Source organism: Haladaptatus sp. AB643 (genome assembly GCF_024136975.1).
Lineage (GTDB): Archaea > Halobacteriota > Halobacteria > Halobacteriales > Haladaptataceae > Haladaptatus.
Genome location: NZ_JAMYJW010000006.1, coordinates 55,827 through 110,116 on the forward strand (window position 1 = coordinate 55,827; position 54,290 = coordinate 110,116).

Below are 54,290 nucleotides of genomic sequence, written 5' to 3' on the forward strand. Positions count from 1 at the left end.
GAGTACGCGATGAGCCCCCAGACGAAGATATCCGTGTTCAACACGTGGGACACCGCCGCGTTCCTCGTCAACACGCTCATCTTCGTCCTCATCGGCGCGAAAACGCCCATCCACCAGATGGTCGATAACTGGCAACTCATCGTCATCGCCATCGTCCTCACGTTGTTCGTGCGTGCCATCACCGTCTATCCCTTCACCGAGGCGGTCAACCGATTCACTCGGAGCGATATTCCGTTCTCCTATCAGCACGTGATGGTGTGGGGTGGCCTGCACGCCTCGATTCCCATCGCGCTCGTACTGGGCCTTCCGTCGGAGTTCCCGCACATCGGGGAACTCCGTTCGATGGTGTTCGGCGTCGCTGCGTTCAGCCTCATCGTCCAAGGGTTGACCATGAGCAACCTCCTCGACTACCTGAACATCGTCACCCGAACCGAGACCGAGGAGTTGTACGAACTCCTCCTCGGGCGCGCGCGTGCGGTCGATTCCGCGCTCGAAGCCGCCGACCGCCTCCACAACCGCGGTGACCTCCCGGGCGACGTGTACGACGACTTCCGCGGCGAGTACGAGGCCGAGAAGGACGACCTGAACACGACCATCTCCCGCCTGCTCCACGAGAACCCCGAACTCCGACGGGAGGAACTCCTCGTCGGCGAGCGCCGCGTCCTCAAACAGGAAAAGAGCGCCGTCATGGACGCCATGCGCTCGGGCGTCATCAGCGACGACGTCGGCGAACGACTGCTCGAAGAGGTCGATTTGAAACTCGACCGCGTCGATACCGGTCAGAGCACCGTCCGCGACGACCCCGACAACGAAGCCTACGAGGAGTTCTGGCGCGCTCGCGTGAAGGAATACGGCCTCGATACGTCCTCCGCTGACGACGACTAGGAAAGCGACGATGGGGAAGAATCGTGTTTGGTTTTGATTCTGTTGTGATTCTAAACACTGGGAAGACGACCTCGAAAGCCCCCGGACCGAACGAAATCCGCGATTTAGACCCGTCGCTGTCCGGTTCGTAGTCGTCGTCAGAAGTTTTGCGAGAGCCTGTGGTTAGGCCCCTTCGCGTTGTTGCGAGGGAAGAACGCTCTGTGGCGGTCTTCCCGCACTCGTGTGAGTGCGAGGGAAGGGAGTTGAACCCTTGGACCTCTACAGGAGCGGATCTTGAGTCCGCCGCCGTTGGCCGGGCTTGGCTACCCTCGCACGCAGTTTCTATTCCATCCTCCGGGTGTTAAAACGTTCCGAATCGAGAAACGACACTCCTTTTCCATATCGCCGCGCCTCTCGAACCATGACGAACGTCGATTCTCGCCTCGAATTGGCCGAACGCTCCGCGACCGCAGGGAGCGAAATCGCGGCCGAGGGCTTCCGACACGACCTCGCAGTCGAGACGAAATCCAACAAGACGGACGTGGTGACGGAGTTCGACCGGCGCAGTCAACGCCGTGTCATCGAAGTTATCGAAGCCGAGTTCCCCGACGACGCGATCGTCGGCGAGGAGGAAGACGCGCTGAAGGAAGTCCCCGTAGAGGGCGACGTGTGGGTCGTGGACCCCATCGACGGGACGAACAACTTCGTCCGCGGGATTCCGCTGTGGACGACCAGCGTCGCGGCGGTCCGCGACGGCCAAACCGTCGCGGCCGCGAACGTCTGCCCGGCGCTGGGCGACGTCTACACCGTGGACGGGGACGGCGCGTACCTGAACGGCGAGACGATTTCGGTCAGCGACCGCACGGACCCCGAGACGTTCACGGTCTGTCCGACGATTTGGTGGGACTTCGACCGGCGGGAGGAGTACGCGGCGACCGTCGAGGGAATCGTGAAGCGCTTCGGGGACATGCGCCGGTACGGGTGTGCTCAGATCGTTCTCGGGATGGTGGCCAGCGGCGCGCTCGACGGCACCGTAACGAACGTCGTCCCGAACCCGTGGGACACGGTCGCGGGCGTGTTCATGGTTCGGCAGGCAGGCGGGACGGTGACGGATATTCACGGCGAGCCGTGGACGACCGAAAGTCGGGGACTGGTCGCTTCCAACGGGGAGGCGCACGACGAAGTGCTCGCGGCGGCTCGCGATGCGGAAAAACGGTCTCAAAAGTAGACGATTATGATTTATAATTTCGATTTGCGACTCGATTCCGATGCGGGTGTACAATTATTTATCAGTGGGGCCTTACCGTAGCGATATGAACCTGGATGACACAGACCGCGCCATTCTGAAAGCCCTCCAAGTGAACGCTCGAACACCGTTCAGCGAGATAGCACGACAGATCGATATGTCCAGTGCGACGGTCCACGACCGTGTCAATCGGATGGAAGAAGCGGGCGTCATCACCGGCTATCACGCCAGCGTGGACCCGAAGAAGATATCGCTCGGTATCTCCGCGTTCGTCGGTCTCCGCGTGGAACAGGGTCGTGAGAAGGACACGCTCAAGCGACTCGAAGGTATCGAGGGAATTCAGGAGGTTCACCTCACGACTGGATCGTGGGATGTTTTGGCACGGGTGTATGCCGAGAACGCGGACAGTCTCCGCGAACTGATGTTCGACAACATCGCGCAGATGGACGGCTTCGCCCGTTCACAGACGATGGTCGTCCTCGGGTCACCCTACGAAAGCGACGAACTCCCCCTGAAAATGGGTTCCGAGGAGTGACAAGACCGGAACCCTAAAACCCGTTCGCTTCGCTTCGTGCGATATGGATACCGCAAGCGAGGGACTCGAAAACGAGCGCCTGTGGTTGGGGGCGGTCGCCGCCGCCATCGTCGCCCTGATCGGTGGTGCGCTCGCGTTCCCGAAACAAGTGTACGACGGCTTCATCTGGCATTATTTTTGGGGACCCGTACTGGCCGACGCGAAAGGCGCAGAGTGTGCCGTCCGTAGCGGCGGCGCGACGAGATACATCTACGACGCGGGCACGTGCGCGACAGCGCCCGGTCCGGTCGCCGTCCCCGGTTACACCTTCGTCTCGGAAGTCGGCTACGCCGTCACGCTCATCGTCGCCCTGATTGGCGTCGTCTTTCTGCTCCGTCGCCTGCACGTCGGCGAGGAGCGAGGCCTCTTCTTCGCGCTCTTCCCGTTCATGCTCTTCGGCGGTGCCCTTCGGGTCGTCGAAGACGCAAACAACGCGCTCGGAGCGGGGCACAGCTCGATCCCCTTCCCGTGGAACACCCTCATCATCAGCCCGGTGATCTATTTTACCGTCTTCGCCGTCACACTCGCGGCACTCGTCGTGAGCGTCGTCCTCGAACGACGGGGTATCGTCGAGAACTACGAATATCCGCTCGCCGGAATCGGAACGCTCGTGCTCGCCCTCACGGTGGGCCATCTCGTCGTGCTGGCGATGACGACGAGTCAACTCAAATTCTACCCACAGATACTCGTCGTCGTCCTCGGCGGTGCGACGCTCGTCACCGGAATCGTCTGGTGGTTGGTGGAGCGGTTCGCCCCCGAGGTCAACGCGGGAACGGCCGCAATCGGTGCGGTCGTCATCTGGGGACACTCGGTGGACGGCATCGCAAACGTCGCCGTTCTCGACTGGTCCGGTGCGCTCGGCCTCCCTGGACCCTACACCGCGAAACACCCCGTCAATCGGGCAATCATCGACATCACGTCCGGTGTACTTCCACCGTCGATAACCAACGTCATCGGGACGGCATGGCCGTTCCTACTCGTGAAAATAGTCGCCGCGCTCGCCGTCGTTTGGGTGTTCGACGAGCAAATATTCGAAGAAAGCCCCCGCTACGCCATTCTGCTGCTCATCGCCATCGTCGCGGTCGGTCTCGGGCCGGGAACCCGCGATATGCTCCGGGCAACGTTCGGAATCTAACCCAGACGTTCCAACGTCGATTCCGGGAAATATCGGTCGCCACAGTTTTTACACTCCGCCACTTCGATCGTTCCCGCGTTCGGATGGTCGATACTGACGTTTCGTTTCGACAGGGACGACCCACACGTCGCACACGAGAGCTCGAATTCGGTCGTCATACGGTTACCACTCCTAACATGTATGGAGATTTACCCATTATTCACACCCTCTAGTATAGTAATTACGGCCACCCACGACATAAAACCCATGTGTCTCGCTAGCGCGGTTCATGTTTCGCCCCGAAGGAAGTTCGAGAGCGCGGTGACAGCTATGGATACGGATGTGGTTCACGATCGAGACGCGGTTCGAACCCGAGTTCGTCGGGAACCGTCCGCGCACGCTCGCCGAAGAACGCATCCTCGGTGAACAGCGGTTGTGCGTCGGGGACTAGAACGCGAGCCCCCTCGAATCCGAGCGACGCGACGTCTCGCGTGGTCAACCGCGCACCGTAGACCTGAAACGCGTCCCTCGCCAGCGACACCACGGTTTCCAACTCCTCCACGCCCTCCGGAACCGTCGATCCGACGCTCGAACTCGGTATCGTCGTCTCGGGAGCGACGAACTCCCGGGCCGCGTCCGGAAATACCGCATACCGGCCGATGGACCCGTCCTCGTTCGCCGCATCCTCCTTCCCCATCAGTTTGAGTTCGGTCCAGTTCTGCAACGCCTCCGCGAGCGCCGACCGGGCCGCCGCGTCCGGATCGAGGTTCGCACCTGATCCGACCGCGAACTTCGGCCATTCGCCCTCCCGGTGAACCGCCACGGCCACCACGGGAACGTCGATGTCCTGTGTCACCAACAGGGTCGTTACCTCCAACTCCTCCGCGCGTGCTCGCTTGACCAGCGCCTCGAAACCCTCGTCCTCGACGGCCAACCCGAGCGGTTCGAACGTGGAGTACCACGCGAGCATCGTCGCATCGCGCTCGATGACTTCGTATATCCCCGACAGGAGCGCCTCTACCGTCGAATTGCCCAACCCTAACCCGGTAGTGATGGATGGCTTGAACCGCATCGACGGCGGCGGGAAGTGGACGAATTCGGCCGGGAGATGAACGAGATCTCCGGTCGTCAGATTCCGACCCGACACCCACTCGATCTCTTCGTCGCTCGGGTCCTCCCACCCAGTCGGGCACACGAACTCGGCGGGCGATACGGCGTTTCCGAGTTCGGACGGCCGTGCCACCGCGAACTCCTCCTCGCGGTAGATTCCTGCGCAGTAGCGCTCCATCCCCTCGCCCAGCGCCTTCATCAACGCTTCGTCCCAGTCGGCCGAAACACCGGCCGATTGGGCCGCCGCGCGTGCGTCGCTGAACCCGCTCGTATCCGCGGTGGATGCCAAATAGTACGGCACGGGAAACGACGACACCTCGCCGAGCGAGCGAACGATTCCGATCCGCTCGTCCATCGCCAATTCCGCACGGCTCACCGCATCGTCCAACGTTCGCTCCTCGTACGCGATACCGAGCGTCCTGTCCCGCGATTCCCCACACGTCGGACATCCCGGAATCGGGAGCAGTCGCCGTTCGGCGTGAGGAATCTCTCGCACCCCACCGAGGAGCGACGATTCCTCCCCGCTTGCGAGTCTCGCCGCCTCCCGTCCCGCGACCGCGCCAGCGTATCGTTCGGTGACGCCGTCGTACTCGACGCTTTCTCCTTCTTCCTCTCGATTCGATACCACACGTGCACGGAGACAGTCGAAACAGGCAGTCTCCGGGGAAAATCCGGAAATCGCGGCATCCACCCCGGCGATCGCATGTCCACCGACGCCACCGAGTTCCACGGCGATCCACGGAACCCCCGCGCGATTCGCACGCCTGAAAACGGGTGCCCCAACCTCGTCGATGACAACCGCGAAATCGGCCTCGTCGATCGCGTCGTCGTCGAGTTCTTCGACGCTTCCTTCGATATCCGAGAGCGCCGCGACGACCGCATCCGCACCACGTCCCTGTCCGACCACGCCCAGCACGCTGTTCATGCACGGGACGAGACGGCGTGGTGGCAAAAATACGGCGGATAGCTACCGCTCACGGGTACTGAAAAAACGGAAGGAGTTCGGCTTAGTTGAGGATGCTCTGTGCGACGCCAGCGAGCTGGTCGGTGTCCGCGCTCTGCAGTTCGTCGTTGGCAAGCTTCAGGCGGAGGCGTGGGCGACCGACGTCGATGGGGACCTTTTCCGTGCCGATGAGGCCCATGTCTTCGAGCTTTGTCTTCGTGCGGGAGAACGTGGCTTTGCTTGCGATGCCGACGTCCTCGCCCCACTTGCTGATGTCGTAGAGCAGTGCTTCGTTTTTGGCCGCGACGAGGAGGCTGATCGTCACTTCGTCCAGACCGTCTCCGTCGCCACGTGCGGTTTCGAGGGACGCGAGGACGCTGTTGAAGTCGTCTTCTGCCTCGGGGCTGATCTCGTCGCCGAGCGTCTCGCGGACACGCGTGATCGGGGGCGTGCGGAGCGAGAAGGAGCCTGCGTCGTCCCAGAACTCCGTGTACGTGCCGTATGCGGCGTCAACGAAGTCGTCGTCGTCCGAGGTGAGACCGCCTACGCGGTCGCCCGCCGTGACGAGCGCGATGACGACGTCGTCGGTGACGAGGAGCGAGTTGCCGGAGGTGTCGTCAGTCGTGCGAAGGGTGAGTGCATCCTCGTCGATGAGGTCTGCGGCGTTACTGGCGATGATGAAGTCCTCCATCACGTCCTTCAAGGTACTCTCGTCCGCGAGCATGCGCATCTCGGGGAGGTCACCTTCGTATTCCGTTGCGGCGTCGATGAGGTCCTCGATCGCGCTCGCGGATGGGTTCACGACGAGCATGACGTCGGGACTTTGATCGATGACCGTCTGCAGGATTTCGTGGACGCTTTGGTTCAAGAGGTTCGATTTTGTTTCCATGGTAGCAGGGAAGAGATTCATGTATTTAATTTTAACGCTCGAACTCAACGGAAATCATAGGTTATGTAGCATGAACAATTAGTCAACGACGTAATTATAATCTCTAAATTTGTATAATATCGGCCTGATCTCCGATATCTCTTCAGTGAATTTGAATTTTTCAGTGTCCCCGCGAGAGTGCCCAGATCGCACAATATCGCGTAATTTTACCTTCCGATAACTGTTGTTGGCCGGGAATAACCGGATAATTCCGTTGGGTAAGCGGTAATTACCAAATCAAGATTGCGTGAACAGTCCGAAAGGATGAAGTATGATGGATGTGGTGTTTCAACACATACCATGCGATCCGAAATCCGACAGTGGTTCGCGAGTCATCCGTGGGCGTTGAACGCAGCATTCACCTTGATGTTCGCATCGGTCGTGTACACGGGTGGCATCATTTCACCCCTGGAAGCCGGTACGGCTGGCGGTGGACCCTGATTACAACAACGATTCCAACTTGCTCGACCAGTACAGTTCACCATCATACACAATCGGAATTTTTGCCCGCGTGAGAAATGACTTGAGTTCAGCCTGATCTAGCGTGAAGACTGCATCATGTCCATTGAGGTACATCTTGTTGTCCTCCTTCAAAAACGGTTGATAGTATCCACCATGCATTCGCTCCGCGATCGAACTGTATGATAACTTGAACTTGCATCCGTTGACCTTTGTAAGGCGTCCTATCGTCGGAAAGACGGTCCCACACTGCGTTAACTGGTGTGTCCCATCACCGACGACTGCGTAGTCCTTGTTCATCATGATTCGCCGTCGAGCGATTTGAAGGGCTCGCTGGATGCTGAAGCCGTTTATCAACAGTCGAGCGAACGAAACACCCACTTTCCCGGCCTGTTTGTTCAACACCTTGTTGAACGTCACTGCACCGGCCACGCTACCTTTCCTAATCAGTTCCATCCCCTCGTAGTAGGATCCACATGCGTTCAAAAAGAAGGTCTGGACGTTGCTCTCCGTGATGGACGACACCGGGAGAGTGCCGTTGGTACAGCGCAGTCCGGACTTCTCACAGTGACCGATGTAGTGGACGAAATCGCTCGGTGTTTCCAACACCTCGGCGAGTTCCGTGCATGTCAGATGTTCACGAACCGTAACATCGATCGGTAGATTTTCCGACCGGTCCAGATAGATATCGGCCACGTCCTCGTGTTCGTCTTCCATCGTCTCGTCGTTCAATATCAGGGTCACGTCGATGTCCCCTTCCGACTCTTCGAGGTACTTGAACCGGTTCTCGTAGGCACTCGGTTCGACCTTGAACACGTCGATGGGTACGCCGTCCGCCAGCCATCCATGAACACGCCCCCTGTGAAGTTCGGGCATCACCCTATCGACTGACGTAACGCTGTTCGTCGTCCGGTACGGGCTGTCGGCCGAAACCGCACGTGGCTTCGACGGTTCGGCTTGTGGATTACCACGATAGAAGTCGCCGAGCGATACGTCCAACAGTTCGTTCTTCTGTAGATTTGACGATTCTGGGAGGTAGATGAGGCTCAGGTTTGCAAGCAGATACGGGAGCGAGGAGACGTTTTCCAGCGACGGCTCGACGTACATCGCTAGATGCCAGTCCGGAAGTCCATCGTCGATATGGTCGAAATCCACGAGGTCGTAGGTGACCAATTGTTCGGCCGGTGTGGCCTCGTAGGTTGCCTTCGCGTCGATATCGATCTCATCGAGTAGATCCAACTCCGCGAGCTCCCAGCAGTATGGTCCCTCATTGCGGACGAGACAGTCCAGAAAGAACAACCGACGGAGCATGTCCGCGACTTCGTGTTGATACGACGGGAGGGGACTGAATACGTACGTGAAGTTGACCTCGGGTGCCGAAAGCACCGGTGCATCGCGCTCTTCGACCACCACGTCCGCTTGCAGATAGTACGCGAGGGGTGCGGTGACGAACAACGTCCTGAAATCGTCGGGAACGCGGAGTTCGATGCCAACGTCCTTTTTCTCCGCTCGCACTGGGTCCGGGATGTGTAACTCGTTTCCCACTTCGAACTGGGGCGGATGCCCACGAAGGGTCGGATACGACCTGTCCGGGCCGGTCGCCTTCTGAGATGAGGAGGCGTACGAGATTGCTGTCGCTAGCCCTTCCGTCGTCGGTGGAATGGTTATCGTATCGAGTGGGACGTTGTGATGGCTCCGAAAGCCGAACGTAATCGGAATCCACTCGTGGAAATCGACGATTAACGATTCGAAATCGTCCGTTTTACGAATGGACGCTGACCCCGAAAATCGGAGATACGTTTTGACGTTCCCGTGGATGTTTGCGAGGTACTCTCCGTCGGGAAGTTCGAGGGGTTTGGTGTCATTACCGTGCTTGTACTGTTCCCCCGTTTCGACTTCGGTGATGTTTACCAAACTCGGAGGAAACGTGAGTTCGGACGCGTAGCCGGGGACTAACTCGTCGACCGGCGGTTCGATTTCCTGCGTCTCGCCGCCGGACTTCCAGTCGGGCGCATCGATGGTGACCCCCGTTTTTGTCCGGTCGAACGCGCGAACCCCAGTTTCCGTTTCCTCCCATTCGATCATACCGGTAATAGAAGCGTTATCTCACTGTTAGTTTACATTTCTGTCGGGGACGGCGATCTGCCGTGCGAAGGGTAAACTTATACCTCGCGGTGTCTCGGGATTTCACATGGAGTACGACCACGTTCGAGCGACCGATCCGGAAGTCGCCGACGCTCTCGAAGCGGAAGTCGAACGCGAACGCGACACGCTGGAGATGATCGCCAGCGAGAACTTCGCCAGCGAGGCGGTTCTCGAAGCACAGGGAAGCACCCTGACGAACAAGTACGCGGAAGGCTACCCCGGCGAGCGATACTACGGTGGCTGTGAGCACATCGACACGGTCGAGAGTCTCGCCATCGAGCGCGCGAAGGAACTCTGGGGTGCGGAACACGTCAACGTCCAACCGCACAGCGGTTCGCAGGCGAACATGGGCGTCTACCTCGCCGTTCTCGACCCCGGCGACAAGATCCTCTCGCTCGACCTGACCCACGGCGGCCACCTCAGCCACGGTCACAAGGTGAACTTCGCCGGAAAGCTGTACGACGTCGAACAGTACAAGGTGGACACCGAAACCGGCTACCTCGACTACGACGCGATTTACGATCACGCCGTCGAATTCGACCCCGACATCATCGTCTCGGGCTACTCCGCCTACCCGCGACAGGTCGAATGGGAGCGGATTCAGGAGGCCGCCGACGCGGCGGATGCGTACCATCTCGCCGACATCGCTCACATCACGGGCCTCGTCGCCGCTGGCGAACACCCCTCGCCGGTCGGCATCGCCGACTTCGTCACCGGTTCGACGCACAAGACGATCCGCGCCGGACGCGGTGGCATCATCATGTGCGACGAGGAGTACGCCGACGCCGTCGATACGGCGGTCATCCCCGGTATGCAGGGCGGCCCATTGATGCACAACGTCGCGGGCAAAGCGGTCGGATTCAAGGAAGCGCTCCAACCCGAGTTCGAGGAGTACGCCGCCCAGACCGTCGAAAACGCGAAAGTGCTCGCCGAGACGTTCCAGGACCACGGCTTCGGTCTCGTCTCCGGCGGCACGGACACCCACCTCGTGCTCGTGGACCTGCGTGAATCCCACGAGGACGTGACGGGCAAGGACGCCGAGGAGGCGCTCGAAGACGTCGGCATCGTCCTCAACGCGAACACGGTTCCGGGCGAGACGCGCTCGCCCTTCGTCGCCAGCGGTATCCGCGCCGGTACCCCCGCGCTGACGACCCGCGGCTTCGACGCGGACGACATCGAACGCGTCGGCGACCTGATTGCCCGCACGATAAATCACATCGACGACGAGGACGTGAAAGCGGAAGTCGCCGAGGAAGTGCAGGCCCTCTGCGAAGAGAACCCGCTGTACGAATAAGTCGTCTCAACGTTTCTTTTTCACGAGCGACACAGCTAATTCGGCACGCCGTGAGGTTCGACCATGCCTGAACAACTCGCGGGCTTCAAACGCGCCGATATCGTGTTCACCGATGGAACATCCCTCGCCGACGTGACCGTCGCCATCTACCCGGGTTGGATTCGCATTCAGACGGAGACGGCGAACCAGTTCCATCCGCGCGAGCAGGTGGACCGGATTCAATCGACTCGGTGATACCGATGACCGACGATTCAGACGTTCTTCGGGTGACGATACATGTGGAGGACGGAAGCGTCGAATACGTCGAAGGGGAGGATGTGGTTCGGTATCCGAAGTACATCGGTGGGGAAACGGAATACGATACGATGCCGGTCGAAAAATGGGTCGAATTCCGGGCTGCCGATGCTGCGAAGGATGTCGTCTGGGAGGAGCTAAACGAACGAGTGGATGGAGAGATTTCCGGGGTCGGAACCGGAATCAGTTCCACCGACAACGGTGCTACGAAGACCGTGAAAGTGTACCACGAGCGGTGGCGAAACGAGGATGGCACCGTCACCGAGCCATCGATTTCGTTCGACCGATTGCAGGAAATCACACCGGTGCGTGTGGAGACGACTGCGGAATATCACGGCGATACGTACGCCCGTTCGATTCCCGTTCAAGTCGTCACCATGGAGTCGCAGTTTCTCTAACCAATATAATACACGTTCGTGCATATATTCGTATTTTCAATCTCAAAAATACGCACGAACCCGGATGTTTAAGGGGCTTCGAGTGCCAGTGGTCGGTAATGACGGACATCATCGACGGGCGTGCGGTTGCGGAGGGCATTCGAAGCGACCTCGGCGAGAGCATCGAGACGCTGAAGGCGGAGGGTGTGACGCCGGGACTGGCGACGGTGCTCATGAGCGACGATCCGGCGAGCGAGACGTACGTCTCGATGAAACAGCGGGACTGCGAGGAGGTCGGTATCAACGGAATCCACATCGAAATCGACCCAGAGGCACCCGCCGAGGAACTGTACGACACCATCGACGACCTGAACGAGGACCCCGACGTCCACGGGATTCTCGTCCAGATGCCCGTTCCGGACCACATCGACTCGCAGAAGGTGCTCCGCGCCATCGACGCCGAAAAGGACGCGGACGGCTTCCACCCGGAGAACGTCGGCATGCTCGTGGCGGGCCACCCGCGATTCAAACCCTGCACGCCACACGGCGTCCAGAAACTCCTCGAATCGGCGGGCGTGGACCCCGAAGGCAAGGACGTGGTCATCGTCGGTCGGTCGAACATCGTCGGCAAACCGCTCGCGAACCTCCTCATTCAGAAAGCCGAGGGTGGCAACGCGACGGTGACGGTGTGTCACTCCCGTACCGATGACCTCCCTGCGAAAACCCGCGAAGCGGACGTGGTCGTCGCGGCCTGCGGCGTCCCCGAACTCATCGACGGTTCGATGCTTTCCGAGGGCGTGACCGTCATCGACGTGGGTGTCAACCGCGTGGATGCGGACAACGAGAAGGGCTACGAACTCGTCGGCGACGTGGACTTCGAGAGCGCAAAGGAGAAAGCGAGCGCGATTACACCGGTGCCGGGCGGCGTCGGCCCGATGACGCGGGCGATGTTGCTCTACAACACGGTGAAGGCCGCCGGAGAACAGACGGGCATCGACGTCGAACTGCCGTAAAGCGGAGAGTCGAACGGCGCTATCCTAACCGGTCGAGTCTGTCCCGACTGCTCGCGAGGGCGTCCGGATCGTCCTGGTCGAAATACCGCCGCAACTCACGGGCGGCCGACACGAGCACTTCCGCGGTGTCGATGTCGGTTCCGCCTTCGAGCGCCTGCGCCCTGCGGACGTGTTCCCCGAGGGTTTCCAGCGTACTCCTGCTCTCCCGACTGACGTCGTGTTCCCTGGTCCACTCCCCCATCTCCCGGTGATACTCCTTGAGCGATTCGGCGTCGGCCAACCCGCGGATCTCGTATATCGATTCCGGGAGGTCCTCGGTGTCCGGTCGTTCGCCCTCGTCGGCCCCGCTGAGCAGGGAGTAGAAGTAAATCTCCTCGTCGTCGGTCATCCGCATCGACCGACTGAACAACTCGCCCGCGTGGCGGAGTTCGTTCGCGGCGAGGTAGGTGCCGTCGAGCGGGAGGAGTTCGCCGCCGCGGATGAATCCACGCTTTCTGACGTATCTGCGGCCTTCCTTCGCCGCGAGGTCTGCGACCTCGCGCGCCGGTTCCTTGTCGAGTGCGTTCCGTATTTCGACCAGGTCGAGCGTCGCCGGACGGTCGGTCTGTTGGAGACGATTCTCGTCCAAGCCGACGCTCTCCATGCTTCCACAGTCGGGACACGTGACGCTCCCCGTCTCGTAGTACGACCACTGGTTCCCGCAGCGCTTGCACTCACGGGTTCCGCGAACTTTCATGCCCATCCGTTACAGGCCCGCGGTAAAAACTTTCACGCGCGTGAGCGGTCTCCTCTTTCCCTTTCACCTCTCCCTTTCGTCCCTCCCTTTCACCGCTCCTCTTTCAGCTTCGGTCCCCGCTACAGTTCCTTTCTCCCCAGTACATTTATCAGCGGTCACGAACTACACCGTATTACTATGTCGAGTGAAACAAGCTCGGAGGATAGAGTAAGTCGCCCCGTGGCGACTGGTCGAGAAATTCTCGGCCACTTGTACCGCTGATTCTGCGGAGTATTCCGCGAACGACTCGTCCGCTCCACCCGAGACGCCAGTCTCCGCCGAGCGAACGGACGATGGCGTGTCGCTGACCGTCTCCGGCGAGACACACGAACTCACCAGACGCGAGGCCACCCACTTGCGGGAGGTTCTCGGTCGAGCGCTGACCGAACGCCGCGAATACCTCTACACGGCCGGGGAATACCGCGACGACGGGAGTTACGTCGTCTCGCGCCGCGGTGCCGATTCCGCTGGTCATCGAAAGGTGTTCGAGCGCTTCGACGTACTGGTGGACCTGTACGACCGACTTCCCGGAGTGTTCACCGCCGATGACGTGGACGAACGCGGACTGACCGGCGGACGACGTCACATACTCGTCCATCACTTCGCCGAACACCCCGAGTTCGACTGCGAACTCGTCTCGCGTCAGCCACTTACCGTGCAGAAGGAGAGTGAAACGGACGGGTAGAAACGCGGACGAACGACACGCGGACGAATAGTACACGGAGAGCGACGCGGGAACCCCGACGACGCTTCCGACTAGTGAACGCTTTTCGGGGTGGACTGCTTCGTCCCGCGTATGTCACACCACGCCACAGACGGTCGACCGCGACCGTCCACGTTCTCTATCGTCGCTCGCGACCCGGAACAGGACGCCATCGGCGTCGCCGTCCAATCGAAGTTCGTCAGCGTCGGCAGCGTCGTCCCGTTCGTCAGCGCCGACGCCGGAGCCATCGCCACACAGAGCTTCGCCAACGTTTCCTACGGACCGGACGGCCTCGGACTGCTCCGGAAGGGGACCCCTGCCGACGAAGTCGTGATGGAACTCACCGGGGCCGACCCCGACTTCGAGTCGCGACAACTCGGCGTCGTCGAGGCACCCATCGCCGCCCGCCGCCGGACGAAATCCCACAACGTGGGCGCACAGGAGGATTCGATAGCCGCGTTCACGGGCATGGAGTGTTTCGACTACGCGGACGACATTCAGGGCGCTCACTATACCGTGCAGGGGAACATACTCGAAAACCGGGCTACCCTCGAAGCGATGGCCGAGACGTTCGAGGAGACCGACGGCGGACTACCGGAACGACTCATCGCCGCGCTCCACGCGGGCAACGAGGCCGGTGGGGACAAACGCGGCGAACAGAGCGCCGCGCTCTACATCGCCAAACCGCAAGGCGGCTACGAGGGACGTAACGACCATTGGGTGGACGTTCGCGTCGACGACCACGAAACTCCAATCGACGAACTGGAACGCGTCTTCAAGATTTACGACGTGACCCTTCTGGAGCGCGAAGCCCCGGACGAGACGCGCGAACTGACTGGCGACGTTGCCGAACAGGTCAGCGGCACGCTCGCGGAGATGGGCTTTTTCGAGGGGACGCCATCGGCGGAATTCGGCGACGAGGAACGCGACGCCCTGGAGGACTTTCGCGGCCTGAACAACTTCGAAAACCACTCGCTTCCAGTGCTGGAGGACGCCCTCGCACGCGGCTGGGACGAGTCGTCCGGTGACGGCCAAGGGAAGATGGTCGACGCCATCTGGCACGGCCTCTCCCGACTGCAACGGAAGTGACGGCGACACGAGAGGGAATTTTCGGATTTCGATTTTTGCTGTAATTGATCGAGAGCACGGGAGAGCGACGCTCTCCCGGGGAATCGGTTGGAGAGGACGGGGTGCGGTTTTTGTGGTTCGGAGAAAACCGATTCCGGAGCCGTTTGCGAGTGGGCTAACGTTAATGAGGCTTGACCGACAAGCAGTATCTATGAGTACAGATGCCGCACCGAACGGGGAGGAAAGCCCGACAATCGAGGTGACCGAAGATGCAGCGGAACAAGCGCTGTCGTTGCTGGACAGCGAAGGCCTCGACCATTCGGTAGCGGGGCTTCGACTGTTCGTACAGCAGGGAGGCTGTGCCGGACTGTCGTACGGGATGCGGTTCGACGACGAACCGGAGCCTGACGATACGGTGTTCACACATTACGGTCTGCGGGTGTTCGTCGATCCGGCGAGCATGAACTACATCGAGGGGAGCGTCGTGGATTACGAGACCGGTCTCCAAGGTGCGGGATTCCACGTCGAGAACCCGAACGTGGTCTCCGAATGTGGCTGTGGCGAGAGCTTCCGAACCTGATTCGACGCGACGAAGCCCGCGGTATCGGTAAAAGAATGGATCGGTGGCTGTTTTTCCGTCAGTCCAGTTCGAACGCGACTGTTACTTCGGATTGGTACTGACGCCCTTCGACCGAGGCGACTTCGACGCCGAGGGTGTCGACTTCGACCCACTTGATTTTGTCGAGCGTTTCCTCAGCCCGATCGATGGCGTTTTCGGTCGCTTCGTCGAACCCTTCGTCGCTCGTTCCGATGAGGGTGATCTTCTTGAACACCATGGCGTATGTGATTGTTCCGCACCGGTAAAAACCGCATCGGCCGTCCCGGTCCCATCCCGTCCCGTATTCCTCCCATCCCGTTCCGTATTCCGTTCGTTACTCGGACCCCTGCATCCGTGCATCGAGGCGGGCCGCGAGGGCACCCGTCACGTCGGTGAGGTAGGCCGTCCCCCAGAGTGCGGTGACGAGGCCGCCTGCCGTATCGAACACCAAGTCGAGCATGGTGTCGCCGAGTCCGAACTGGGTGAGGACCGCGCGTCCGCCGACGATGGACGCCAGGCCGCTGACGGCGAACTCGGTCACTTCCCAGATGACGCCGAACGCGACGACGAACATGAGGATGAAGACGAACATGAACCGGGGTGGGAGATACACGTCCTCGTAGTGTGAGTCGAGCGCCCGGACGGTGGCGTAGCCGACGCCAGCGACGAGCGATGCCGACAGCATGTGCGTGACGTGGTCCCACCACCAGACGTTCTGATAGGGTCCGAGGGTGCCGACCGCGTGGAGGAAGACGGCGGTGGTGATCCACAGGGTCAACCCGGCGTCCATCGGAATCCCGTAATCGCGCTTGAGAACCGCGGGGGTGTGCGTGACCGCGAACGCCAGCGCGCTGTTGATCATGATTCCGAGGTTGCCCCTGTCCATGCCGACGAAGAAGATGCCGACGAGGCAGAGTTCCATCACGCGCGTCAACTGCTGTTGTCTCCGCTCGGAGATGCCGAGGCGTTCGCGTACTCTCATTCGAGATGCTCCTGAATCTCGGCGGGCAACCGTTCTTCGGCCGGGATGACTCGCCGGAAGTACCACTCGAAGACGATTCCAGCGACGATGCCGACGATCGTCGCGTAGACGAAATCCCACATCAGTCGATACTCGCTGTGGAGGAGGTGCGTTCCGAGGTAGATGTCCGAAAGCCACTGGACGACCGCCCAGACCCCGGCCGTCGCAATCGTGGCGATGACTACGAAGAGGACGGCGAACCAGTGGTTCATCCGAACCGGGGTGAAGACGTGTAACTCGACGGCGACGATGAGCGCGAGCGCGGCGACCGAGAGGTACGTGGCGACCCGTGTCGTGAGCGCGAGGGTCGCGAGTTCCCGTCCGAGGACGGGGAGTGCGGCGAGTATGAGCACTTCCCACGGGAGCATCGCTTCGGTGTTCCGAAAGGCCACTGGTGGTACCAGCGCGAGCGCCGCAACGCTTCCGGCGAACATTGCCCACAACAGGTCGTCCTGCACCAGGCTTCCGATCATCACGGTCACCAGAAATCCGACGAGTAGCCACGCCAGTCCCGCGTTGACACGCTTGTCTTCCACGAGTGCGTCCAATTGGCTGACCCGCTGTGCCATACCCTGAATACGAGCGCTGGCGGTAAGAAATGATAGGAAAGGACGCGAAAAACGAAATCCGTCGGGAATTTCAGCTGAACGGACTATTCGGTCGGGGAAGCGGTTCAGGCGAACTGATACACCGCGGCGTACGCGACGGCCGCGAGTGTCACCGCAGCCATGCCGGTACACAGCCACGCCGTTGGATTCCGAACCGGACGGAACGGTCGTTTGGGGTGCAGTTGCGGTCCGACGCCGACGGCACCCACCGCGAGCACCGAGAACACGAATTGATACGAGACCGAAAGCGTCGGGGCGGGAATCACCAGCGCGGCCAATGCGTAGCCCACCCCGAGCGCGGCGCGCGGGTGGATGTGTTCGCGGAACTGCTCACGAACGCGGCCGCCGTTGAGGTGAAAGTACACCGAGACGGCGAACCACGCCAGCACGACTTCCAGCCCGAAGATGGCGAGCAGGTTCAGCGTCGGGTCCGAAAGGATGGCGATGCGGGAGTGCAGCAGCGTCACGTCGAAGGGGTAGAAGAACTGTGGCGGTGCCCCCGTGAACACGTCGCCGAACGGGTGGGACATCAGTCCGAAGACGGCGGCGAGAACCAACTCCCTCGGCCCGAGGTCGGTGCGCGAATCGGCGACGAGCGCGGCGACCGTTCCGACGACGACGAAGACGGACATGACGCCCGCTCCGAGGAAGCCGCTGTTTGCGAACGCGATCCAGACGAGTCCCGCCAGTAGGGCCGCGGACAGCAGTTTCCTCCACCGATCCCCGGTCGCCAACACGAACGCGGGACCGGCGATCGCGGCGACGACGAGCGAGTGGGTTACGGCGCGGTGAACGAGGTGTGCGCTCCCCCAGAACTCGGCTGTCATCCGCCAGACGCCGCCGAACCCCGACTGTACGAGACCGATCACCGCGTAAGTCATGTCAACGTCCGGAACAGTAGCGAAGACGCCCGCGACGACCCCAAATGCGAGTGCACGCTCTGTGGACCAGAATCGCCGGGCGACGAGCGCTGCCACCCCGAAGGCGAGCAGCGCGTGGCCGACCATCATGGAACTATCCTTCGCGTTCAGTCGTCATAAGCTTCTCTCCAGTTCGACCCCTACTGCATCCGACCTTCGGTCTGCACCGTCTCGATGGCCTTCGAAAGCGATTCGGTCGTCCGGTCGAGGACGCCCGCCAATTCCGGTCGATTCGCCGAGCGATTCCGTGTGCGGTCGCTGGTGCTGTTGTGACAGCGTCGTTCTCCACTCCTCGCTGGAGCAGTTGCTCTTCAGTCGTCGTCGGCATAAACCGGTCCGACCGTTCGGAAAGAAATAGCCGCTTGGAATCGAGTACGAGACGTTTCGCGTCGCACGTGTGACAGCCCGAAAAAGTGAGAGTTAGAACCTCGATTGCTCGCCCGAGATTTCCTGCTGGATTCCACCGGTCGGCGGCTCCTGCCCTGTCGTCCTCAGCTGGTCGAGCAATCGGTAGGTCGAATCGACGGCCCGGGAAAGAACCGACGCACACTCCTGACAGTGCGGGCTCTCGTGTCGCATACACTCGCTTGCACATTCCTCGGCCGCGTTCGCGAAGGTTTCGGCGAGCTCCGGTCCGAAGACCGAGTCACGCGCGATGAGCTTCGTGTTCAGCGTTCCGAGGTCGGCAACGTCACGGCAGAGCCGAATACATTCGGCCATCTCCGGCCCCTCGTCGAGACATTTATCGGCACACCAATCACAGACTTTCGCAGCCTGCTCGAAATCTTCGAGCGCGACACGCATCTCGCCCGGCAACTGGTCGTCGAACTGGCCGCCCGGTTGTGTCATCCCTCGTCCGATCTGCTGGCCGATTCCCCCTCGTTGGGGCGTCCCTTGCTGAGCCATTTCTCGTTGGCCCATTCCGCCGTGGCCGGTTCCACCGCCATACCCCTGACTGGGCATCTGCTGGCCGATTCCCCCTCGTCGGCCACGCTGCTGACTGACGGGCGGTTGCCCGTACCCCTGCTGATACTCGGTGCCGTACTCGTTGCCACCGCTGCTCTGCGCCTGCGAGTGCTGCATGGGTCTCTGTTGTGTCATGGTATTTCTCCACCCAGCAACGTGCTGGGGTACCCCGTCCTACGCCCATGACCCGAATAAACCGGACCGACCGTTTCGACCGTTCGGGATCCGTTCGCAGGGAGAAACGCCGCGTTGTGCGATTTAACGGTCCGTTGGGTATCGACTGCCGGGACGGCGGGGTTTTTGTCACCGCACGTGATACGGAAAGGCATGGAGAACCCTACGGTAGGCGAGTTGACACCGCCCGACAGAACGCTGATGGGTCCCGGTCCGAGCGAGGTACATCCACGCGTCCTCCGCGCGATGAGCACGCCGTTGGTCGGCCATTTAGATCCGTCGTTCATCGACATCATGAACGAGGTTCAGGACCTCCTCCGGTACACCTTCAGAACGGAGAATCAATGGACCATTCCCGTCTCCGGAACCGGATCCGCCTCCATGGAGGCCGCCATCGGAAACCTGGTCGAACCCGGCGACACGATGTTGGTTCCGACTAACGGCTACTTCGGCGGCCGGATGGAATCCATGGCGAAACGGGCGGGTGGCGAAGTCGTCCACGTCGATGCGCCGTGGGGCGAACCACTCGACCCCGCCGACGTGCAGGTCGCGTTCGAGGAACACCAGCCCGATATCTTCGGATTTATCCACGCGGAGACGAGCACCGGCGTCGTTCAACCGGGCGTTTCCGAACTGACGCACATTGCCCACGACCACGACGCCTACGTCATCGCCGACTCGGTGACATCGCTCGGGGGCGTCGAGTTGAAGGTCGACGAATGGGACATCGACGTGGCCTACTCCGGCCCGCAGAAATGTCTCTCCTGCCCGCCGGGTGCGAGTCCGCTGACGCTCAACGACCGCGCGATGGAAAAGGTGCTCTCCCGCGAGGAATCCCCCCGCTCGTGGTATCTCGACCTCTCGCTCCTCGAAGGCTACTGGGGTGAAGACCGGGCGTACCACCACACGGCACCCATCACGAACGTATATGCACTCCGTGAGGCGCTTCGGCTCGTCAGCGAGGAAGGCATCGAATCGCGCTGGGAGCGCCACCGCGACGTTGCCGGTGCGCTCAAGGCGGGCGTCGAAGCGATGGGTCTCGAAATGAACGCGCCCGAGGAGTACTGGCTCCCGAGCCTCAACGCGGTTCGCGTACCGAACGGCGTCACCGACACCGACATCACGAGCTACCTGCTCGACCAGTACGACCTCGAAATCGCTACCGGACTCGGTGATTTGGACGGCGAAATCTTCCGCATCGGTTGCATGGGCTACTCCGCCCGCCCGGAAACCGTCTCGTACCTCGTGAGCGCGCTCGGCGACGCGCTCCGCGAACACGGCGCGGACGTGGACGTGGAGGCGGGACTCGCGGCGACGAGCGAAGCGCTCGGCAACTGAGTCGAAAACCGATTTCTACGGATGCACGGGCGGACTACCGAACGGTCAGCGCAGTTTCCAAAACCCCTTGTACGGTTCGTCCGCTTCGAGGAAGTTGAAGGCCCAGTAGAGCGGCTTGGTGCCAGTTTCGACCTGATAGGCGAGTTCACCGCGGTGAGACTCCCCGGACTCGATGTCGGAACTCTCGTTGAGCGGTTGTTTCAAACCGGAACTCGCACCGATGTCCGCCGTGTACGCGAGACCCGCTCCCGTCTTCACGTGCATCTGGAGCAGCGTCGAGACGAGCAGTCGCTCGTCGCCGTCGTTCGTGATTTCGATGTCCGGGACGACGAACTCGTGTCCGTCGGCCGCGTCCGTAATCTCGTTCAATTGTTTCGTCGTTCGGACTCCGTGGACGACGACCGAGACGCTGCCGCGTGAGGCCTTCTCTCCCGACGAGAGTACGTCGTCGAGCGACTGTTTCAGGTCGGCAATCGAGTCGGCTTTCTTCCCGAGCGAGACGGTTACCTGCTTGAATCGAAAGCTGGTGAACGAATCGAAGTCGAGTCGAAGCGATAGCCCGTGCGTCCCCTTCGGCACCTCGAAGACCATGTCGCCGCGCACGACTTCACCCGGGGCGAGCACCCCGCTTCGAATCGGGTGATCGGGGGAACTGACCGACGGGTCGTACGTCCGATTCTCCCCATCCACGACGCTCGCGTCGAGGAAGTCCTCGAAATCGATGAACTCCGTTCCCCGGTTTTTGACTGCCATTCGAATCACCGCGAACGTCTTGCCCTCCTCCGCATCCCGAAACTCGCTCAACTTGTCCTCGGTCGTCACCTCGCGAACGACCATGGCGAGCGTATCGTCCTTCACGACCGAACCGACCGACACGGTCGTCTCCGTTCGCCGTCGTTCCGTGTCGCCGTTTTCGTCCGTCCCGGAGGTCGAAGTGGACGATTCCGCGCTCGTCGAGGAAGACGACGTGTCCGCGTCCGTCATGTCGCTCCCTTGGCTGGTACACCCGGCGAGCGCCGCTGCACTCACCGCGATAACTGTCCGTCGACCGACGAGCGCCCCTTTCTCCATGACACAGAAGACCCGTCCCGACTGTTAAAAGTATATGATGTTAATTGAACATCTGTCCGAGATGATCAAATGAGGTACGGTCGATCTCTCCACCGAAACCGCCGTTTCCACGGCTATCTCTGTCTTAGGTCTACCTAAAGTTCGAAACGACTATAGGTGTTTAGGCGAGCCTAAAAGCATGCCTGACGATTCACGGCGACGCGGATTACGGACGCGACGCACCGTCATCAAGGGAACTGGCGCGGCACTCGGCGGCGGGTTGCTCGCCGGTTGTACCAGCGACAGCGATGACGGTTCCGACGGCGCTGATAGCACACAGACCAGCACCGACACGACGGCCTCGTCGGACGAGTCCACGACGAGCGAATCGACGACTACCACGGACGGTCCGTACTCCGTCTCGATGGTTCCCGTCGGCGAAGTCGAGTTCGAGAGCGTTCCGAAGACGTGGGTCGCCAACAACGGCAGTTGGGCGGACATGGGTATCGCGCTCGGCCTCGAACCGCCGAAAGCGGTCTGGCTCACCAGTCGGTATCACACCCAGTACTACGACGCGATAGACGGCGTCTCGGTGGACAAGAGCGGGATGAAGGACCTGTACCAGGACGGCGTCAACAAGGAGCTGTTCTACCAACTCGACGCGGACGTGCACGTGATGGACCCCAACTTCCTGATGAACCGGTTCAAGGGATGGTCCCATTCGGACGTGGACGAGATCAAAAAGAACGTCGGCCCGCTGTTCGGCAACTGCATTTACGCACAGCACTACACGTGGCACGACGACTACCGATACTACACCCTCATGGAGGGCTTCGAAAAACTGTCGAAGGTGTTCAAGCGGCACGACCGCTACGAGGCGTTCGCGGACCTCCACGCCGACTTCCAGTCGAACATCGAGTCGGTCGTCCCGTCGAAGGGTGAACGGCCGTCCGCCGCCGTCGTCTGGGGCGTCGGCGACAAACCGAAGAAGTTCTATCCGTACATCATCGGCAAGGGAACCGGATTCAAACACCTGAACGACCTCAAAGTCGATGACGCGCTGGCGAAGACGGACGTCAAGGATTTCCATGGAAGCCGTGCGGCCATCGACCTCGAAGTGCTCCTAAAGGTGGATCCGGAAGTGCTCCTGCTCCGCGGCTACGAAGACAAGAGCAGAGAGGAGTTCGAGAACACGGTGGTGAAATTCCTGGAGAACAACAACACCGCTAGCAATCTCACAGCCGTCAAAAACGGCGACGTCTACCGCGCCGGTGGACTGTACCAAGGACCGATCACGAACCTCGTCCTCACGCAACGAACTGCCGAACTGCTGTACGGCGTGGACGAAAAACTGTACGATCACCAGCGCGTCGCGGACATCGTCAACGGGGAGTTCTGACGCCTACTCCGATTCGGCGGCGGTAGCAGTATCCACCTCATCCACATTCTCGGCGTCCGTATTTCTGGTAACGTGCCCGTACTTCAGCAGGGCGACGAAGAACACGCCACCGATAGCGTTGCCGATGGTCGCGGCGAGGAGGAAGCGGGCGTAATCGACGAACGTGATTTTCGCGGACAGAAACATCCCCATCAGGACCTCGACGTTTCCGGCGATGGAGTGGGGGAGGTGGGCCAATCCGATGGCGGTCGTGACGATCCAGATGATGAGGACGCGGCTGACGGTGTCCCGTGCGGCGGTGACGAGCCACGACAGCAGGCCCATGAGCCACCCCGCGAAGATGCCGCTCCCGACCAGAACCAGGAAGTCGTGTTTGACCAATGCCGCCGAAATCTCGGTGAACGCTTTGGCGTGCGCGATGCCGAGTTTCGGGGCGATCGTCACGGCGAAGGCGGCGAACAGTGCCCCTCCGATGATATTCGCCACGAACACGACGACCCACAGTCTGGCGAGCGAGGCGTACGACGCCCGTTTGTCGAGGACGGGAAGCACTGCCAGCGTGGTGTGTTCGGTGAACAGTTCTGAGCGGCCGAGAATCACGAAGATGAACCCCACAGCGTACATGTTCGCCATGAGTAGCTCCGTGACGGGTTTCGACAGGGACCCGGTCATCAGCCCCGTCATCACCGCCATGAGGAGGGGACCGAATCCGATATCCAACCCGGCGGAAAGCCCGGACAGGAAGAGGCCGCTGGTGGGACGCTGTAACTCCTCCAGTCCGAGATTGATCTGTTCTCTCAGAATGTTCTCGTACGATTTCAGGCCGTCGGCTTGCGTATCGGAGTTAGTAGACTGTGCCATAGGATGGATGTAAAATGCCGTGTACTCTCCAGTAGTAGTCAGTGAAAAAAGCGGTTATGGCTAGCGCGAGGCGGTACTCGCCTTCCGAAGTTACTCTTCGAACCGTTTCCGCACGCTCTCGGCGTGCGCGTCCAGTCCTTCCGACTCTGCCAACGTCGTGATCGTCGTCGAGAGGGAGTCGAGCGCGTCCTCGTCCAACCGCTGGACGGTGGTCGAGCGGAGGAACGTGTCGACCGACAGGCCGCCCGTTATCTTCGCCAGTCCGGTCGTCGGGAGCACGTGGTTCGTCCCCGAGGCGTAGTCACCCGCCGCGACTGGGGTGTACGACCCGAGGAAGACGCTTCCCGCGCTGTCGATCCTGTCGAGGAGTTCCTCGTCGTCGTCGGCCTGTATCGAGAGGTGTTCGGCCGCGTACTCCTCGGCGAACAGGAGGCCCTCGCTCATCGACCGCGCGACGAACACGCCGCTCGCGTCGTTGTCGAGTGCGGCCCGAATCACGTCCTCGCGTTCGCGTTCGCTCGCCTGTTTCTCGATCTCCTCACAGACCGCCTCGGCGAACTCGGCGTCGTCCGTGACGACCACGGACGAGGCGTTCTCGTCGTGTTCGGCCTGTGCAACCACGTCGCTGGCCACGAACGCGGGGTTCGCGGTCCCGTCGGCGAGCACGAGGAGTTCGCTCGGTCCGGCGAGGAAGTCGATGGCCACGTCGCCCTGCACTTCGGCTTTCGCCGCCGTGACCCACTTGTTGCCGGGACCGACGACCTTCTGCACACGGTCGATCTGTTCGGTTCCGTAGGCCATCGCGGCGATGGCCTGCGCGCCGCCGACGCGGTACACTTTGTCTGCTCCAGCGGCGTGAATCGCCGCCAGCGTGATGTCGTTCTGCGGTTCGCCGGGCGGCGTGGCGACCGCGACCTGTTCCACGCCAGCCACTTTCGCTGGGATGACGCCCATCAGCGCGCTGGAGGGGTACGCCGCCGTGCCGCCGGGTGCGTACACGCCCACACGCTCGATGGGGCGGAATCGACGGCCGAGTTCGCGGCCGTCGAAGTCCGCACGCCAGTCCTCCGGCACCTGGGACTCGTGAAACGCGCGGATGTTGTCGGCCGCGTCCTCGATGGCCTCGCGTACGTCGTCGTCTATCTCCTCGTAGGCGCGTTCGGCGTCGTCCGTGATGTCGATGTTGCCGACCTCGACGTCGTCGAACTCGCGGCAGAACTCCCGGACCGCCACGTCGCCTTCCTCGCGCACTCGGTCGATGATGTCGCGCACGTCGCCCCTAACGCCCTCGATACCCGCGTCACGGTCGAACAGCGCCTGACGCTCGTTCGGCCCGAGTTCGGAGGTCTCCGTTGGATTCATGGACGGTATTTCGAAGCGGGCGGAAAAACACGTTGCGCTCTCGGATGAACGGGCGAGTGGGCGGGGGCTTTCGAGGTAGTCTTTACGACAGTCATAACCACATATCATCCAAAATCACTCCGGCAATGTAACTCGGTCAGTCTTCTCAACAATTACTTCTCAGTAGTTGGTGGATTTACAGCTCCGCCCACTCCGAACCATTCCCTCGAATCCACCAACACGCATAACCGCCGAAGCCACGAAATAGCGAAATATGCGTGACGAAGAAGAGATCCGGGAGCAGTACGAGTTCCTCAAAGAACAGCTCGAAAGCGACGAAATGAACCATCAGGGAATCCGCCAGATGTTCACGTATTACAAGCGGGCGTTGGGATGGACGCTGGAGGAGGAGTACATCTAGCTTTTTTTCACCCAGCGATCCACAGTTATCGAAATCGTTACCTTTAAGTCACTACGCCGTTTTGTTGCAGTTGACGCTTCGCTTTGGAGGGCCGAAGCGTCAGCGGGGACCAATTCAGGGCGGCAAGCGGTACGCGGGGTCTTTTCGCCCCCGCGTGTTCCGCTTTCCTTTCGAAAATCAAATTCTGAGCCACTGCTTCGTACACATCGTTCCTACCGATAGATAGTGGTTTCGCCGTTCCCGACCCGAGCGACTGCTATCTGACCGATTGTTGGTATGTTATTCAAAAATAAGGTGGAAAGACGGCATCGTGAAAAACGGGATCTCAGACCTTAGACGACCGAAACGGTCTCGGTGAGGTCACCGACGGAGAGCCAGTACTCGCCCGTGTCGATGACCAACTCGCCGCGGGAGAAGACGTCGCCGAGGACGGTCGCAAGTGGGAGGATCGTCGAACGGATCTCGACGCGTTTCGTCTCGCCGGGGTCGAGCGCGACGCGTTCAAAGCCGACGACGACTTCCTGTGGATACATCACCTGACCGAGATCTCTGCCGCCGTAGACGGGGACGACGGTCTCGCCCGCCTCGTCCCCCGTGTTTTTGACCGCGACGGAGACGGTGATGTCGTTCGTCGCGTTCTTCTGCTGGAGTTTCGTCGGGGCCACGCGAAGGTCGGAGTACTCGAACTCGGTGTAACTCAGCCCGTGGCCGAATTCGAACAGCGGCGTCTCGTGTGATTGGGGCGGGTTGACGTTCGTGGACTTGTTGAACTCGTCCGGCGGATAGTTGTTGTGCAGGTTGGGGATTTGCCCGGTCCCCGTCGGCCACGTGAACGGCAACCGACCGCTCGGGTTGGCGTCACCGAACAGGGTCGCGGCGACGGCCGGTCCGGCGGCCGTTCCCGGCAGATAGGCCATCATGGATGCGGACAGGTCGTCGAACACGTCCGTGCCGCGCGGGCGGCCCGCCATGATCACGCCGACGGTCGGTGTATCGGTTCCCGACACCACCTCGACCAGTCGCTGTTGTGCCTCGGGAAGCGCGAGCGTGTCCGTGTCGCCCTTCTCCTCGGCGTACGGTTCCTCGCCGAGGACGGCGACGACGACGTCGGCGCACTCGGCCGCACGTCGGACGTCGTCCTCGTTCGTGAACTCGTGGAGGCCGGTCGGAACGTGCGTGACGGACGCGGACGAATCCGCCGCATCGGTGAGGCCTTCGAGGACCGTCGTCGCCGGTGGCTCGGTGTCGCCGACGCCCTGCCAGCCGAGTGCCCAGCCACCCATCTGGTTCCTCACGCTGTCGGCGCTCGGGCCGGTGACGAGGATCGAACTCCCGGAGTCGAGCGGGAGCGTCCCGTCGTTGGTGAGCAACGTCATCGACTCGGTGGCAACCTCCTCCGCGAGGTCCCGGCCGTCGGAAATCACGTCACTCACCTTCGATGGCGTCCCGTACGGGTCCTCGAACAGGCCGACGTGTTCCTTGAACGCGAGGATGTTCGTCACCGCGTCGTCGATTCGTTCCCGGCTGACGCTGCCTTCCTTCACGAGTTCGATGAGTCGCTGTTGATAGCCCGCGGCGTCGTCGCCCTCGATACCCGCGGCGGGGACCATGTACATGTCTATCCCGGCGTTGATGCCCAGTTTGGTCGCCTCCTTCAGGTCCTCGGCGAAGCCGTGGACCTTTATCATCCGGTAGAAGTCGTGCCAGTCGGTGACGACCATTCCGTCGAACCCGAGTTGGTCGCGGAGGATGTCCGTCAACAGTTCCTTCGAAGCGTGGGCGGGGAGCCCGTTCAACGACCCGCTGTTGACCATCACCGTCTCCGCTCCGGCGTTGATACCCGCCGCATAGGATGGCAGGATGGAACTCACGAAGGTCCGATACGGAAGGAGGGCGGCGGTGCGGTCGTTCCCGTTCGCCGGTGCCGAATACCCCGCGAAGTGTTTGATGGAGGCCCCGGTTCGTTTGTACCCGTTCGTCTCCTCCTCGTAGCCGCGAACCTTCGAGGCGACCATCTGGGAGGCGAGGAACGGGTCCTCGCTGAACCCCTCGTAGAACCGTCCCCATCGTGGATCACGCTGTATGTCACAAACGGGCGAGAAGTTCCAGTGGGTACCGGTTGTACGCATCACCCTGCTCGTCACGGTCGCCATCTCCTCGGCCTTGTCCGCGTCCCATGTCGCGCCGACGCCGTGGTTGTGCGGGAACAACGTCGCCCCCGCCACGTTGTTGTCGCCGCGAACGGAGTCGATACCGTAGACGAACGGCACGCCGAGACGGGTCTCGTTCACCATCGCTTTCTGGAGTTTGTTGCTGGTTCGAGCGACCTCCTCCGGATCGAACGACGTCAGGTACATGAGCGACCCCGGCTTGTACTTCCGAAGCGTCTCGGCCGGGTCGTCGGTCGAAATCTCGCCCGCGGCCATCTGTGTCATCTGACCGACCTTCTCTTCGAGCGTCATCTCGTCGACGAGTTCGGTTACGTGGCGACTCGGCTCTCGTTGCTTCGTGGCGACCGCGGACTCTCCGAGGTATCCGGCCAGTGCCGTTGCCAGCGTGATTCCCCCGGACGCTTGCAGGAACGTTCGCCGCGACGAGCCGCTCGTGGTATCCTTTGACATGCCATAAAAACTGGGAAGCAAGAATCAATAAGATTTTTTCTTATAAATATATGGATTTTTACTGAGCAAATACTTATTTGAAATGATCACGACCAGTATCGATTTTGATTGGAAAATAGAACTACCTCGCTGGCAGGGTGAGCCATCCGAGAAAATGGCGGAGAACGTTGTTGAATTCACCAACGATCGTTCCGATACTATATTCCTCCAGAACTGTCGGAACCGATATCCTTATCCTAAATAGACACATATTCCGAGTGGTAACAATGCACGAGTTGACGGGATTTCAGCGGGACATACTGTACGTCATCGCCGGACACGGCGAGCCGCACGGACTCGCCATTCAGGACGGTCTCGAAGACTACTACGACACCGAGGTCCACCACGGTCGTCTGTATCCGAACCTCGACTCGTTGGTCGATGATGGACTCGTCGAGAAGGGGAAACGGGACAAGCGGACGAACTACTACGCGCTGACCGAGCGGGGTCGGTCGCTCCTCGAACACCGACGCACGTGGGAAGAGCGGTTTCTCGACTGAACCGGACGGTATCAGCAGTCACCGAATACCCCGTCAGTCGATACCATCCCCATCCGTGGGCGTCGGCGCTTGGACGGGCATCTCGTCACCACCCGGCGGTAACTCCTCGTCATCCGAATCGGACGGGTCATGCGGTGGTTGTGGATGCATATCGGCGTCCTTGAGATACGTCGGGTCCACGGCCCACGGTCGAATCGGGTTGCCGGTGATGAGTTCGGGCAGGACGATTTTCACGAAGTGGACGACGAGCACGAGTATCATCGGTCCCAAGAAGATCCCGTACCAGCCGAACAGCAACGGCCCGAAGATGTACGCGAGCATCACCATCCCGACGTGGAGGTTGCGCCCCGAGACGTACGGCCGCAGGACGAGGTCCGGGATGGTGTCCACGATGACGAACGAGACGAGCGCGAAGACGACGGGGAACCAGAGGATGCCGGGGTCACGAGCCATCAACGCCTCGGCGCTGATGACGCCCGTCACCGGGAAGTAGACGAGTTTCATCCCGACGACGGGGATGAGGCTGGCGACGCCGGTCAGCAACCCGACGACGGTGGGGTACGGAATCGCCAAGCCGGGGGGTGCGATCATATTGAGGAGGTTGTAGGAAATCGCGCCGATGGTGCCCGTCATGAAGGCGTTCAGGATGTTGCCGAAGAAGATGCTGTTGAAGTCCGAATCCACGCGGGCCACGTACGCTTCGAGGACCCCACCGCTGTCCGCGAACGTCCGGTGGAACCACCGCGAGAGTTTGTGGTCGTCCCGGAGCAGGTAGAACGCGATAGCGATCATCACGAACAAGTGGAGTGCCCCGTTCCCGACGAACTTGAGATACTGGAACGTCGAACCGAACGCCTGCTGGATGAGCTTCGTGTTGTCCTTGTTCTGGAGGAGCTGTTCGGGATTTTTGGTCAACTTCGAGATGTCGCTGTACTGCTGTATCGGCTCCGGAAGCGTGCCGATATTGGCCGTCTTCGCGACCATCGTGAGTTCGTGAAACGCGATGGAGACGGTGTAGGCGACGAGCAGGATCGCGGGAAGGGCGAGCAGCAGTAACGCAACCGCGGCAGCGAGACTTCGCGGGCGAACCCGCTGTTGGAGTCGGCGATATACCGGCCGCGTCGCGTAGTAGAGAAACAGACCGAAGACGAACGTCCCGATGAACGAGTAGATGACGAACAGCGCCGCGAGACCAAGTAGCCCACCGATGGTCCACCACGCTGCCCGGGACTTGTCAATGTTCAATCCGGAGACCATACCACAGAAGTTTGCGGGCTGGCCTTAAAGATTTCGCGCACGGGACGACGATAGCAACAATCCTTTTAACCGAATAGGAGCGTAGTACGGGGAGTGTCCGGATTCGAAAACCTCGTCACGTCGACTACGTTGGGCAGTGACGTCGTCCATATCGCCCTCGCCGGAGCGCTCGGTCTCTTCCTCGGATTGGAGCGTGAATGGTCGCAGAAATCCGCCGGTATCCGGACGTTCACCCTCATCAGCCTCCTCGGTGCGGCGTTTACCATCGTTGGGAAGGACGTTCTGCTCGCGCTCGGTGGCCTGCTCGTCATCGTGCAAGGGATTTTGCTCGCGGTGCAGGGACTCCTGGACGACGACGAGGAAACAGGTCTTTCGCTGACGACGTCCGTCTCCATGCTCGTGACGTTCGGCGTCGGCGTGCTGGTCGCCGAAGGGTACATCCTCGTCGGCGTTACCGTCGCCGTCGTCTCCTCGCTTCTGCTCATCCTGAAGCGCGAACTACACTCGTTCGCGTGGGGATTGTCGCGCGAGGAACTCCGTTCCGCCGGTGAGTTCGCCATCCTCGCGTTCGTTATCTACCCGCTGCTCCCGTCCGGTGAAGTCGCACTCGGCGGCGTCACGTTGAGTCCCCGCCTCATCTGGCTGATGGTCGTCACCGTCGCCGGAATCGGCATCGCCAACTACGCCGTGGTCGAGACGTACGGTGGACGCGGTATCGCCGTCACCGGGTTTTTCGGCGGGTTAGCCTCCTCGACGGCCGTCGTCGGCACCATGCTCGACCACGTTCGCCAGCAGCCGGAGGCGGCGACGTACGGCGTCGCCGCCATCTTGCTGGCCGACGCCGCGATGGCGCTCCGAAACCTCGTCATCGCGTTGGCGTTCACCATCGGTACTCCACACAAAACGCTCTACGGTGCCATCATCCCGCTCGGAACGATCATCGTCGGTAGCATCGCCATCGCGGCGTACACGGCCGACTGGTCCCAACGGATGGACATCGACTTGGAAAGCCCGTTCTCGCTACGAAACGCCCTCGGGTTCGGTGCTATCTTCCTCCTCGTCGTCATCGGCGGCGCCATCGCCAAGAGCCAGTTCGGTCAGACGGGGTTTTACATCACCGCACTGCTGTCGGGACTCGTTTCGAGCGCGGGCGTGACGGCCTCGGCGGTCACGCTGTACAGCGGGGGCAACGTGAGCCAGCAGACGGCCGTCTTCGGCATCCTACTCGCCACCGCATCGAGCATCATCGTCAAGGCAGCGTTGACCATCTCTGCACCGAACCGTTCGTTCGCACGCCGAATTGCCGTCTGGAGTACAGTTCTGCTCGCCGGATCGGGAATTGCGGCAATCGTCGCTGTCGTGTGAGGACATATAACGAACCGTTTAAAATGGGGCTATTCCTATCAGCTACATGGACCGCGAAACAGTCGAGCCACAGGTTCGGGACATGCCGGGCCAGAAGGCACGAGAGTGGTCAGAGTATCATCACAAATTTGCCGCGCCGACGACGTACGTATACGATTTCGTCTGGGACTTGACCGAGGATGCGGTCGGGCCGTTTTGTACTGATGTGGATGGAAACGTCCTCCTCGATTTCACGAGCCACGTCGCCGCCTCTCCACTCGGATACAACAATCCAAAAATCAAGGACAAACTCGACGAGTTCCCCCTCCCCGACCCGACGAAAATCGCCGGGCAGGACTTCTACGCCGCCGGTGGCTGGCCGCCGGAGGACCCCGAATTCCCCGGGCCGACCCAGTTGATGGAGCGACTCACCGAGGTCACGAGTCACTACGACATGGACACCGTCTTCCTGTCGAACTCCGGCGCGGAAGCCGTCGAGAACGCCATCAAGATCAGCTACAACAACGGCGGCCACCGCGCGTTCAACTTCGACGGCGCGTTCCACGGACGGACGCTCGGCGCGCTCTCGCTCAACCGCTCGAAAGTCGCCCACCGTAAGGGCTACCCCGAGATTCCGGGCATCGTGAGCGTTCCGTACTGTTCCTGTGAGGGTCAGTGTGGCTGTGGGTGGAAGACCGACGGTCCGGGCGGCAACATCATCGCCGACAAACTCGACCCCGCCCAGGGCGTCATCGACCCCGAAGAAGTCTCGTACATCATCCTCGAACCGGTGCAGGGAGAGGGTGGCTACCGCGTCCCGAACGACGAGTTCGTCGCGGATATCGCCGAGATTCAGGACACCTACGGTATCACCATCATCGCCGACGAGATTCAGTCCGGCATGGGCCGAACGGGCGAGATGTGGGCAGTGGACCACCTCGACCTGAAACCCGACGTCATCACCAGCGCGAAGGCGCTCCGCGTCGGCGCGACCATCTCCCGTTCGGACGTGTTCCCGGAGGAGAAAGGCCGACTCTCCTCGACGTGGGGCGCTGGCGACGTGTTCTCGTCGCTGCAGGGCGTGCTCACAATCGACGCGATTCAGGAACACGACCTGCTCGCGAACGCCACCGTGCGCGGACGACAGGCGCGTGAAATCATCGAGGACGCCGCGCCGGAATCCGTCGTGGACGTTCGCGGCCGTGGCCTGATGCTCGCCGTCGAGTTCGACTCGAAGGACCGACGCGAAGCCGTCGTGGACGCCGCACTCTCGCGCGGCCTCCTCACCCTCGGCTGTGGGTACAAGACGCTCCGTCTGCTCCCGCCGCTCGACGTGACCGAGCGCGAAATCGACCTCGGTGTCAACCTCTTGCTCGACTCCATCGACGAGGTGGCGTAACGCTATATCCGGCCGAGACGTTCCTCTAGTATGAGCGTCACGGCTGATTTGTCGATATCCGGAGAAGAGTTCGTTCTCGGCACTGCCCTCCTTACAGATGCCGACGTTCATATCGAACTGGAGCGGGTCGTCCCTTCCTCACGGCAGGTACTCCCGTTTTTCTGGGCCATCGGGTCGGACTTCGAGACGTTCGAGAACGACGTGCGGAGCAATCCGAACGTGCAGAGCCTCATCGCGCTTGACAGGATCGAAGGGCGTGTTCTCTATCGTGTCGAGTGGAGCGAGGAAGTCGAGAGTTTCATATACGGTATCGCGGAAGTCGGTGCGACCATCCTCGAAGCGACTGGCGATCGTGTCTGGCGATTTCGACTCAGGTTTCACGATCACGGTGCACTTTCGGCGTTCCACGACTACTGTGAAGTCCGGAACATCGGCTACACATTGGATCGCGTTGTGACGGACCTCGCCGAGGAGCGGGAGGAGTTCGGGTTGACACCCGAACAACGCGAGACGCTGATGCTGGCACTCGAACGGGACTACTTCGACGTTCCGCGCGGCGTGACGCTCGGCGAACTCGCGGACGAACTCGGCGTCACCCAGCAGTCGGTATCCGAACGCGTCCGACGCGGGACCGGAAGCGTCCTCGAAGCGGTGCTCCTGGAGGCGAACGGGCGGGACACTGGGCCTACGTAAAAGTGGGCTGTAATAACAGGCACCATTGCTATCCTTACTACTCCATTTTTCGAGAATACGATGGCCGAAATGCGAGACGACCGACAATCGAGCGGGACCACAGCACCCCCATGCAACCCGACCACGACGTTCGGCGACGCTGTCGGGATGTTCGGATTGGGCGTCCTTCTCCGTTTGCCGACGGAGTTACATGAGACACTGGCGGCCGAGTCACGACGGGAAGTACTCGCGTATCTGTACGGCCTCGACAGGGAGGTACCCGTCACCGAGATGGCCGATTATCTCGCGGCGACAGGTGCCGAAACCAACCGCCGCCGGGCAACGATGATTCTCAACCACGCACATCTGCCCGAACTCGACGATTCCGGGTTGATTCAGTGGGATCGAGAAGACGAGACGATACGGCTTTCGGTCGCCAATACCGCTCAGAACTGATAGCGGCGCTCGTCGTCGCGTTGGGGAAGCTGATTTGCACCGGTCATTTCTTCGAACGTCATGCCCGAGAGATACTCGTCGTAGGTCACGTCGTACGTGCTTCGGAGATGGAAGTCGAGCGTTCCGGATTCGACCGTCGTCTGAAACAGTCGGTGAACGGCACGTCGGATGATCTCCGCGGAATCGTCGGTGTCGAACGCGGTGCCGAGCATGGCGAGTTCGTTGCGCGTTTCACGGTCGAGAGAGACGGAAAAGTCCTCGTCGAGTGACGAGTAGGTGGCTCGAACGTCGTCGTTCAGGTCGTCCAGACTCATTGCCGGGTGGTTGTGCGGTAGCGGGATACGGCTTTCGCTCTAGAACGGTTCGTCACAGCACCGACACTCGTCCCGGCTTGCGAAGTTGCGAGCGCTACAGTTCCCACAGACGATGTAGTGATAGGACTGTGGACTCGATTCGCGTGCGGAGCGCTGTCCTCGGTGTTCTTGAAGCGACATGCCGGCACCTGCGAGCATGAACGTACACCCGACGGCGATCCACACGGACGGACTGCGGGCGAACACGAGTGGTGCCGCTGGCGCGACGATGATGCCGACGCCGATGAGGAAAAGTGTGGAGGGACGTACGTGCATCCAGCGAAGATTAAGACGAACGTGCAATAAGCCTTCAGATTAACTCGGCCGTTTGGTACCCGGTGTCGTGGAACGGGCCGTGACAGCCGAAAAGCGCTCACACGTTTCGGTGTTCCCTCTCGAAAACCGCTATCCGTAAACCGTCGCCGTCCAAAACGCCACTGATGACCGAAACGGCGCCGTCGATTCCCGACAGAGACGCGGTACGCGACGCCCTCGTTTCGTGGTACGAGGACGACCATCGGTCGTTTCCGTGGCGCGAAACCGACGACCCATACGCCATCCTCGTCTCCGAGGTGATGAGCCAGCAGACGCAACTCGGCCGCGTCGTGACGGCGTGGGAGGCGTTTCTCGACCGCTGGCCGACCCCGGAGGACCTCGCGGCGGCCGACCGCTCGGACGTGGTCGGCTTCTGGTCCTCACACAGTCTGGGCTACAACAACCGCGCGAAGTACCTCCACGAGGCCGCGAACCAAGTCATCGATGAGTACGACGGCACGTTCCCCGAGACGCCGGACGAACTCCAGAACTTGCAGGGCGTCGGGCCGTACACCGCCAACGCCGTCGCCTCGTTCGCGTTTAACAACGGCAACGCGGTGGTCGATACCAACGTCAAGCGCGTGCTGTACCGGGCGTTCGACGTGCCGGACGACGATTCGGTTTTCGAGGAGGTCGCGAGCGACGTCATGCCCGACGGGGAGTCCCGCGTTTGGAACAACGCCATCATGGAACTCGGCGGCGTGGCCTGCGAGAAGACGCCCTCCTGCGATACCGCCGGGTGCCCGTGGCGCGAGTGGTGTCACGCCTACGAGACGGGCGACTTCACCGCCCCCGACGTGCCCACCCAACCCAAGTTCGAGGGAAGCCGTCGGCAGATGCGCGGGAGAGTGGTCTCGCTGTTGAAGGAGTACGACGAACTCCCGCTCTCGAAACTCGGTCCGCGGGTGCGAATCGACTACGGCGGGCAGTACGGCGAGGAGTGGCTTCGAGAATTGTGTTCGGATCTGGAAGGAGATGGGTTGGTGGAGTTGGAGGAGCGCGAGGAGTGGGTCGCACGACTCAGGCAGTAGCCTCGCGCTTGTCGATGATTTCTCGGAGAACCGACTCCACCTTCCGAAAATTCCCTTCGTCCTCGAACTGCAACCGTTCAGACGGATTGTACACCAGCGACATCGCGCCCATCAACGCCCGTCCGACGAGACCCGGTATCGGGTCGGGATGCCACGCAAGTGAGAGGGTCCGTGCTCTCTCGTTCGCCTTCACGGTTTCGAGATTCGCCAATCCGTAACAGTTGCTGGTTCCAAGACGTCCGTTTTCGACACAGAGCGACGTCCCCATGATTGAGTAGTTCCGGCCATCTCGTGTCCACTCTACAGTCGTTTCCGCGGGCAGAACGCATGCTCGTTGACTCGCTAACGCGTCGTCAACGTCGCTGATGAAGATTCCCTTCGAGTCACGAAGCCAGCAGTAGGTGTGATGTGGGACGGCGTAGAACAACCACCCGTCTTCGTCGTAGAGCGCGACTTCGTGGACGAAGTGGACACCACACAGACCATCGGAAAGCGACCAAAGCCGCTCGAACTCGCCCGCAGTTTCAGGAAGATCGCCGCGATACCACGCACCTCCTTGGGCATCCTCCGTCCACGAAAGCGAATCGCGAACCGCCTCCCACGTCTCTCGACAGCGCGGGGTATCTTCGAACGTCGCTTCCAACTGATCGTGCTCGATTCGGACGTATCCCGTGGATGCGCGACGAAGTACGAGTGACAAAATCGTAGCGGTCGCCTCGTGATAGCCTGCGGACTTCACGAGCAATTCGTGCGTGATCGGGAACGCGTCGAAATCGGGGGACTCCATTTACTGTCCGTTATCTGTCGCGTAGCTATATTCGCGTTCCGCACCCATGCTATGGTATGACCAATCAACCGCACGTCGTGGCGATCTGTGGCAGTCTCGGGGAGGAAAGTACCACACGACTCGCGCTCGAACACGTCCTCGTCGGCGTGGAACGGGCGGGTGGAACCGGCGAACTCCTCGACCTCCGCGAATTCGACCTGCCGCAGTTCGACCCCGGTGAGCGGGAAGCGGGTGATGTCCCCGAACTAAAACGTCGCGTGCGCGCGGCGGACGCGGTCGTCCTGGGCACACCCGTCTATCATGGGTCGTACTCCTCGCCGCTGAAGGCGGCGCTCGACTACTGCGGGTTCGACGAGTTCGAGGGGAAGACCGTCGGCCTGCTCGCCGTGGCGGGTGGTCGGTTTCCGGTCACCGCGATGGACCACCTCCGGTCCGTCTGTCGCGCGCTCGATGCGTGGGTGCTCCCGTACGAGGTGGCGATTCCCCGCTCGCACAGCGCGGTGATGGACGGCGCGTTCACCGACGAGGAGTTGGAAAATCGCGTCGTCACGCTCGGACGGCAGATAGTCCGCTACTCGCACATCGAGCCCTGCCCGCCGAGTTTCGAGAGCGGGGAAAATATCGGCGCGGCCGATTGAATGAGCAACTCTTTTGCCGTCGGATTGAGCGTCACACGGATATGCACAAAATCACGAACAGCGGGTGGATCGAGGTCATCACCGGTTGTATGTTCTCCGGGAAGACCGAGGAACTGCTCCGACGGCTTCGCCGCGCGGAAATCGCGGGGCAGGGAGTCGCGGTGTTCAAACCCGCACTGGACGACCGTTACGGCGAGGACACGGTCGGCTCCCACGACGGCAGTTCGTGGGAAGCGACCGTCGTGGAACCGGACGACGACGGCGTGTGGGAAATCCCGAGGGGATTGAACGGCGAGAAAGTCGTCGCCATCGACGAGGCGAACTTCTTCTCCGCGGAACTCGTCGACGTGTGTGAATTCCTCGCGGATGACGGACGACGCGTCATCATCAGCGGTACCGACCAGACCTTCCGTGGCGAGCCGTTCGATCCGGTCCCGCAACTTATCTCCGTGTCCGAGTACGTCGAAAAGCTCCAAGCCATCTGTGCGCAGTGTGGCGAACCCGCGACGCGAAACCAGCGGCTCATCGACGGCGAACCCGCACACGTGGATGATCCCACGATTTTGGTGGGGGCACAGGAGTCCTACGAAGCCCGGTGTCGAAACTGCCACATCCTACGGCGCGAGTAGCGGAGTCGTGACGGCGACGATGGCGACGATCGAACCGGCGCACGTCGTTCCGTGGTAACTAAAGGTGTGAGTGCGTATCGAGGGTATGCTCAACCTACGGCTGGACGATTTCATGGTCGAACTGAAAGACGGCTCCTTGAAGAACGTCGGACCCGCGAACAAAACGGCGTCGGCGAAGCTGTTCAACGTGGAATCCGCCGAAGCGCGTGCGTTCGGGGACAAACGCGTCAAACTCGTGTTCGAGGACGAGGACGGCAACGAAGTACAAGTCGCGCTGTTCCCAGACGTCGCGAAGAAGATCGTCGACGACATCGAAACGCTCGAAGACGACAGTCCCGTCTTCGAGTAGCGACCGAACGGGGACCCTTCCAATCTCCATTCTATCCCATCCGACTGTCCGTTTCGCCCTGTTTTTCCTCCCCGATCCGTTAAGGAATCAATAATAATATCGTGTCATGGTGTACCATTGTTCGGAGACCATGTCAACCATCATCGCCCCGGACGAACTGGGTGACTCATCGGACGACGGCGAGCGACGTTCATCGTTCCCGTATTCCGTCGTCACCTCGCTTCGGTTTATCGGTTTTTGGGGAGCAGTCGTACTCCCGTTTCTCTACATTCCGCTGTTCATCAGCGGTCTCGATACCGCTGGACAACAGCAGACGTTCGTCCTGTTGCTTGTGTTGAACGTCGTCGCACTCGTCTTCGGTCACCGGTATCGAGCGTGAATTGAACGTATCGCGCGTGAATGTAACGAGTCTATAATCCGACCGTTTCGTGGTTTCGCTCCTCGTGCCGATTTCGTTAACGAGGGTATAACTATGGGCTCGACCGCTGAAAGGAAGCGTATGTCTCAGTCAGTTACGAGCAGTATGAACATCGGGTGTCCCCACTGTGGGTCCGCATCGACTGTCGATATCGCACCCGACGGACAGGGTCGAGCGGAATCCGACGACCAGTTGAAGGGGACGCTCGTCCGATGCCAATCCTGTGGCGACGATTTTTCGTTCTACTATTACTGAGTTGGCGTTCGCGTGGTCGGCTCAGAACCGCGCCGGGAATTCGACAATCGTTTTAGGCCTGGACTATTCTTTGCCAGTATAAATGGGTAACTGCGTCATTTGCGGGACGCCTGCTGACGGCCCGATTTGTTCGAGCCACGAGCAGGACGTTCTCTTTGAATTCAACGGAAACAGCCCGGAGCAGCTCGTTACTGGACGATTTTACAAAGGTACCGTCGACGGTTTCGCCGACTTCGGCGTCTTCATCGACATCGGTGACCGCGTCACTGGCCTGCTTCACAAGAGCGAGTTGGACCAGCGGCTCGAAAGCCTCGACTGGGACCAAGGCGACACGGTCTTCGTCGAGGTCATCGGTGTGCGCGACAACGGCAACGTCGACCTCAGCTCGTCGATTCGTCAATCGGAACGCGAGTTCCGCGGCAAGCTGATTCAGGACGGTACCGACGTGCACCTCCCCAGTGAATCGAACGACGAAACCACGTCGGACGAATCGGAATCGAATTCCGAATCCGCGTCCGAACACGAAGCCGCGTCCGAACACGAAGCCGCGTCCGAACACGAAGCCACGTCCGAACACGAATCCGCATCCGAATCGGAACAGCCGGCGACGACCGACGGTTCCGGGAACGCGGTCGGAGGCGCTACCGTCTCCTCCCAAACGGAACAGCCTGAACGCGTCCAGATCGAAACGCTGGGCGACCGAGTCGGCGACAGCGTTCGAATCGAGGGCGAAATCGTGAGCGCGAGCCAGACGAGCGGCCCGACGGTGTTCGAACTCCGTGACGAAACCGCGGTCGTGGACTGCGCCGCGTTCAAGGAGGCAGGCGTTCGTGCCTACCCCGAAGTCGATACCGGCGACATCGCCCGATTGGTCGGCGAGGTCGAACTCCGTAACAACGAACTCCAAGTCGAGACCGAGCACCTCGAAGCCCTCACCGAAGAGGAGGAGGCGACCGTCGAGGACCGACTGGCACAGGCGCTCGAAGACGAGGCCCGTCCCGAAGACGTCGAACCGCTCGCCGACGACTCTGCCGTCGAAGCCATTCACGGGGACGTCCGTGACGCCGCCGGTGCAATCCGCCGCGCGGTCATCGAATCCCGCCCCGTTATCGTCCGACACAACGCGAGCGCGGAGGGCTACGTGGCCGGAGCGGCCATCGAACGTGCCGTCCTCCCGCTCGTGCGCGACGAACACGCACGAAGTGACGCCCAGTATCACTACTTCGACCGCCGACCGCTCGAAGACGGTTTCTACGACATGCAGGACGCGACGAAGGACGCGACCATGATGCTCGACAACCGCGAGCGCCACGACGAGAAACTGCCTCTCTTCGTCCTCATCGATGCCGGAAGCACCGTCGAATCGAGCGACGGACTCTCGCTCCTCGACATCTACGGTGCGCCCCACGTCGTCATCGACACGCACTACCCGGACGACGAAGTCGCCCAAACCGCCGACGTCGTCGTCAACCCGTTCCTCGGCGACTCGGGCGACGACGTGACCGCGGGTGTCCTCGGTGCGAACGTCGCGGCCCACGTCAACGACGAGGTGCGCGACGACGTTTCCCACCTCCCCGCAGTCAGCTACTGGGAGGACACCCCGTCCGAATACACCGACCTCGCGACGGATGCGGGCTACGACGAAGACCACGTTACGGCCCTGCGCGAGGCAGTCGCGCTGGAAGCCTACTACCAGTCCTACGAGGACAAGCGCGAACTCATCACCGACCTGCTGTTCGAGCACGCGAAGCGCGACCTCGCCGAGCACGTCAGCGAGCAGTTCTGCACGAAGCTCGAAAACGAACTCGACACCGCCGAGCCGAACCTCACGGTTCGCGGCGCGAACGGCGTCACCTTCACTGTCCTCGACACCGAGGCGTACACCCACCGCTTCGACTTCCCATCGACGGCCGTGCTCCTCGACGCGCTCCACCGCCGCGACATGACGGGACAACCCGGTGACCAGAACGTCACCCTCGGTCTCGCCGACGACGAGGTTCACATCCGAAGCGACGGGGAAATCAACGTCCGCGACATCGCCGAGGACGTCGAGGACCGCGCACCGGAAGCCGGAATCGTCCCCGTCGGCACGCGCGACGGCAAGTTCGAATTCCTCCGCGGCGAGCGCGACGAAGCGCTCGACGCCGTCATCGAAGCCGTCAGCGCGAAGCTGAACTGAACGCGACGCTGATCGGAACTTCTCGGTTTTCTTCTCTTTGAACGATTTTTCCGGCGATACGTTGGATTTCGGTGAGAACGAGCGTCCGGATGAGCGGGTAGTCCCTCACTTTGTAAGCGGATTATTGTCCCGGTAGGTGAGTATCACGCCGACTGCCAGCAACCCGAGGACCACGTAATTGTCACCGATGTCAATACCACGATAGGTTAGGAGGATTCCGTAAACCCCACCGACCCAGAGAGCCAGCGCGGAGGCGACTGCAGGAACCGACTGATCATCGAGCACCTGGTGTGCGCCATAGACGATTACTGCGGCCATGAGGAAATACGCGAGCGTTGTGGATACGTCCCTGCCCGAGACGGCAGAATAGATGGCGAGTATGACCATACCCATCAGGAGACCGAGAGTTGTCAGCCGACTCAGGTTCTGCATACTGGACTCGTTCTCTTCAACCATGCTTCAACTCTCCCTCGTTTGTCACAAATAGCTACTGATTGGACCGTTCTCCTTCGGAACCGCAGTCTATCGATTTCCCTGTTTGGGTTCCTACTCGTCGTGTTTCCGTCCGAGGAGCAACTTCCCCGGAACTGTCCTGTACCGTCTCGTATATCATCTCGACCGTCTCCGTATCGAAGTCCGTAGCACGGGTTCCGGCGGACAGTAGCGATGCCGCAGTCTCGATGGATAGCGTCGCGAGGTCGAACCGTCGCTGCAAAATCGACTGTGACTTCGAAACGGATTGAACGTTCGCGAGCGGAACGATGAACTCGCTGTGAACCAAGATTCCGTTTCGGACCGCGAGATAGTCGTCGTCGATGGCGACGCCGCGATATCGCCACTGGACGTGTGCAGCGACGAGTGCAAACGGTACGCCGACGAGGGGAAGTAGCCACGGGACGGTGGACCCGCTCCACACGAACTGTGCGGCGTAGAGGAGGAAAGAGAGCAGTACGAGGGCGATGAGATACCGAGTCGCCAGGCGGCGTCGCATACGCTTCGGTGGGCGCTCGAACTCCGGGTCGTCGTGGTCGAGAATCGTCCTCGCAACCTCCTCGACTTCCGACCGATTCCCCAGCGGGATGACCGGTGTCCGAGCGGGCCAGATGTCGAAATCGGCCGCACCCGCGGATTCGACGGTCAACCGTGCGAATCCGAAGGCGTTCTGTAGGGGGTTCGTGGAGATTCGCAACAGTTGCACGTTATCCAGCGGAATGTCGTTCGAATAGTGCCAGACGAGTCCGCCGGACTGATGGATTTCCCTGTCCCGAAACTCGACGGACGTGTCGTGGAATTCGAGCACGGACTGTATCACTCCCACTACCCACGCGCCGACGACCGTTGCCCCACCGACGACGAGGAATTTCTCGACGGTGAAGTGTCCGTTGACCAGCGACGCGGGTAACGTCGGGGTGAGGAAATCCGACAGCCACGCCGGACTGAAGATGATAGACATCGCGACCGAAATCGCGAGGAAGAGGTGTTTCGGATGCGATGACAGGACGCTTCGAGCGAACAGCATTCCCGAACGAAGTCGATAGAGTTTCTCCTTTTCGTCCTCCGTCGAGACCGTACTTCCGTTCCTCAGACGGTCCTGGATTCGTTCAGCCTCTTCGATACCGACGTAGCGCAACTCCAGTTCGCTTTCTTTACTGCTCCCCGCCGTTTCACACGAGACGTTCGCGATTCCGAGGAACGAATCCAATCCGTTCTGAACGACGCTCGATTCCTGGATTCGGTCGTACGGAATCACGCGGTGCTGTCGGTCGAAAATACCGGATTCCATCTCTACTGCGGTGTCCTCCAAACGATAGGAGACGGAATACCATCGTATTCCCTCACGCACGACGTAAATCAGGACGTAGCACAGGGCGAACCCGACGATATAGGTGAGCGGTGTGTCTTTGTAATTATACAGTCCGAAACCGACGGCGAAAATCAGGGGATGGATTTTTAGTCGGTCTATCGTTCCTCGGAGGACACTGTACGGGTGTAATCTCACACAGTGTCACCTCGGATGACGTCGCTCGCCTCGGAGAGCGATTCGTCCGAGCGATTTTCCTCGCGGAGGCTCAGGATTCGACTGCGGAGTTCGTTGGCGCGTTGCGGTCGAAGCCCCGGGAGCAGTAGATTCGAACGGCGCGACCCGGCCGTGTGAATCATGATGCTCGCTAACCCAACGGCTTGTTCGAGAACACCACGGTTGATGTCGATGTGTTGAATGCGGTCTATCGGAACGTAGGTCTCCCGTCGACGCACCACTCCGTGTTTGATCGTCACTCCGTCTTCATCTACGGCAAAGCGCCACGCTCTGTATCGAATTGGCGGTACGAGGAGGGAGACCACGAGCATACAGAGAACGATTGGTATCGGACTCCAGACTGGAACGATGGTGGAATGTAAGGCGATTATCCCGGCGATGATTCCACCGATCAATCCCGCTCCAACCGTTTTCGTGAACCAAACGTAGCGGACTTTCTTTTGTAACGATTCCATCCGTTATATCAATGGATTATACTGTATTCGTATTTAAAATGACCATCATCGATTTCGATACGCCATCTCCGAACCCGTATCCGTAGACGACACGCTTATCCGCCCGAACCAACCAAATATCACGTAATGAGTACCGAGACGCCGGACGCCACGGAGACGGAGGCGTTCGAGCAGGTTTGCGAGGAACTGATCGACCGCATCCTCGCGGGCGAGGTCGAGCGCGACGACGTAGAGAGCGCCAAGCTCAACGCCTGTTCGGAGTTCTCCGCGCCGAAAGTGCCGAAGAACTCCGAGATTCTCGACCACGCGCCGGACGAGCGCCGCGAGGAACTGGAAGCCGTGCTTCGGCGCAAACCGGTCCGCACCGCGTCGGGCGTCTCGCCCATCGCAATCATGACCAGCCCGGAGCAGTGCCCGCACGGCAAATGTCTCTACTGCCCGGGCGGCCCGTCCTCCGAGTTCTCCTCATCCCAGAGCTACACCGGTCACGAACCCGCGGCGGCCCGCGGCGTGCAGAACGACTACGATCCGTACGGGCAGGTCACGCTCCGCTTGGAACAACTGCGACAGATCGGTCACCCCGTCGATAAGGTCGAACTCATCCTGATGGGCGGGACGATGACCGCTCGGAGCCACGACTATCAGGAATGGTTCGTCAAGCGCGCGCTGGAGGCAATGAACGACTACGATGTGAACAAGGAACCCGAACCGGCGGAGGGTGAGAGTTTCGCTCAGAGCCCCGAGGAGCACGACTTCCGCTATCTGGAGGACGTCATCGCGGAGAACGAGACGGGTGACATCCGCAACATCGGGACGACGTTCGAGACGAAGCCGGACTGGTGTGACCCCGAGCAGATAAACCGGATGCTCGATTTGGGTGGCACGAAAGTCGAGGTCGGCGTCCAGACCACCTTCGAGCGTATCAACCGCGAGATGCACCGTGGGCACGGCGCACAGGCGTCCATCGAGGCCAACCAGCGCCTCCGCGATTCGGCGTTCAAGGTCGGATTCCACATGATGCCCGGCCAACCCGGCATGTCCAAGCGGATGTGCGTGGAGGACTTCCGTCGAATCTTCGAGGACGAGAAGTGGAAGCCGGACTACCTCAAGATCTATCCGACGCTGGTCGTCCGCGGCACCGCGACCTACGACTGGTGGTACAAGGGCGAGTTCGAACCGCTCCGCAACGAGGAGGCGGCCGAACTCGTCGCCGAAATCAAGTCGATGATTCCCAAGTACGTCCGCCTCCAGCGCGTCCAGCGCGACATTCCGGCGGACTTCATCGACGGCGGCGTGTGGAAGTCCAACCTCCGTCAACTCGCACGCCAGCGGATGGAAGAACACGGGTGGACCTGCGATTGCATCCGCTGCCGCGAGGTCGGCATGAACGACGAGGAACCCGAGAACGTCGAACTCGACGTCATGACCTACGAGGCGGCAGGCGGCACGGAGCACTTCATCAGCTTCGAGGACTTCGCCGAGCGGCGCTCGGCTGATAGCCGGATTGCATCCGGCGACTTTGAAAAGGACCTCCTGCTGGGCTTCTGCCGACTTCGCTTCCCCGGCGACCCCGTGCGGCGCGAACTCGACAACGCCGCGCTTGTCCGCGAACTCCACGTCTACGGCAGCGAAGTGACCGTGGGTGCGGCGAGCGAGGCCACCCAGCACCAGCACCGTGGTTACGGACGAAAACTCATCGCCAAGGCCGAGGAACTCGCCGCCGACGCGGGCTACGACAAGGTCAGCGTCATCTCCGGAATCGGCGCACGCGAGTACTACCGTAATAAACTCGGCTATCATCAGGACGGGCCGTACGTGAGCAAGCAGATTTGATCGGCTAAAAAAGGAACACGCTCAGTCCTGCATCGGCACGGATTGGACGTCGTACTGCTCGCCGATGGTTTTCAACTCGTCCAGCATGTCTCGTTCTTCACGGAGATTTTTCTCGAGGAGGTCGGCGGCTTCGTCGTGCCCCAGCGTGTCGGCCATGAACATCAGGTTGCCGTACGTCGCGATTTCGAGGTGCTCGAGCTTTTCAGCGATTCCCTTGTCGAACAGGTTCCGGAGTTCCTGATCCGGATTCCCGTCGACGAACTCCTCGTGGTCCTCCATGAGGGCGTCGAGTGCACGGAGTTGCTTTCTCTTGGCCGGTTCGCCGATGTGGTCGAACACGTTTTGGAGTCGCTCGACGTGTCGTTTCGTTTCGCCCCGATGCTCCTCGAACGCGTTTTGAAGTTCGCCATCGTTGACCTCTGTCGCCAGTTTGTCCAGCGCGTCGAACAGTTCGTTTTCGACGTAGTACATCTCCTTCAGCCCCTCGTAAAAGAGGTCGTCGAGTGAATCTCCGGTCATGGTAAGTCGACATTGGTACGACTACAACAACGGCCCTAAGCTTTGCCGTGCCCGCGGCGAGTTACCGACGACTCCGCGAACCGTTCCCATTGCGAGCCAAGTTGCACAGATTTAAGACGGAGAAACGAAAATGGACATATGCCGGTATGCGACGCTTTTCTCGTCGTATGTTGGCAACTCAACTGGGACTGTGCGCTTCGTCGCGTGGGAACTGGTCGGACCCACATCGGCTTCCGGAAGCCACCACCCCACCATCCGTCTCGTCTCTCCGTCGTCTCCACCCTTTGCAAACCTAAATCGAAACGTCGTCTTCTACGCGGAACCATTATTTCAGCTGTACTGCCACTATAACTGAGATACTGTCTTATCGACGAATCGAGAAGGTTCAGTACGCGGATCGGTCAATACTTTCGTCTGCCGTACTTTCCGACGTTTACCACGATAAAAATAAAAAACGGAGCAGTCCGTCTATTCGTCTTCAGCGAGAACGAAAATTGCGGGGAGTCGTCTCACTCCGTTCGACTCCTCCCGGTCAATTATTCGTCCTCGGTCTTGATATCCGCCGAGAGACCCTGTGCCATCTCGATGTCCTTCGAGTTGTTGAGGGTCCACGCCGTGCGTTCGGTGACGGCTTCGATGGATTCACGGGCGCTCGGGTAGCCGTTGCCGGACTTCTTCACGCCGCCGAACGGGAGTTGGACCTCCGCGCCGATGCACGGAAGGTTACCGTAGGCGAGGCCGATTTCCGCGTTGTCGCGGAAGTAGTTGACTTGACGGTAGTCCTCGCTGATGATTGCGCCGGCCAATCCGTAGGGCGTGTCGTTGTGGATTTCGACTGCCTCTTCGATGTCACCCGAATAGCTCATCAGAGCGACGTGGGGACCGAAGACCTCCTCGTGGATACAGCGCAGGTTGGGGCTGTAATCGACTTCGTAGACAAACGGACCGACCCAGTAGCCGTCCTCGAAGCCGTCCGGAATCTCCTCGTCGTCGAGTTCCTCGCGGTCGACGAGAACCTCGGCACCCTCGTCCTTGGCGAGTTGGTTGTACTTGCCGAACTTCTCGACCTGTTCCTCGTTGACCATCGGCCCCATGAAGGTGTTCTCGTCGAGCGGGTCGCCGACGGAGACTTCCTTCGCGGTTTCGACGTAGCGCTCCTTGAACTCGTCGTACACGTCCTCGTGGACGATGAGGCGCTCGCTGGAGACACAGCGCTGGCCCGTCGTCTTGAACGAGGACATGATGGCGCTGTGAACAGCGACGTCGAGGTCCGCTTCCTCCGTGACGACGATGCCGTTCTTGCCACCCATCTCACAGGCCGCGAGTTTGCCGGGTTCGCCGCCGACCTTGCCCGCGATCTTGTGACCGACTTCGGATGAACCGGTGAACAGGACGGTGTCGACGCGCTCGTCCTCGACGATGGCGTTTCCGGCGTCACCGAAGCCTTGGACCATGTTGAACACGCCGTCCGGGATGCCGGCGTCCTCGAACATCTCGGCGATGATCTGACCGCACCACGGCGTTTGCTCGGCTGGCTTCCAGACGACCGTGTTCCCCTCGACCAGCGCGATGGCCATGTGCCAGAACGGGATGGCGACCGGGAAGTTCCACGGGGAGATGCAGCCGATGATGCCCCGCGGCTTGCGGCGCATGTAGGCGTCCTTGCTCGGAATCTCGCTCGGGACGAGGTCACCGTGCGGGTGTCGAGCGTTGCCTGCGGCCCACTCGACCATGTGCGCGGCCTCGACAACGTCGGCTTTCCCTTCCGAGATCTCTTTCCCACATTCCTTCGTGATGACTTCGCCGAGTTCGTCGGTTCGCTCTCGGAGCTCGTGGTAGATGTCCCACAGGTACTCCGCGCGGTTGATGTACGAAAGCTCGCGCCACTCGTCCTTCGCTTCCTCCGCGGCGTCGAGGGCGGTTTCGATGTCCTCGGGTGTTCCGCGGTGGAACTCGCCGAGCGATTCCTTCGTCGCCGGGTTGACGCTCTCGAACGTTTCGTCGCCCGCCCCGTCGCGCCACTCACCGTCGATGTAGTGACTGTAAACCTGCTCGCTGGCTTGTTGACTCATGTTGTACTCGGTAAAATTTGACGCGGCACCTTAAAAAAGACTCTTACTTGGAGAGCACACCGACGGGCGGTTCAGGGGAACACGAGAGAAATCCAAGCCGCTATTCGTCCTCTCCACGCCAGTAGTCCACTTCTCCGTCGAGCGGGAAGTAGCCGCTCAACGTTCTCCCCTCGTGTTTTCCGGGTGCGGTCCCGGCGAATATACCCATCTTCCCCGAATCGGGATACACCGAAACGTCGGGTTCGCGCATGGTCGAAAAACAGAGGTAGCGAAGCGTCCCCTCGGAGTCGTTGATGACGCGGCGGGCGTACTCCTCCCCGACTGGGAACGCGACGTAATCGCCCGCTTCGAGACTCCGTTCGTCGTCCTCGATTCGGAGCGTTCCCTCGCCGTCGAGGACGAAAACCGCCTCTTCGTTTCCGGTGTGATAGTGGTACGGCCACGATTTCTTCCCCGGCGGGAGTTCGTACAGACTACAGCCCAACCGCTGGCCGCCTGCCGCACCACCGAGTTGCTTGCGGCGGATCTGAAAGTCGGTGCCGTGTGATTGCTCGTCCCAGTCGAGGGCGGATTCGTTGACGATTTGGGGTCGCCCGTCGGTCATGCTCGACTAATCACAAACGATTGATAAATAGTCACCGGCGAGCGATTAGCCGCTCTCGGCCTCTTCCCTGTCGGCGAGCTTTTCGATCTCACCTTTGACGCTCGCGGCGTCGAAATCGTGGTCGGGACGCATGTTCACGAAGTCGAGGAACTCGCGTGCGGCGAGCAACTCCTCCGGAGAATAGTGCTCGTTGGCGGCCAGCACCGCGTCACGAGCGCCAATGAGCGGCGTCAGCGACGCCAGCGCGCACGCGAGGTCGTACGAACGGGCCTCGTCGATTCGCTCCTCGTTGACGCTCGTCGCGTCGATGAAGTATATCTCTCCGTCCGCGACGAGGACGTTCTCCCCGCGCAGGTCACCGTGTGCGAGGTTGTGTTCGTGCATCCGGGCGAGCGCGCCGAACAGGTCGGGGGCGTACTTGCGCACGTCCGATTCGGGAATCCCCTCGAACGTCTCGAAAGAGGGCAGGTACTCCATGACCAACACGCCGAGGTCGTCGTATTCGAACGCCTCTATCGGTGCCGGGACGTTCAACCCGATTTCTCGCATCTTCTTCGTTGCTTCTAGCTCGTGTTCCGCCATCTCGTCCGGCCCGGCGAAATGTTCGAAAAATCCCTCGGTGCCGCTGCTGAACGCGCCCAGATTCCGCACGCTGGTGAAGAGCGCGTGAACGAGCGAGTTCTGGTCGGTCGTGATCTTGACGAACCACTCGTCGTCCACCACACAGGGCGTCGAGAGCCAGTTGTCGGCGTCGATGAACTCGACGCGAACTTCCTCGCGGTCGTATCGCTCCGCGATCTCTCGAATGACTGCCTCGATACGCGGCCACTCGATCGTCCCACGTACCAGTCGCCGGATACCCATTGGAGTCCGGTTCGTCCCCATCGTTGATAAACTCACTCACCGTCAGGGAGGTTTCATTTTACCTGCTTTCCCCTCGTTCGCTCCGCTCACGAGGGACCAGTCGAAGACATTATAGCGAAACCCGCGCAAAAATTGCGTATGGATTTCAATCTCCCCGACGAACACAGGATGGTACGCGACACCGTCCGGGAGTTTTGTGACGAGGAAATCGAACCTATCGCACAGGAAATCGAGAGCGAACACCGCTTCCCCGCGGAGGTCTTCGACGAACTCGCCGCTCTCGACATGATGGGCGTTCCCATCAGCGAGGAGTACGGCGGACTCGGCGGCGACCAGTTGATGTACGCGCTCGTCACCGAGGAGTTGGGCCGGGTGTCCGGATCCATCGGCCTCTCGTATGCTGCACACATCTCGCTGGCATCGAAACCCATCGAGCTGTTCGGCACCGAAGAACAGAAAGAACGGTGGTTGACGCCGCTCGCGGAGGGCGACTACCTCGGTTCGTGGGCGCTCACGGAACCCGGATCCGGATCCGACGCGAGCGACATGGACACGACGGCTGAAAAGGACGGCGACGAGTGGGTGCTCGACGGCACGAAGCAGTTCATCACCAACGCCAGCGAGGCGGGAAGCGTCCTGGTGAAGGCCGTCACCGACTCCGATGCAGGCTACGGCGGCATCTCGACGTTCATCGTTGATCCCGAGGAGGACGACGGCTTCGAGGTCACGACCGTCTGGGACAAGATGGGACTCAACGCCTCGCCGACCTGTGAAATACAGTTCACCGACTGCCGGATTCCCGAGGACCGCCTGCTCGGCGAGGAGGGCGAGGGCTGGGAGCAGACCAAGAAGACGCTCGACGGCGGCCGAATCAGCATCGCCGCGCTCTCGACCGGCATCGCACAGGGTGCCTACGAGGCGGCCCACCGGTACAGCCAGGAGCGCGAGCAGTTCGGCAAGCCGATCTCGAAGTTCGACGCCATCCGCAACAAGATCGTGGACATGGACCGCAAGATCGAGCGTTCGCGCCTGCTGACCCACAAAGCGGCGTGCAAGTACGACGAAGGCTACTCCGTTTCCCACGAGAGTGCGCTGGCAAAACTCGACGCCAGCGAGTCGGCTCGAAAGGTCTCCGAGGACGCCGTACAGGTGCTCGGCGGCTACGGCTACACCGAGGACTTCGCCCCGCAGCGGTTCCTGCGTGACGCGAAACTGATGGAAATCGGCGAAGGGACCAGCGAGATTCAGCACCTCGTCATCGGACGGGAACTGGGACTGTAAGCCGAGAAAAAAATCCTCGTCGGAAGCCTTTTTACTCTCACCAAACCCCCCACGAGAACATCGTCCAGACGCCGACCACGAGGACGATGAACGACACCAATCGCTGGAGCATAATGCGCGTATCGCTGAACTCGATGTCTCCTTTCGCGCCGTATCGCACTCGCATCTGGTGTCGTGCCATCGCACGGGGTTTCAACACGTTCAACGCGCCGATGGCGACGAACGCGACCATGAAGAGGGTGAAGAATGCGGGAGGCATATCGCCACGATTCTCGTTCCGGGGCATAAGCTTGTGGGTGAACTGAACACTCTTTCGTGTGAACAGCGGACGCTGTAGTAAAAGAAGAACTCAGTACGTCGGACTCTCTTCCCGTTCCCCGTCGCGTTTGTTCACGACGCGGGCGAGGATGAACAGCGCGTCCGATAGCCGGTTCAGGTACGTCACGGCGTTCTCGTTGATCTCCTCCTCGCTTGCCAGTGCAACTGCGCGACGTTCGGCGCGGCGGCAGACGGCGCGGGCGTGGTGGAGTTCCGCCCCCGATTCGCTGCCACCGGGGAGGATGAACGACGTGAGGGGGTCCAGTTCCTCGTCGTAGGCGTCCATCCACGATTCGAGCAGGTCGGCGTGTTCGGCGCTCACCTGCGGGTCGTCCTCGTCGGGTTCCGGGTTGGCCAAGTCGGCCTGCACGATGTGGAGGTGGTTCTGGATTTCGTGGAGGTGTTCGTCCACGTCGTCGTGTCCCGTCGGTCGACAGCGACCGATGAGGGCGTTCACCTCGTCCACCGTCCCGTAGGCCTCGATTCGCGGGCTGGCTTTCGAGACGCGGGACATGTTCTGCAGGTCGGTCTGCCCCGCGTCGCCGCGACCGGTGTAGATCTTCATACGATCGATTGCTCCACGTACTCGACGATCTTTTCACTCTCGGCCATCGTGACGCCCGAATCCTCGTTCACGAGCACCGGCACGCCGCGCTGACCGCTGACGCGTTTGACCTCGTTCCGCTTCGAGTGGAGCGCTTCGACCCACTCCGTCTCGTACTCGATGTTCGCCTCATCGAGCGCGTCGTGGACCTTCTGACAGAACGGACAGCCATCGAGCGAGTACAGCGTTATCGAACTCATATCGCAACGATGGGGCGCGAGCGTAAAGTAAGCTACCGTCTCGGAGACTACAACGGACTTCGAAAGCCTCCGGCCGGTCGCGAAGTTGCTTCGTATCCGCAAACGCGAGTACCCCGAATTTTAAATACCGAAACGGGACCACTCCGGCGCAATGGAGGTGCTCGGAACCGGACTCCTACTGCGTCCATCGACGACGATGACCACGCTCGCGTTCGTCTTCGGCGGGATCGTTGTCGGTACGATAAGCGGGCTTACACCGGGAATTCACGTCAACAACCTCGCGCTCTTGCTGGCGTCGGTGGCAGGGTCGATAGCCGGACCGCCGAAACTGGTCGGTGCGGCGATACTCGCGGCGGGGGTCGTCCACTCGTTTCTGGACGTGGTTCCGTCGCTGGCGCTCGGGGTCCCGGACCCGGTGATGGCGGCGGGGGCGCTCCCCGGTCATCGGTTGGTCATCGAAGGCCAAGGCAGGGAGGCGCTTCGGCTCTCGGCGCTGGGGAGCGGGTTGGCGGTGGCGTTCGCGGTGCCGCTGGCGATTCCGGTCACGACGGCGATGACGGATGCCTACCCGCTGGTTCGGAACCATCTCCCGTTCTTTCTCGTCGGAATCACGGCGTTTCTCGTGCTCACGGAACCGACGACTCGCGGGAAAGTCGGTGGCCTCGTCGTCTTCTGCACGAGTGCCGTGCTCGGTATCCTGGCCCTTCCGCTCTCACCATCGGCACCTCTCGGTATCGGCGGGGTACTCACGCCGTTGTTTGCGGGGTTGTTCGGCGCGCCGGTGCTCGTAGACGCGATGAATGGAGCGGGGGTTCCGCCACAGGCCGAAGCAACGCTCACGATGACCCATCGGGCAATCGCCGTAACCGCACTCGCGGGTGCGTTCGCCGGTGGAATCGTCGGATATCTCCCCGGCGTGTCGAGCGCGATAGCGGCCGTCATCGCGCTGGCACTGGTCCCCCGAAGAACCGAAGCACGTGGATTCATCGTGGCGACTAGCGGCGTCAACACCGCGAACACCATCTTCGCGCTTTTCGCGCTCGTCTCGCTCGGAACGCCGCGAACAGGCGTGATGGTCGCCCTGCGCGAGACGAACGCGCCGCTCGACCTGCCGGTGCTTCTCGCCAGCGTCGCCATCGCGGGTGTCGTCGGGTTCGTCCTCGTCCTCGTTCTCGGCGACACCTACCTCGAAGCGGTCGGTCGGCTGAACTACCGACGGCTCTCCATCGGTATCCTCTGTCTGCTGATCGCGGCGTCGTTCCTGTTCGCGGGCGTCGTCGGTGTCGGTCTCTTCGTTTGCAGTGCCATCCTCGGTTGCCTGCCACCGCGATTGGGGTGCCGACGGGTCCATCTCATGGGGGTGTTGCTCGGCCCGCTCATCGTCGGCGTGTAACCACGAAGCATTTACGCACCTGCTGTCAATTTGAGGTCATGATCCCTCTGTTCGGTCCCGTCCCGGGCGGCATGGAGTTGATCGTCATCTTCATCATGGCAATCTTGCTGTTCGGCGTTCCATTGACCATCTTCGGAGGAATATTCGTGCTCCACCGACGGTCACAAGAGCAGGTATCCGAACTGAGAGACGAGGTCGACGAACTGCGAACGGAACTCGAAACGCGGGAACGAGAACGAGAACGAGAGTAGAAGTGACCGAGTTCGGTGACCGCCGTGGGCTACTCCCCGTTCATGATATCGAGGCAGGCGCCGACGAACGTGTTCTGCACCGCGAACGCTTCGCCGTCGAGCGCGACGGCGGTACCGCAAAGCTCGCCGTGCGTGAAGTGCATCTCGATGGCGTCGTCGAAACAACGGATGGTACAGCTCAGCGATCCGTGATTGTAGAGGTCTTCCTGATGCGATTTCTCGATGGCTTCGAGTCGCATGTCGCGGCGTACGTCGGCACGCTCCTGTTCGTCGTAAGCGTCGGCGACGTCGTCACGGATGTAGAGCAGTTCGCAGGAATCGGCATCGTAGTAGAGAACGCTTCGAAGAAGGTCCCCGACGTGCTCCTGTAGATACGTAACGAGTTCTTTGGATTCCGTAGCTGTATGAGACATAATAACTATCCGTCTCCACGTTCGCTAACGAAAGACATGAATCTTCCCGGGATTATCTTCGCTGAAAACTAGACTCCGAAATCGGAGGACAGGTCGGTGACGAGACGCTCTTGGAACGATTCCCGAATCCGATGGCTCGGTTCGGCGTCCGTGAGCACTTCAATGACCTGCGTCCCGGTGCTATCGAGGGAATCCGAAAACGCGTCACGGAATTCGGAACGCGTCTCCACGCGCTGGAAATCGAGGTCATAGAGGTCGCCAGTCGCGGCGTAATCGAGTCCGTGTGGCGTCCGGAACTGCCCGGAAAATGGCGGGTCGAACGATTCGATGGGAAGCATGTGGAAGATGCCACCGCCGTCGTTGTTGATTTCGACGATGGTCGCGTCCACTCCACAGCGGTCGAGTGCGAGCAGTCCGTTCATGTCGTGGTAGTACGCGATGTCGCCGGTGACGAGGACGAGAGGGTCGTCCGTCGCGCTCCCCGCGCCGAGTGCAGAGCTGATGATGCCGTCGATACCGCTTGCACCGCGATTTCCGAGGACGGTCACGTCGGCCGACCGCGGGCGGGCAAAGCGGTCCAAATCCCGGACCGGCATGCT

Annotated in this window: 60 protein-coding genes and 1 tRNA gene (2 of these 61 cut by a window edge); 30 read left to right on the top strand and 31 right to left on the bottom strand. The window is 60.8% G+C overall.

Going from position 1 to position 54,290, the window contains the following annotated elements:
* On the top strand, positions 1-885 hold the 3' portion of the coding sequence (locus NKF25_RS13200; RefSeq protein ID WP_253227136.1) for a Na+/H+ antiporter. Its footprint begins 813 nt before the window's first position; 885 of the gene's 1,698 nt are visible here — the last part of the coding sequence; its start codon lies beyond the left edge, outside the window; its stop codon occupies positions 883-885.
* 227 nt (positions 886-1,112) lie between these two features.
* Here NKF25_RS13200 and NKF25_RS13205 read toward each other — a convergent pair.
* A tRNA-Leu gene (locus NKF25_RS13205) sits at positions 1,113-1,197 on the bottom strand.
* 88 nt (positions 1,198-1,285) lie between these two features.
* On the opposite strand from NKF25_RS13205, the gene NKF25_RS13210 reads away from it, so the two are divergent.
* The 3 genes from NKF25_RS13210 (at position 1,286) to NKF25_RS13220 (ending at position 3,819) form a co-directional block, all read left to right on the top strand.
* Positions 1,286-2,092, top strand: a complete 807-nt coding sequence (locus NKF25_RS13210; protein WP_253227137.1) for an inositol monophosphatase — start codon at positions 1,286-1,288, stop codon at positions 2,090-2,092.
* Positions 2,093-2,177: 85 nt separating this feature from the next.
* The gene (locus NKF25_RS13215; RefSeq protein WP_253227138.1) at positions 2,178-2,645 is read left to right on the top strand and encodes an Lrp/AsnC family transcriptional regulator; all 468 of its coding nucleotides are present in this window, start codon (positions 2,178-2,180) and stop codon (positions 2,643-2,645) included.
* Positions 2,646-2,688: 43 nt separating this feature from the next.
* Positions 2,689-3,819, top strand: coding sequence for a DUF63 family protein (locus NKF25_RS13220; RefSeq protein ID WP_253227139.1), 1,131 nt, complete (start codon positions 2,689-2,691; stop codon positions 3,817-3,819).
* Here the strand turns inward: NKF25_RS13220 and NKF25_RS13225 are convergent.
* The 4 genes from NKF25_RS13225 to NKF25_RS13240 form a co-directional block, all read right to left on the bottom strand.
* The gene (locus NKF25_RS13225) at positions 3,816-3,977 is read right to left on the bottom strand and encodes a hypothetical protein (RefSeq protein ID WP_253227140.1); all 162 of its coding nucleotides are present in this window, start codon (positions 3,975-3,977) and stop codon (positions 3,816-3,818) included. The two genes, NKF25_RS13220 and NKF25_RS13225, sit on opposite strands and share 4 nt — an antisense overlap.
* Positions 3,978-4,126: 149 nt before the next feature.
* Positions 4,127-5,833: a YcaO-like family protein gene (locus NKF25_RS13230; protein WP_253227141.1), complete on the bottom strand. Its 1,707-nt coding sequence runs from the start codon at positions 5,831-5,833 to the stop codon at positions 4,127-4,129.
* A gap of 82 nt (positions 5,834-5,915) precedes the next feature.
* On the bottom strand, positions 5,916-6,740 hold the full coding sequence (locus tag NKF25_RS13235) for a DUF5821 family protein (protein WP_253227142.1): 825 nt from the start codon (positions 6,738-6,740) through the stop codon (positions 5,916-5,918).
* Positions 6,741-7,220: 480 nt separating this feature from the next.
* Positions 7,221-9,323, bottom strand: a complete 2,103-nt coding sequence (locus tag NKF25_RS13240; RefSeq protein WP_253227143.1) for a hypothetical protein — start codon at positions 9,321-9,323, stop codon at positions 7,221-7,223.
* A 106-nt stretch (positions 9,324-9,429) separates the two neighbouring features.
* Between NKF25_RS13240 and glyA the strand changes: the two genes are divergently transcribed.
* The 4 genes from glyA to NKF25_RS13260 all read left to right on the top strand — a co-directional run bounded on the left by glyA (position 9,430) and on the right by NKF25_RS13260 (position 12,361).
* Positions 9,430-10,677: a serine hydroxymethyltransferase gene (gene glyA, locus NKF25_RS13245; protein ID WP_253227144.1), complete on the top strand. Its 1,248-nt coding sequence runs from the start codon at positions 9,430-9,432 to the stop codon at positions 10,675-10,677.
* A 63-nt stretch (positions 10,678-10,740) separates the two neighbouring features.
* Positions 10,741-10,911: a hypothetical protein gene (locus NKF25_RS13250; RefSeq protein WP_253227145.1), complete on the top strand. Its 171-nt coding sequence runs from the start codon at positions 10,741-10,743 to the stop codon at positions 10,909-10,911.
* 5 nt (positions 10,912-10,916) lie between these two features.
* Entirely contained in the window at positions 10,917-11,369 is a 453-nt protein-coding gene (locus NKF25_RS13255; RefSeq protein WP_253227146.1) for a hypothetical protein, read from the top strand.
* A gap of 98 nt (positions 11,370-11,467) precedes the next feature.
* On the top strand, positions 11,468-12,361 hold the full coding sequence (locus NKF25_RS13260) for a bifunctional methylenetetrahydrofolate dehydrogenase/methenyltetrahydrofolate cyclohydrolase (RefSeq protein ID WP_253227147.1): 894 nt from the start codon (positions 11,468-11,470) through the stop codon (positions 12,359-12,361).
* Between the two features lie 19 nt (positions 12,362-12,380).
* On the opposite strand, the gene NKF25_RS13265 is transcribed toward NKF25_RS13260, so the two are convergent.
* A complete protein-coding gene (locus NKF25_RS13265; RefSeq protein ID WP_253227148.1) occupies positions 12,381-13,097 on the bottom strand; it encodes a TFIIB-type zinc ribbon-containing protein in 717 nt (238 codons plus the stop codon).
* A 337-nt stretch (positions 13,098-13,434) separates the two neighbouring features.
* On the opposite strand from NKF25_RS13265, the gene NKF25_RS13270 reads away from it, so the two are divergent.
* From NKF25_RS13270 to NKF25_RS13280, 3 genes are all read left to right on the top strand, one after another.
* Positions 13,435-13,821, top strand: coding sequence for a hypothetical protein (locus tag NKF25_RS13270; protein ID WP_253227149.1), 387 nt, complete (start codon positions 13,435-13,437; stop codon positions 13,819-13,821).
* Between the two features lie 111 nt (positions 13,822-13,932).
* On the top strand, positions 13,933-14,928 hold the full coding sequence (locus NKF25_RS13275; RefSeq protein ID WP_253227150.1) for a DUF1028 domain-containing protein: 996 nt from the start codon (positions 13,933-13,935) through the stop codon (positions 14,926-14,928).
* A 190-nt stretch (positions 14,929-15,118) separates the two neighbouring features.
* The gene (locus tag NKF25_RS13280; protein ID WP_066142078.1) at positions 15,119-15,487 is read left to right on the top strand and encodes an iron-sulfur cluster assembly accessory protein; all 369 of its coding nucleotides are present in this window, start codon (positions 15,119-15,121) and stop codon (positions 15,485-15,487) included.
* Positions 15,488-15,545: 58 nt separating this feature from the next.
* Here NKF25_RS13280 and NKF25_RS13285 read toward each other — a convergent pair whose 3' ends face one another.
* The 5 genes from NKF25_RS13285 to NKF25_RS13305 all read right to left on the bottom strand — a co-directional run bounded on the left by NKF25_RS13285 (position 15,546) and on the right by NKF25_RS13305 (position 19,155).
* Positions 15,546-15,743, bottom strand: coding sequence for a dodecin (locus tag NKF25_RS13285; protein ID WP_253227151.1), 198 nt, complete (start codon positions 15,741-15,743; stop codon positions 15,546-15,548).
* Between the two features lie 96 nt (positions 15,744-15,839).
* Positions 15,840-16,487, bottom strand: coding sequence for a hypothetical protein (locus tag NKF25_RS13290; protein WP_253227152.1), 648 nt, complete (start codon positions 16,485-16,487; stop codon positions 15,840-15,842).
* A complete protein-coding gene (locus tag NKF25_RS13295) occupies positions 16,484-17,095 on the bottom strand; it encodes a hypothetical protein (RefSeq protein ID WP_253227153.1) in 612 nt (203 codons plus the stop codon). Before NKF25_RS13295 ends, NKF25_RS13290 begins: the two co-directional genes overlap by 4 nt.
* Positions 17,096-17,199: 104 nt before the next feature.
* Positions 17,200-18,144 (bottom strand): metal-dependent hydrolase, encoded by a 945-nt coding sequence (locus tag NKF25_RS13300; protein WP_253227154.1) that lies wholly within the window; start codon positions 18,142-18,144, stop codon positions 17,200-17,202.
* Between the two features lie 330 nt (positions 18,145-18,474).
* Positions 18,475-19,155: a four-helix bundle copper-binding protein gene (locus NKF25_RS13305; protein WP_253227155.1), complete on the bottom strand. Its 681-nt coding sequence runs from the start codon at positions 19,153-19,155 to the stop codon at positions 18,475-18,477.
* 192 nt (positions 19,156-19,347) lie between these two features.
* Between NKF25_RS13305 and NKF25_RS13310 the strand changes: the two genes are divergently transcribed.
* Positions 19,348-20,532: an alanine--glyoxylate aminotransferase family protein gene (locus NKF25_RS13310; protein ID WP_253227156.1), complete on the top strand. Its 1,185-nt coding sequence runs from the start codon at positions 19,348-19,350 to the stop codon at positions 20,530-20,532.
* 45 nt (positions 20,533-20,577) lie between these two features.
* On the opposite strand, the gene NKF25_RS13315 is transcribed toward NKF25_RS13310, so the two are convergent.
* A complete protein-coding gene (locus NKF25_RS13315; RefSeq protein WP_253227157.1) occupies positions 20,578-21,603 on the bottom strand; it encodes a DUF4352 domain-containing protein in 1,026 nt (341 codons plus the stop codon).
* A 178-nt stretch (positions 21,604-21,781) separates the two neighbouring features.
* Here NKF25_RS13315 and NKF25_RS13320 point away from each other — a divergent pair, with 178 nt between their 5' ends.
* Positions 21,782-22,981, top strand: a complete 1,200-nt coding sequence (locus NKF25_RS13320) for an ABC transporter substrate-binding protein (RefSeq protein ID WP_253227158.1) — start codon at positions 21,782-21,784, stop codon at positions 22,979-22,981.
* A gap of 3 nt (positions 22,982-22,984) precedes the next feature.
* Here NKF25_RS13320 and NKF25_RS13325 read toward each other — a convergent pair whose 3' ends face one another.
* Both NKF25_RS13325 and hisD read right to left on the bottom strand, forming a co-directional pair.
* Positions 22,985-23,842: a formate/nitrite transporter family protein gene (locus tag NKF25_RS13325; protein WP_253227159.1), complete on the bottom strand. Its 858-nt coding sequence runs from the start codon at positions 23,840-23,842 to the stop codon at positions 22,985-22,987.
* A 90-nt stretch (positions 23,843-23,932) separates the two neighbouring features.
* The gene (gene hisD, locus NKF25_RS13330; RefSeq protein WP_253227160.1) at positions 23,933-25,204 is read right to left on the bottom strand and encodes a histidinol dehydrogenase; all 1,272 of its coding nucleotides are present in this window, start codon (positions 25,202-25,204) and stop codon (positions 23,933-23,935) included.
* Positions 25,205-25,457: 253 nt separating this feature from the next.
* Between hisD and NKF25_RS13335 the strand changes: the two genes are divergently transcribed.
* The gene (locus NKF25_RS13335) at positions 25,458-25,604 is read left to right on the top strand and encodes a hypothetical protein (RefSeq protein WP_190303728.1); all 147 of its coding nucleotides are present in this window, start codon (positions 25,458-25,460) and stop codon (positions 25,602-25,604) included.
* 332 nt (positions 25,605-25,936) lie between these two features.
* Here NKF25_RS13335 and NKF25_RS13340 read toward each other — a convergent pair whose 3' ends face one another.
* Positions 25,937-28,225, bottom strand: a complete 2,289-nt coding sequence (locus NKF25_RS13340; RefSeq protein WP_253227161.1) for a glycoside hydrolase family 3 N-terminal domain-containing protein — start codon at positions 28,223-28,225, stop codon at positions 25,937-25,939.
* Positions 28,226-28,491: 266 nt separating this feature from the next.
* Here NKF25_RS13340 and NKF25_RS13345 point away from each other — a divergent pair, with 266 nt between their 5' ends.
* On the top strand, positions 28,492-28,764 hold the full coding sequence (locus NKF25_RS13345; protein WP_066142107.1) for a PadR family transcriptional regulator: 273 nt from the start codon (positions 28,492-28,494) through the stop codon (positions 28,762-28,764).
* A gap of 33 nt (positions 28,765-28,797) precedes the next feature.
* On the opposite strand, the gene NKF25_RS13350 is transcribed toward NKF25_RS13345, so the two are convergent.
* Positions 28,798-30,021, bottom strand: a complete 1,224-nt coding sequence (locus tag NKF25_RS13350) for an AI-2E family transporter (protein WP_082837744.1) — start codon at positions 30,019-30,021, stop codon at positions 28,798-28,800.
* Between the two features lie 93 nt (positions 30,022-30,114).
* Between NKF25_RS13350 and NKF25_RS13355 the strand changes: the two genes are divergently transcribed.
* From NKF25_RS13355 to NKF25_RS13370, 4 genes are read left to right on the top strand one after another with little or no spacing between them, the layout of a single operon-like run.
* Positions 30,115-31,386: a DUF4010 domain-containing protein gene (locus tag NKF25_RS13355; RefSeq protein WP_253227162.1), complete on the top strand. Its 1,272-nt coding sequence runs from the start codon at positions 30,115-30,117 to the stop codon at positions 31,384-31,386.
* Between the two features lie 46 nt (positions 31,387-31,432).
* Positions 31,433-32,764, top strand: a complete 1,332-nt coding sequence (locus NKF25_RS13360) for an aminotransferase class III-fold pyridoxal phosphate-dependent enzyme (RefSeq protein WP_253227163.1) — start codon at positions 31,433-31,435, stop codon at positions 32,762-32,764.
* A 30-nt stretch (positions 32,765-32,794) separates the two neighbouring features.
* Positions 32,795-33,457 (top strand): helix-turn-helix domain-containing protein, encoded by a 663-nt coding sequence (locus NKF25_RS13365; RefSeq protein WP_253227164.1) that lies wholly within the window; start codon positions 32,795-32,797, stop codon positions 33,455-33,457.
* Positions 33,458-33,517: 60 nt separating this feature from the next.
* Positions 33,518-33,892, top strand: a complete 375-nt coding sequence (locus NKF25_RS13370) for a hypothetical protein (protein ID WP_253227165.1) — start codon at positions 33,518-33,520, stop codon at positions 33,890-33,892.
* On the opposite strand, the gene NKF25_RS13375 is transcribed toward NKF25_RS13370, so the two are convergent.
* On the bottom strand, positions 33,883-34,206 hold the full coding sequence (locus NKF25_RS13375) for a hypothetical protein (RefSeq protein ID WP_253227166.1): 324 nt from the start codon (positions 34,204-34,206) through the stop codon (positions 33,883-33,885). The two genes, NKF25_RS13370 and NKF25_RS13375, sit on opposite strands and share 10 nt — an antisense overlap.
* A gap of 39 nt (positions 34,207-34,245) precedes the next feature.
* On the bottom strand, positions 34,246-34,521 hold the full coding sequence (locus NKF25_RS13380) for a hypothetical protein (RefSeq protein ID WP_066142124.1): 276 nt from the start codon (positions 34,519-34,521) through the stop codon (positions 34,246-34,248).
* Between the two features lie 164 nt (positions 34,522-34,685).
* Here NKF25_RS13380 and NKF25_RS13385 point away from each other — a divergent pair, with 164 nt between their 5' ends.
* Positions 34,686-35,591, top strand: a complete 906-nt coding sequence (locus tag NKF25_RS13385; protein WP_253227167.1) for an A/G-specific adenine glycosylase — start codon at positions 34,686-34,688, stop codon at positions 35,589-35,591.
* On the opposite strand, the gene NKF25_RS13390 is transcribed toward NKF25_RS13385, so the two are convergent.
* The gene (locus NKF25_RS13390) at positions 35,581-36,378 is read right to left on the bottom strand and encodes a hypothetical protein (RefSeq protein WP_253227168.1); all 798 of its coding nucleotides are present in this window, start codon (positions 36,376-36,378) and stop codon (positions 35,581-35,583) included. The genes NKF25_RS13385 and NKF25_RS13390 overlap by 11 nt on opposite strands.
* A 56-nt stretch (positions 36,379-36,434) precedes the next feature.
* Here NKF25_RS13390 and NKF25_RS13395 point away from each other — a divergent pair, with 56 nt between their 5' ends.
* The 6 genes from NKF25_RS13395 to NKF25_RS13420 all read left to right on the top strand — a co-directional run bounded on the left by NKF25_RS13395 (position 36,435) and on the right by NKF25_RS13420 (position 40,846).
* Positions 36,435-37,016, top strand: coding sequence for an NAD(P)H-dependent oxidoreductase (locus NKF25_RS13395; RefSeq protein ID WP_253227169.1), 582 nt, complete (start codon positions 36,435-36,437; stop codon positions 37,014-37,016).
* A gap of 41 nt (positions 37,017-37,057) precedes the next feature.
* Positions 37,058-37,645 carry a thymidine kinase gene (locus NKF25_RS13400; RefSeq protein ID WP_253227170.1) on the top strand — a complete coding sequence of 196 codons (588 nt, stop codon included), beginning with the start codon at positions 37,058-37,060 and terminating at the stop codon, positions 37,643-37,645.
* 85 nt (positions 37,646-37,730) lie between these two features.
* Positions 37,731-37,994: a hypothetical protein gene (locus tag NKF25_RS13405; protein ID WP_066142152.1), complete on the top strand. Its 264-nt coding sequence runs from the start codon at positions 37,731-37,733 to the stop codon at positions 37,992-37,994.
* A 130-nt stretch (positions 37,995-38,124) separates the two neighbouring features.
* Entirely contained in the window at positions 38,125-38,373 is a 249-nt protein-coding gene (locus tag NKF25_RS13410; RefSeq protein WP_253227171.1) for a hypothetical protein, read from the top strand.
* Positions 38,374-38,493: 120 nt separating this feature from the next.
* Positions 38,494-38,667, top strand: coding sequence for a zinc-ribbon domain-containing protein (locus tag NKF25_RS13415; protein ID WP_253227172.1), 174 nt, complete (start codon positions 38,494-38,496; stop codon positions 38,665-38,667).
* Between the two features lie 82 nt (positions 38,668-38,749).
* Complete coding sequence (locus tag NKF25_RS13420) at positions 38,750-40,846, top strand: OB-fold nucleic acid binding domain-containing protein (RefSeq protein ID WP_253227173.1); 2,097 nt, start codon at positions 38,750-38,752, stop codon at positions 40,844-40,846.
* Between the two features lie 105 nt (positions 40,847-40,951).
* Here NKF25_RS13420 and NKF25_RS13425 read toward each other — a convergent pair whose 3' ends face one another.
* From NKF25_RS13425 to NKF25_RS13435, 3 genes are read right to left on the bottom strand one after another with little or no spacing between them, the layout of a single operon-like run.
* Positions 40,952-41,302: a hypothetical protein gene (locus NKF25_RS13425; RefSeq protein WP_253227174.1), complete on the bottom strand. Its 351-nt coding sequence runs from the start codon at positions 41,300-41,302 to the stop codon at positions 40,952-40,954.
* Positions 41,303-41,333: 31 nt separating this feature from the next.
* Positions 41,334-42,845, bottom strand: a complete 1,512-nt coding sequence (locus NKF25_RS13430; RefSeq protein ID WP_342766331.1) for a PH domain-containing protein — start codon at positions 42,843-42,845, stop codon at positions 41,334-41,336.
* Entirely contained in the window at positions 42,842-43,339 is a 498-nt protein-coding gene (locus NKF25_RS13435) for a PH domain-containing protein (RefSeq protein ID WP_253227176.1), read from the bottom strand. Before NKF25_RS13435 ends, NKF25_RS13430 begins: the two co-directional genes overlap by 4 nt.
* Before the next feature lie 126 nt (positions 43,340-43,465).
* Here NKF25_RS13435 and NKF25_RS13440 point away from each other — a divergent pair, with 126 nt between their 5' ends.
* Positions 43,466-45,172: a tRNA uridine(34) 5-carboxymethylaminomethyl modification radical SAM/GNAT enzyme Elp3 gene (locus tag NKF25_RS13440; RefSeq protein ID WP_253227177.1), complete on the top strand. Its 1,707-nt coding sequence runs from the start codon at positions 43,466-43,468 to the stop codon at positions 45,170-45,172.
* Between the two features lie 21 nt (positions 45,173-45,193).
* On the opposite strand, the gene NKF25_RS13445 is transcribed toward NKF25_RS13440, so the two are convergent.
* From NKF25_RS13445 to NKF25_RS13460, 4 genes are all read right to left on the bottom strand, one after another.
* A complete protein-coding gene (locus NKF25_RS13445; RefSeq protein ID WP_253227178.1) occupies positions 45,194-45,691 on the bottom strand; it encodes a DUF892 family protein in 498 nt (165 codons plus the stop codon).
* A 536-nt stretch (positions 45,692-46,227) separates the two neighbouring features.
* Positions 46,228-47,763 (bottom strand): aldehyde dehydrogenase family protein, encoded by a 1,536-nt coding sequence (locus NKF25_RS13450; protein WP_253227179.1) that lies wholly within the window; start codon positions 47,761-47,763, stop codon positions 46,228-46,230.
* A gap of 100 nt (positions 47,764-47,863) precedes the next feature.
* A complete protein-coding gene (locus tag NKF25_RS13455) occupies positions 47,864-48,367 on the bottom strand; it encodes a cupin domain-containing protein (RefSeq protein WP_253227180.1) in 504 nt (167 codons plus the stop codon).
* Between the two features lie 45 nt (positions 48,368-48,412).
* Complete coding sequence (locus tag NKF25_RS13460; RefSeq protein WP_253227181.1) at positions 48,413-49,231, bottom strand: RIO1 family regulatory kinase/ATPase; 819 nt, start codon at positions 49,229-49,231, stop codon at positions 48,413-48,415.
* 138 nt (positions 49,232-49,369) lie between these two features.
* Between NKF25_RS13460 and NKF25_RS13465 the strand changes: the two genes are divergently transcribed.
* Complete coding sequence (locus NKF25_RS13465) at positions 49,370-50,512, top strand: acyl-CoA dehydrogenase family protein (protein WP_253227182.1); 1,143 nt, start codon at positions 49,370-49,372, stop codon at positions 50,510-50,512.
* Positions 50,513-50,549: 37 nt separating this feature from the next.
* On the opposite strand, the gene NKF25_RS13470 is transcribed toward NKF25_RS13465, so the two are convergent.
* From NKF25_RS13470 to NKF25_RS13480, 3 genes are all read right to left on the bottom strand, one after another.
* Positions 50,550-50,771: a hypothetical protein gene (locus tag NKF25_RS13470; RefSeq protein ID WP_253227183.1), complete on the bottom strand. Its 222-nt coding sequence runs from the start codon at positions 50,769-50,771 to the stop codon at positions 50,550-50,552.
* A gap of 90 nt (positions 50,772-50,861) precedes the next feature.
* Positions 50,862-51,395 carry a cob(I)yrinic acid a,c-diamide adenosyltransferase gene (locus NKF25_RS13475; RefSeq protein WP_253227184.1) on the bottom strand — a complete coding sequence of 178 codons (534 nt, stop codon included), beginning with the start codon at positions 51,393-51,395 and terminating at the stop codon, positions 50,862-50,864.
* Positions 51,392-51,634: a glutathione S-transferase N-terminal domain-containing protein gene (locus tag NKF25_RS13480; RefSeq protein ID WP_253227185.1), complete on the bottom strand. Its 243-nt coding sequence runs from the start codon at positions 51,632-51,634 to the stop codon at positions 51,392-51,394. Before NKF25_RS13480 ends, NKF25_RS13475 begins: the two co-directional genes overlap by 4 nt.
* 151 nt (positions 51,635-51,785) lie before the next feature.
* Between NKF25_RS13480 and NKF25_RS13485 the strand changes: the two genes are divergently transcribed.
* Both NKF25_RS13485 and NKF25_RS13490 read left to right on the top strand, forming a co-directional pair.
* On the top strand, positions 51,786-53,027 hold the full coding sequence (locus NKF25_RS13485) for a tripartite tricarboxylate transporter permease (protein WP_253227186.1): 1,242 nt from the start codon (positions 51,786-51,788) through the stop codon (positions 53,025-53,027).
* A gap of 38 nt (positions 53,028-53,065) precedes the next feature.
* Entirely contained in the window at positions 53,066-53,278 is a 213-nt protein-coding gene (locus NKF25_RS13490) for a hypothetical protein (RefSeq protein ID WP_253227187.1), read from the top strand.
* Positions 53,279-53,307: 29 nt separating this feature from the next.
* Here NKF25_RS13490 and NKF25_RS13495 read toward each other — a convergent pair whose 3' ends face one another.
* Both NKF25_RS13495 and menD read right to left on the bottom strand, forming a co-directional pair.
* On the bottom strand, positions 53,308-53,691 hold the full coding sequence (locus NKF25_RS13495; protein ID WP_253227188.1) for a hypothetical protein: 384 nt from the start codon (positions 53,689-53,691) through the stop codon (positions 53,308-53,310).
* A 68-nt stretch (positions 53,692-53,759) separates the two neighbouring features.
* Positions 53,760-54,290 carry the final stretch of a 2-succinyl-5-enolpyruvyl-6-hydroxy-3-cyclohexene-1-carboxylic-acid synthase gene (gene menD / locus NKF25_RS13500; RefSeq protein ID WP_253227189.1) on the bottom strand. The gene runs 1,239 nt beyond the window's last position, so 531 of the gene's 1,770 nt are visible here — the last part of the coding sequence; the start codon falls outside the window, past its right edge — the gene reads right to left on this strand; it ends in the stop codon at positions 53,760-53,762.

What these genes read in the sequence shown, in the direction of transcription:
- NKF25_RS13210 (WP_253227137.1), top strand. Translation starts at nt 1,286, where the DNA reads ATGACGAACGTCGATTCTCGCCTCGAATTGGCCGAACGCTCCGCGACC.
- NKF25_RS13215 (WP_253227138.1), top strand. Translation starts at nt 2,178, where the DNA reads ATGAACCTGGATGACACAGACCGCGCCATTCTGAAAGCCCTCCAAGTG.
- NKF25_RS13220 (WP_253227139.1), top strand. Translation starts at nt 2,689, where the DNA reads ATGGATACCGCAAGCGAGGGACTCGAAAACGAGCGCCTGTGGTTGGGG.
- NKF25_RS13225 (WP_253227140.1), bottom strand. Translation starts at nt 3,977, where the DNA reads ATGACGACCGAATTCGAGCTCTCGTGTGCGACGTGTGGGTCGTCCCTG.
- NKF25_RS13230 (WP_253227141.1), bottom strand. Translation starts at nt 5,833, where the DNA reads ATGAACAGCGTGCTGGGCGTGGTCGGACAGGGACGTGGTGCGGATGCG.
- NKF25_RS13235 (WP_253227142.1), bottom strand. Translation starts at nt 6,740, where the DNA reads ATGGAAACAAAATCGAACCTCTTGAACCAAAGCGTCCACGAAATCCTG.
- NKF25_RS13240 (WP_253227143.1), bottom strand. Translation starts at nt 9,323, where the DNA reads ATGATCGAATGGGAGGAAACGGAAACTGGGGTTCGCGCGTTCGACCGG.
- glyA (WP_253227144.1), top strand. Translation starts at nt 9,430, where the DNA reads ATGGAGTACGACCACGTTCGAGCGACCGATCCGGAAGTCGCCGACGCT.
- NKF25_RS13250 (WP_253227145.1), top strand. Translation starts at nt 10,741, where the DNA reads ATGCCTGAACAACTCGCGGGCTTCAAACGCGCCGATATCGTGTTCACC.
- NKF25_RS13255 (WP_253227146.1), top strand. Translation starts at nt 10,917, where the DNA reads ATGACCGACGATTCAGACGTTCTTCGGGTGACGATACATGTGGAGGAC.
- NKF25_RS13260 (WP_253227147.1), top strand. Translation starts at nt 11,468, where the DNA reads ATGACGGACATCATCGACGGGCGTGCGGTTGCGGAGGGCATTCGAAGC.
- NKF25_RS13265 (WP_253227148.1), bottom strand. Translation starts at nt 13,097, where the DNA reads ATGAAAGTTCGCGGAACCCGTGAGTGCAAGCGCTGCGGGAACCAGTGG.
- NKF25_RS13275 (WP_253227150.1), top strand. Translation starts at nt 13,933, where the DNA reads ATGTCACACCACGCCACAGACGGTCGACCGCGACCGTCCACGTTCTCT.
- NKF25_RS13280 (WP_066142078.1), top strand. Translation starts at nt 15,119, where the DNA reads ATGAGTACAGATGCCGCACCGAACGGGGAGGAAAGCCCGACAATCGAG.
- NKF25_RS13285 (WP_253227151.1), bottom strand. Translation starts at nt 15,743, where the DNA reads ATGGTGTTCAAGAAGATCACCCTCATCGGAACGAGCGACGAAGGGTTC.
- NKF25_RS13290 (WP_253227152.1), bottom strand. Translation starts at nt 16,487, where the DNA reads ATGAGAGTACGCGAACGCCTCGGCATCTCCGAGCGGAGACAACAGCAG.
- NKF25_RS13295 (WP_253227153.1), bottom strand. Translation starts at nt 17,095, where the DNA reads ATGGCACAGCGGGTCAGCCAATTGGACGCACTCGTGGAAGACAAGCGT.
- NKF25_RS13300 (WP_253227154.1), bottom strand. Translation starts at nt 18,144, where the DNA reads ATGATGGTCGGCCACGCGCTGCTCGCCTTCGGGGTGGCAGCGCTCGTC.
- NKF25_RS13305 (WP_253227155.1), bottom strand. Translation starts at nt 19,155, where the DNA reads ATGACACAACAGAGACCCATGCAGCACTCGCAGGCGCAGAGCAGCGGT.
- NKF25_RS13310 (WP_253227156.1), top strand. Translation starts at nt 19,348, where the DNA reads ATGGAGAACCCTACGGTAGGCGAGTTGACACCGCCCGACAGAACGCTG.
- NKF25_RS13315 (WP_253227157.1), bottom strand. Translation starts at nt 21,603, where the DNA reads ATGGAGAAAGGGGCGCTCGTCGGTCGACGGACAGTTATCGCGGTGAGT.
- NKF25_RS13320 (WP_253227158.1), top strand. Translation starts at nt 21,782, where the DNA reads ATGCCTGACGATTCACGGCGACGCGGATTACGGACGCGACGCACCGTC.
- NKF25_RS13325 (WP_253227159.1), bottom strand. Translation starts at nt 23,842, where the DNA reads ATGGCACAGTCTACTAACTCCGATACGCAAGCCGACGGCCTGAAATCG.
- hisD (WP_253227160.1), bottom strand. Translation starts at nt 25,204, where the DNA reads ATGAATCCAACGGAGACCTCCGAACTCGGGCCGAACGAGCGTCAGGCG.
- NKF25_RS13335 (WP_190303728.1), top strand. Translation starts at nt 25,458, where the DNA reads ATGCGTGACGAAGAAGAGATCCGGGAGCAGTACGAGTTCCTCAAAGAA.
- NKF25_RS13340 (WP_253227161.1), bottom strand. Translation starts at nt 28,225, where the DNA reads ATGTCAAAGGATACCACGAGCGGCTCGTCGCGGCGAACGTTCCTGCAA.
- NKF25_RS13345 (WP_066142107.1), top strand. Translation starts at nt 28,492, where the DNA reads ATGCACGAGTTGACGGGATTTCAGCGGGACATACTGTACGTCATCGCC.
- NKF25_RS13350 (WP_082837744.1), bottom strand. Translation starts at nt 30,021, where the DNA reads ATGGTCTCCGGATTGAACATTGACAAGTCCCGGGCAGCGTGGTGGACC.
- NKF25_RS13360 (WP_253227163.1), top strand. Translation starts at nt 31,433, where the DNA reads ATGGACCGCGAAACAGTCGAGCCACAGGTTCGGGACATGCCGGGCCAG.
- NKF25_RS13365 (WP_253227164.1), top strand. Translation starts at nt 32,795, where the DNA reads ATGAGCGTCACGGCTGATTTGTCGATATCCGGAGAAGAGTTCGTTCTC.
- NKF25_RS13370 (WP_253227165.1), top strand. Translation starts at nt 33,518, where the DNA reads ATGGCCGAAATGCGAGACGACCGACAATCGAGCGGGACCACAGCACCC.
- NKF25_RS13375 (WP_253227166.1), bottom strand. Translation starts at nt 34,206, where the DNA reads ATGAGTCTGGACGACCTGAACGACGACGTTCGAGCCACCTACTCGTCA.
- NKF25_RS13380 (WP_066142124.1), bottom strand. Translation starts at nt 34,521, where the DNA reads ATGCACGTACGTCCCTCCACACTTTTCCTCATCGGCGTCGGCATCATC.
- NKF25_RS13385 (WP_253227167.1), top strand. Translation starts at nt 34,686, where the DNA reads ATGACCGAAACGGCGCCGTCGATTCCCGACAGAGACGCGGTACGCGAC.
- NKF25_RS13390 (WP_253227168.1), bottom strand. Translation starts at nt 36,378, where the DNA reads ATGGAGTCCCCCGATTTCGACGCGTTCCCGATCACGCACGAATTGCTC.
- NKF25_RS13395 (WP_253227169.1), top strand. Translation starts at nt 36,435, where the DNA reads ATGACCAATCAACCGCACGTCGTGGCGATCTGTGGCAGTCTCGGGGAG.
- NKF25_RS13400 (WP_253227170.1), top strand. Translation starts at nt 37,058, where the DNA reads ATGCACAAAATCACGAACAGCGGGTGGATCGAGGTCATCACCGGTTGT.
- NKF25_RS13405 (WP_066142152.1), top strand. Translation starts at nt 37,731, where the DNA reads ATGCTCAACCTACGGCTGGACGATTTCATGGTCGAACTGAAAGACGGC.
- NKF25_RS13410 (WP_253227171.1), top strand. Translation starts at nt 38,125, where the DNA reads ATGTCAACCATCATCGCCCCGGACGAACTGGGTGACTCATCGGACGAC.
- NKF25_RS13415 (WP_253227172.1), top strand. Translation starts at nt 38,494, where the DNA reads ATGTCTCAGTCAGTTACGAGCAGTATGAACATCGGGTGTCCCCACTGT.
- NKF25_RS13420 (WP_253227173.1), top strand. Translation starts at nt 38,750, where the DNA reads ATGGGTAACTGCGTCATTTGCGGGACGCCTGCTGACGGCCCGATTTGT.
- NKF25_RS13425 (WP_253227174.1), bottom strand. Translation starts at nt 41,302, where the DNA reads ATGGTTGAAGAGAACGAGTCCAGTATGCAGAACCTGAGTCGGCTGACA.
- NKF25_RS13435 (WP_253227176.1), bottom strand. Translation starts at nt 43,339, where the DNA reads ATGGAATCGTTACAAAAGAAAGTCCGCTACGTTTGGTTCACGAAAACG.
- NKF25_RS13440 (WP_253227177.1), top strand. Translation starts at nt 43,466, where the DNA reads ATGAGTACCGAGACGCCGGACGCCACGGAGACGGAGGCGTTCGAGCAG.
- NKF25_RS13445 (WP_253227178.1), bottom strand. Translation starts at nt 45,691, where the DNA reads ATGACCGGAGATTCACTCGACGACCTCTTTTACGAGGGGCTGAAGGAG.
- NKF25_RS13450 (WP_253227179.1), bottom strand. Translation starts at nt 47,763, where the DNA reads ATGAGTCAACAAGCCAGCGAGCAGGTTTACAGTCACTACATCGACGGT.
- NKF25_RS13455 (WP_253227180.1), bottom strand. Translation starts at nt 48,367, where the DNA reads ATGACCGACGGGCGACCCCAAATCGTCAACGAATCCGCCCTCGACTGG.
- NKF25_RS13460 (WP_253227181.1), bottom strand. Translation starts at nt 49,231, where the DNA reads ATGGGTATCCGGCGACTGGTACGTGGGACGATCGAGTGGCCGCGTATC.
- NKF25_RS13465 (WP_253227182.1), top strand. Translation starts at nt 49,370, where the DNA reads ATGGATTTCAATCTCCCCGACGAACACAGGATGGTACGCGACACCGTC.
- NKF25_RS13470 (WP_253227183.1), bottom strand. Translation starts at nt 50,771, where the DNA reads ATGCCTCCCGCATTCTTCACCCTCTTCATGGTCGCGTTCGTCGCCATC.
- NKF25_RS13475 (WP_253227184.1), bottom strand. Translation starts at nt 51,395, where the DNA reads ATGAAGATCTACACCGGTCGCGGCGACGCGGGGCAGACCGACCTGCAG.
- NKF25_RS13480 (WP_253227185.1), bottom strand. Translation starts at nt 51,634, where the DNA reads ATGAGTTCGATAACGCTGTACTCGCTCGATGGCTGTCCGTTCTGTCAG.
- NKF25_RS13485 (WP_253227186.1), top strand. Translation starts at nt 51,786, where the DNA reads ATGGAGGTGCTCGGAACCGGACTCCTACTGCGTCCATCGACGACGATG.
- NKF25_RS13490 (WP_253227187.1), top strand. Translation starts at nt 53,066, where the DNA reads ATGATCCCTCTGTTCGGTCCCGTCCCGGGCGGCATGGAGTTGATCGTC.
- NKF25_RS13495 (WP_253227188.1), bottom strand. Translation starts at nt 53,691, where the DNA reads ATGTCTCATACAGCTACGGAATCCAAAGAACTCGTTACGTATCTACAG.